Genomic DNA, 49487 nt, shown 5'->3' on the forward strand with positions numbered 1-49487 from the left:
CTCCAACCCTGTTTTCCCACGGTAACTTCCCACTTCATCTGCAAGCTCAAATTGGTAACGATTTTTCGTCAGACGTTGCAATCGCACATTTGCCACTTGTAGTACTTCTTGTAAATACACTTGTAGTACGTATCTTTCCAAGCTGGTTTTTCTAGGGTTTTCCCCATTCATCGTTTGCGATAATTGTTGTAGTTGGATCAATTCATCTAATTGTTCTTGACTCGCTTGATAAATCGAAGAAAATTCTTCGATGATTTGCTGATTCTGCTGTTCTTGCTCTTGCAAGTGATAACAATGTTTTTGTTGTGTTTGAACCGCAGCTTTTAGCTCATCTAGTTGTTGCTCCAATTGTTCTAAATCAGGAAGTGTTTCAGCTAAAGCAACATGGTTCAACTGGCTTAAGCGGTCTTCAACGATTAATCGTTCTTTCTCATATGTGTTGACCAGTTGACTCTTCTCTTGGTATTCAACTGTTTGTTTAGCAAATGCCAATACCTCATCTGCTTCTTTAAAGTAAGCTTGCTCTTTTATTTTTGCTGAAATTTGCTCTTGGATACGCTGAATTTTATTTTCAATTTTTGCCTGTTGCTCATGAATATTAGCCATTTGCGCTTTTAACAAACTGATTTCTTGAGAAAAACGAAGTTCTTTTGTTTTTTCTTCTGCTAACCATTGGGCTTTCATCGCAACATTTTCTTCTAATTGGTTGACATCCTCAATCAAAGTCTGAGTATTTTGTCCTTCTAACTGTTTCGTCAAGGTAACAAGCTCCCCTTGTACTTGTTGGAGCTCTTCTTTGTTTTGGCTGATTTGTTCGGTGATCTTCTTTCGCTGATCTTCTATAAGACTTAAACGTTCAGTTAGTGTTTGAGTAGCGATTTTTGCCTGTGTGATGGCCTCTGCACGCGACGCCAAATCATGCTGGATTTTTTCTAAGGATACAAGAGGATCATCTGCTATGGCAAATTTAAACGATTGCTGGATCAAATGTTGTAATCGTTCTTTGCTTTTTTGGATCTCTACTTGTTTTTCTGTTCCGAAGTTTTCCAAGTCAGCTATTTTTTGTTCTATTTGTGCTTTTTCTGCTTCACTACGCCCTATTTCTTGATTGATTTGTTCAAGGTTTGTTTCTGCCTCGGCTAAATTTGCTTCCAGTTGGACAAATTCTTCTTGATTAGGCAATACATGCTCATTTTGTTGTTTAGGATGCTCCGTTGACCCACAAACTGGACAAGGTTGCCCCGGTAATAATAGCAATTGCAACTTCGCAATTTGTTGGCTTGCCCATTGACTCTTTAAAAGATCAACTTGATTATTTTGTTTGCTTAACATTACTTGTTGAGCTTGGAGTTTTGTGATCAGTTCGGACAACTTGGTTTGATTCATCTTTAACTGTTCTGTATTCTGGTGATTTTCTGTAAGGATAGTTTGGTACTTTTCTTGCTCATGCCGAAGTTGTTCGTAACACAATTGATCACTGTGCAAGCGATCTTGGTCAAGCAGCAGTTCTGCTAGTCTTTGTTCTTCTTCTTTTAACTGGACTTGTTCTTGAAGAATTTTTTGTTCTTTTTCTTCTGCTTTTTTCTTAGCCTTTTGTAACTCTTCACTTTCATTTTGCTTTTTTTGCCATTCTTCCGCAATTGGGATCAATGACTTCATGACTTGTAATCGATTCGCTGCATGTTCCATTTCTTGTTGGGCATTTTTTCGTTCAGGTTCATCTTTACGCCACTGTGCATACACTTGTTCTTGTTGCACGAATGTTTCAGAACAAGTCTGTTCTTTATCAATCAGTTCTGCTTGTTCTTTCTGGTATTCTTGACTTCGTGTCAACGTATCGACCAGTCGTTCAGCAAATTCATAATGAGTGATCCATTGTTTTATTTCATTGATTTCACTTTCTTGCTGGATCAATTTTGCATATTTTTGCTCTAATTTTTGCTTTTCTTCCTGACGTGTTTGCAATGTTTGCGAATGATAATAGGTATCTTCTAATTGCTTTTGTTGTTCTTGTAAATGAACCAGTTTATTTTTTTCTTGGAGAAGTCTTTCTTGTAATGTTGTTTGCTCTGCCTGCCAATAAGTGAATAACGCATCAAAACTTAAGGTTTCAGGAACCGTTCCTGTGTCCAAAGGGATAAACCGTTTTTGCAGCAAACTCAATTCTTGCTCAAGATGATCTAATTTTTTTTGATGTTCTTTGGCTTTTTCTTTCAATTGTTCATTAAGTTGTTGGAAAAATTGCGTGCCAAACAAATTACGTAAGACAATTTCTTTCTCACTACTTGATGAAATTAAAAAATTACGAAATTCTCCTTGAGGTAGTAAAACGATCTGAGAAAACTGTTTCGCATCCAGATTCATTAATTCTTTGATTAATTGATCCACTTCACTACGTTTCGTGTATTGGCGCATTTCTTTGCCAGCTTCATCAAAGATCGTCAAAGAAACTTTTGCTGCTTGCTTTCGATTGCCTTCACCTTTACGTTTGGCCAAGAGTTGTTCTGGCTTACGTTCAATCTCATAATTCAGCCGCTGATGCTCAAATGAAAAAAAGACACACGTTTCTTCTTCAGGCGTAGCAAAAAGAGACCGCATTTCTTTACCAGTCCTGATTCTGCCAGAAGTTTCACCAAACAATGCATAAGTCATTCCATCAAAAAGAGTCGTTTTTCCTGCACCTGTTTTTCCAGTAATCAAAAATAGTGGTGCTTCGGTCAATTTCGCAAAATCAATTGTCTCGTCAATAAAAGGACCAAAATTTTTTAGTCGTAATTTCTTGGGTTTCATTACTGATCATTCCTGTCCGTGAGTTCTTGTAGCGTTTCTTTTAACCAGATTTCCTGCTTGTTCGTCAACTGTTCCTTGGTCATTTCTTTGAAAAAGCCTTGTGCGATCTTATGTGGATCCTTTGTCATCATCTTTTTTTGTTTTCCCTGTTTCAGTTCTACTCGACCGTTTGAACGTTCCACACCAAGTATCCGTGGATAGATTTTTCTTAATTGATTCATCATGTTAGGGATAATCGTTCGATCTTCCAAATAAATTTGGAGATAATTTTCACGATTGATCGTCTGATAAAAATCTGGATTCAGCAGCTCTTTAAAACTTGCTGTTATTTCTTCAATATCATATAACGGGGTCAGTTCTCGAAAATTCAAAGAGACGTCCTCTTCTAAATCTACGATCCAAACACCTTTTTTTTGATTGATTTCTGACAATGAAAATTTTAAAGGCGACCCACTGTAACGGGCATTTTTTTGATTCAATGCTGCTTGATTGTGGAGGTGTCCTAATGCGACATAATCAAATGGTTCAAGTAAATCTCCTGGAACAGCATCTAATCCGCCTACTTCAATTTTGGTTTCTGAATCTGATTTCATACTCCCGGTCACAAAAAAGTGACTCACTAACACTTGTTTTTTCGTTGAGTCAAACTGCGTTTTCATTTTCTCAATGACTTTTTCCATTGCTTGTTGAATGGTGCGTATTTGCTCATCTTCAAAATATATCCTCGCTGAGATTGGTTCAAAATAAGGCAAAAGGAAAAATTGCGTATCCTTGAATATGATTGGTTGAAAGGCTTCTGCCAATCTAGTTTGTAAATAATAATCGGACTGACTGAACCAAGGTGTTCCTGTCGAAAGTCGAATACCGCTATCATGATTTCCGGATATCGCAAAAATCGGAAATCCTTCCCTTAGATTCCATTCGACCATCAATTGATTGAACACTTCAATGGCATCCACAGACGGAACACTTCGATCATAAAGATCTCCCGCAATCACGATTGCATCAACATTTTCTTCTTTTGCAATTGCTAAGATCTGGGTTAAAACATGCTCTTGTTCCTTGATTCGATCGTATCCTTGTAGTTTTTTTCCAATATGCCAATCAGCTGTATGTAAAAAACGCATCTCATCACCTCAAAAAATGTCCTTCTAATTATTATAACACTTCCCCTCATTACATGATACCTAGGATCATTACGGACTAAAACAAATAGGCAATGAAAAAAAGTTGCTGATTCCGTATAAACATAGATAGTCCCATGCTTAGAAAGAATCACAACTTTTATCATTACCTTGCACTTTGATTTTTATTGAAAAAGAATCATTTACTTTTTATTTTTGATTTCATATTTAAAGTCAGGATTGACTTCTTTGTCTAGTTGATCGAAAGCGGCTTGTGTTCTACGTTCGATTTCTGCCATTCCTTCTTTGTCTGTTTTTTTGATATCAGACAAATCGATTGGTTCACCAAAACGTACAACCACCCGTTTTCGCTTGAATAAGTCACCCAAAGTTAATGGTCCTTGGTAGACAGCAGGAACGATTTTTGCTTTTGACATTTTAGAAATCAATGCCATTCCGCCTTTTAATTCCGTTGCATGTCTTGTTCCACTTGGGAACATGATCAAACCTAAATGAGTAGATTTTAAAATTTTAACTGGCGTTTTGATGACACTAGGTCCTGGATTTTCTCTTTTTACTGGAAACGCATGGGCATGTGTCAAAATAAAGCGTAATACTGGATTTTTGAATAATTCTTCTTTTGCCATAAAGCTAAATTCTTTAGGCGAAGCTGCTACAGCAAGATATAAAGGATCCCACCAAGTTCGATGTGGCGCTACCAAAATATAATTCTCATCTTGTGGTAAAACTTCTTTATTTTCATATCGGGCATTGCCGTTGATCACTGCTAAGATCACTCGGACTAGCCCTCTCATAAATCGATAGAACATAGTCTCTTCCTTTCTAGGTGTATGGTCATAGTATGCCTAAATTTAGGAAACTTTACAAGGTACCTTGGTTCTTTTTTATAAAAATAGTATAATACAATCAATTAGTTTTTTCATTTTGGAGGGAACCCATGCTTCACGAAGATGAACGGATCGATCAATTATATGCAAATGATATTAAAATCATTCAAAGTCCTCACGTTTTTTCTTTTTCACTAGATGCTGTTTTGCTTGCTCATTTTGCACGTGTACCGAAAAAAGGACAAATCGTTGACCTCTGTGCAGGGAATGGTGCAGTCGGTCTTTTTTTGAGCAAACGAACGAATGCGTTGATTGATGGAATCGAAATTCAACCACGTTTAGCGGATATGGCAAGACGTAGTATCCAATTAAACGAGCTAACACACCAAATGACCATCCATACGCTTGATTTAAAAGAAAGTTTATCCGTTGTTCGTCATAATTCATGTGATTTAGTCGTCTGTAATCCCCCTTATTTTAAGGGATTACCAACCAATAAAAAAAATCCGAATGAGCATTTAGCGATTGCTCGACATGAAATCCATACTACCCTTGAAGATGTGATCCAAATTTCTAGTAAATTATTAAAAACCAATGGACGCTTTGCAATGGTCCATCGCCCAGACCGCTTTTTAGAAATTATTCAGTTACTAGAAAAACACCGTATCGCCCCTAAAAAAATTCAATTCGTTTATCCAAAAATGGGGAAAGAGGCAAATATTTTGTTGATCGAAGGAATCAAAGAAGGCAAATTAGATGGCTTTAAAGTTGCTTCACCGTTGATCACATACATGCCTGATGGTAGCTATACAAATGAAATCCGAGAAATTCTTTATGGCCAGTGAGCATTATTTTTATGTCTTAGCTTGTAAAGATGGCACGTTTTACGGTGGCTATACGACGGATCTTTCAAGAAGATTAGCAGAACACAATCATGGGACAGGAGCTAAATATACCCGATTACAAAAAAGGCGCCCCGTCAAAATGATCCATGCTGAGGTGTTTGCAACTAGGAGTGACGCAACAAAAGCCGAAGCAGCCTTTAAAAAACTCACGCGCTCTCAAAAAGAACGGTATTTAAAGACACAGCCCTCTCACATGTTGCCAGAACAATAATTTGGGTCAATATTACTGGGCATGTTGCCAGAACAATAATTTGGGTCAATATTACTGGGGCTGAATCGACCTTTTAAGGGAATGTATGAGAACTAAACAAAAACACAAAAATTAGTTTTTTGGCTGTTGATTGTTACCTACTTCAAACAATTGAAAAGACATCTTGAGATCCTTTCAAATGAGTTCAGCACTTATTGATAGAGGAAAATCGGCTCTATAATTTATGGGACTGATGATGTATCGAGGTTGCTTACGAAAGCTTCCAGAAGAATCCCCATATAAAGACAATCAAACGTGTAGCTTACGGATTTAAATCATTTGAGAACATGAATATTAGGATCTTTTTGAGCAATCAATTAATTGACGTTAAATAACAAAAAATGCGGGTCAGAATGAGGTTCATTCTGACCCGGATTTGATTTTATACCACTCATCAGTCCTTATTGACAAAGAGCCGGAAAATCAAGATATCTTATCTCTTATTCAACTATTCCGTACTACCATTTCCATTAGCAGAACTAGCTACACTACCACTATTAGTATTCGTATCATTTTGGGTTGATTCACTTGAAACAGTTTTCTTCGTTTTATCTTTCCCTAATAAAGTTTCACTTACTAAATGGATATAGTGTTTCATTCCTTCTGGATTTGGATGTACTTGGTCATCATAAAACCAATCATTGTGGCTATTACTATAATCATACCAGTCGATCAATGTAAGATTATCGTATTTTTTAGCCATTTGTGCTAACAAGGCATTCACATCGTTTTGCCAACGTTTTGTAGGAACGCGGACATTTACCCAGTAAACTTTACGATCTCCTAAGGCACTCATGATGCTATCAAATTGCGATTCAGAAAAGGCTCCATTTGTTCCTAAGCCAATCAAAACCGTGTCTTTCAATAGGTTTTGTTTTTTCAGTTCTTCAATATATGGCTCACTCGCATATAATTGTCGACCAACGTCTCCATCAACAACAACTTTAGGATATAACTCCTTCAAATCAGTCGCTGCATCTAACATGACTGAGTCCCCAAATGCTGTCAATTCTAATTTCTGCGCTTTCTTTCCTTGTTTAGCTGTTAGCCCATATTTATCAAGAACTGCTTGATCAACGGTGTTGGAATTATTATCTTCATTTTTCTGGCTTTCCTCCGCCAATCTTTTACTTTCAGCAATTTGTGCTTGTAATTTTTTTTGATCCGCAGTCACTGAATTCTTAGGTGCTGTAACAAAACCAACAAGAGCGATCAACACCATCAATGTTCCCGGAATGACCCAAGGTTTTTGCTTGCTGATAATCGGCTTAGTGAACCAGCCTTTGACTACTTGAATCGTTTGTCCATAATCGAATCGTGCCAAAGGACGTTCAATGTAGCGATAAGAAAGTTCGCTAATGATCAGGATCAATGAAATCTCGATCAATGTATGAAGCAAAACATGATCCGCAATATTCGCAACTTTTGCTTCATAAAAAATCATGACTGGAAATTGATACAGATAGATGCCGTAACTTCGTTTACCGATCCAAGAAAACACGGGATTGGTTAACCATTTGTTCACACTTGCGCCTGGATGCGCTGTTACCGCAACTAAAACGACACAGAAGAGACTAACTAAGAGCATGCCCCCATAATAGACAAAACTATAATGATCATCTAACAAGAAAAAGAAGAGGATCAATGCGATCAGTGAAATCAATCCGGCTAGATTCAACACCCGTTTTGCTTGCTTTGGAATATTTTTTTTCAATCGGGTACTTGGCCAGACAAAAGCCAAAGCACTTCCTAACCAAATTGAAAACAATCGCGTATCTGTTCCATAATATACTCGAGTTGGATCGCCGCCTGGCGTAAACAGGATCATCATGAGGATCGCAGAAATAAGTGATCCTCCTAAGACTGTATAAACGATCCACTTCTTTTTACGTACAAAAACCATTAACAAAACAAAAAGAATGGGCCAAACTAAGTAGTTTTGACCTTCCACCGCCAATGACCAAATATGGGTAAACGGTGATTCATTGGCAAATCGATCAAAATAAGACAAACCATTTTTTATTTGCCACCAGTTGTTGACATACAATAAACTACTAACGACTGTTCCTCGTAAGTTATTCAATAACCCTCGTTGAAATAACGTAATATAAGCAGATGCAGTGATTAGTAAAAACACTAATCCTGGATATAACCTTTTCATTCGTCGGACATAAAACTGCCAAATATTGATTTTGCCATTTTGTTCCCATTCTTGCCGTAATAAATCAGTGATCAAATAGCCTGATACAACAAAAAATATCGGGACGCCCAAATAACCACCCTTCAAACTTGTAGGGAGCAAATGGTACAAAATCACTCCTACTACTGCCAAAGAACGAATACCGTCAAAACCAGTAATGTAGCGACTATTTTTTAACCTTTTTTGTTTTTCCATTCAATATTCCAACTTTTCATAAACTTTTTTCATTTGTAATATACGTGTATTGTACAAAAATAGCAAGAAAAATTCATATGATTTTCGCTATCATTTCTATCTTCCCATAAAACTTTGAAAAAAAGAATAACTTTTTCCGCAACTTTAATAAAAATTCAACTATGAACAACGTATAACTAAAAATAACCTTGAAGTCTCAGTAAGATTACATCTAACTGAAAGAATCACTTTACTAAGATCGTTACGACAAATTTAGCAAAATGAAGGGTGAAAATCTCAAAACAGGATAAACTGTTTGAAGATTCTCACCCTCCAGATACAAATCAAGTTACACAATGCCCAACTTTATCAAACGATTTGTAGAATAAAGTTGTTTCCAGCCACAATGATCGATTCATTTATTTGGATATGTCACTTTTTCTGTCAATAAGTTGCACTTGCACTAAACGCCCTCTTCATAAAACCGACCAAGAATTTGGACATTTTCGGCGATACTGACAAACGCTTGTGGATCAGAAGCTTTCATCGCTTCTCTTAACAAAGGCAACTCATAGCGTGTAACGATCGTCATCAACACCGTTTGTTTATCGTGCTTGTAAGCTCCTTCTGCCTCATTGATGATCGTGATTCCACGACGCATACAGTTTTGGATTTCATTGACTACTCGTTCGGGATGCTTCGTTACGATCATCACTTGCATTTTCTTTTGTTTCGTATACATCACGTCGGTTACTTTCCCACTGACAAAGATCGAAAGTGCGCTATAAAACATGTATTGCCAGCCAAAAAGGATACCAGCTACGAAAACAATCAATGCATTGAAGTAAATCGAAATTGAACCAATCGATTTTCCTGTTTTTTTACGAATAGTGATACTGACGATATCCAAACCACCTGAGGATAAGCCATTTCTTAAGGCTAACCCGATCCCTAATCCCATCACAGCACCCCCAAAAATCGCGCAGATGATTGGATCAGTTGAAAGAACCGTTAGAGGAAGGATATGGATACAAAGTGACGTCAATGTCACGGTGATAAATGTAAAAATCGTAAACTTCTTACCGATCTTCACCCAAGCAAGTACAAATAAAGGAATATTCAATAAGTATAAAGTCGTTGAGACGGGTACTTCGAATCCAATCAACGATTTAGATAAAGTAGTCAGTATTTGTGCCAAGCCAGTGATTCCGCTTGAATAAATATGTCCTGGTTGATAAAAAAAGTTTAGTGCTACTGATGCAATCAATGCATAAACGATAGATACCGAAAGCTTGGTCGTATAATCATGATGCGCCCAATTTTCGAAAGTTTTTTTCATTGCTTTGTATTTCCGGTTACGATCTCGTACTTTCATATGAATTCGTATGAAGAGACAATCATTGGCTGGAAGTCAATTTCTCTCTTTTCCCGGAATTTCCTTTCTTAATTTTAATTTGGATAGTGAGTAAAGATACGTAGTATATAATGAAAGAACGAACGATTACGTTCAGTGACTACTCTATAATGATCCATCATTACACTAACCAAAAAGAAGGATTCATTCTTCGCCTATCGCATCACTAAACGTAGCATCCATTGAAAATATGGGTTAAAACTCAACTGACATTATACGCTATGGCTTAATTATAAATCGTTTTGGAATTAAATCAAGACAACATAAACAAGTACGAGAGTCTTTTTACACCTAGTCCAGACTCCCGTACTTATTATTTATAAAACGATCAATGGAATTGAGTTACTAGTCTTTTGTTCAATACGAATAAACTTAGTCCATGCTGGTTACATCAATATTCAAGTCAAATAATTGGGCATCTGATACCGTACTTGGTGCATCACTCATGACATCTGCTGCTCTACCATTTTTAGGGAAAGCAATAACTTCACGAATGTTTTCTTCACCAGCAAGTAACATCACAAAACGGTCCAAGCCAAGAGCAATACCGCCATGTGGTGGGAACCCATAATCCAATGCAGTTAATAGGAAACCAAATTGTTCTTCCATTTGTTCCTTCGTAAAGCCTAAAGTTTCTAAGACTTTTTCTTGGATTTCACGAGTATGGATCCGGATTGAACCACCGCCTAGCTCATAGCCATTCAATACGATATCATATGCTTCTGCATAGACACTAGCTGGATCTGTACTCAAGCGTTCAAGATCTTCTTCTTTTGGCATCGTAAATGGATGATGAGCGGATACGTAGCGTCCTTCTTCTGCAGAATATTCAAATTGTGGCCATTCTGTGATCCACAAGAAATTGAATTTTGATTCATCAATTAAGCCTAATTCTTTTCCTAAGCGTGTACGGATTGCCCCTAATGTTGCAGCTACGATTTCTTTTGTATCCGCACCAAATAATAAAATGTCTCCAACTTCAGCGTTTGTCGCTTGAACGATTGCTTCTGTTGCATCTCCCATAAATTTAGCGATTGGACCTTTCAAGCCGTCCTCTTCTACTTTTAGCCAAGCTAATCCCTTCGCACCAAATTGGCTAGCGTATTGCCCAAGATTATCTAAATCTTTACGAGAGTAGTTGCTTGAAGCATTTTTAGCATTTAAAACTTTGACGACGCCACCTTTTTCAAGAGCCATTTGGAAGACTTTGAAATCAACATCTTTGACGATTTCACTTAAGTCGATCAACTCCATCTCAAAACGTGTATCTGGTTTATCACTACCGTAGCGATTCATTGCTTCGTCATACGTCATGCGAGGAAACGGTAAAGTAACGTCGATTCCACGAACATCTTTCATCACTTTCGCAATCAAGCCTTCGGTATAATCTTGGATTTCTTCTGCCGTCAAGAATGTCGTTTCAATATCTACTTGAGTAAATTCTGGCTGACGATCACCACGAAGATCTTCGTCACGGAAACAACGAACGATTTGGTAGTAACGATCAAATCCTGCGTTCATCAATAATTGTTTAAACAACTGAGGTGATTGAGGTAACGCATAGAAGTGCCCTGGGTAAACACGCGAAGGAACAAGATAGTCACGAGCCCCTTCTGGCGTTGATTTTCCTAAATAAGGTGTTTCGATATCCATGAAATCATTATCATCTAAATAATGACGGATTGCTTTCGTTGTTTCATTTCTCATTTTGATATTTTTCGTCATTTTTGGACGACGTAAATCTAAATAACGATATTTCATACGGATCTCGTCTCCGACTGTTTGATCGTCTTCAATCAAAAACGGTGGTGTTTTTGCTTTGTTCAAGATAACAATTTCGTTTGCGAATACTTCATATTCACCAGTGACCATTTTAGGGTTGATGGCTAGCTCTTCACGTTTACGAACCACACCAGTGATTTCAATCACGTATTCACTCCGACATTTATCCGCGATTTCCCATGCTTCTTTATTGACTTCAGGATTGAAAACGATTTGGACGATTCCTTCTCGGTCACGTAAATCAATAAAGATTACTCCCCCTAGGTCTCTTCGCTTTTGTACCCACCCTTTTAATGTAACAGTTTGATCTAGTTCTTTTGCTGAAATCAAACCGCAATAAGTTGTTCTTTGTGCCATTTTTCTTTTTCCTCCTACTCGAATAAAGTCATTTCATCATAGACTTCATCAAAATGTTCATAAACTTCTGTTAAACTAAAGCTTTTTTCTTTTCTATTAGCCATTGATTTGACTGTGACGGTTTGGTTTTCCAGCTCATCTCCGCCAATAACTAACACTAACTTAGCATTCGCTTTATCAGCCGTTTTGAATTGTGCTTTTGCTTTACGATCCATAAAATCACGATCAGCTGAAAACCCAAAATTGCGGATCGTTTGCACCAGTTTCAATGCTTCGATATTCGTTTCTTCGCCTAAAGCCACGACATAAGCATCTAATTCATTAAATGCCGGAATCACGACTTCTTCTGCTTCCATTGTTAACAGCAAGCGTTCGATCCCCATCGCAAAACCAAAACCGGGTGTTTGAGGTCCGCCTAGTTCTTCAACCAGATTATCGTAACGTCCACCTGCACAAATTGTCGCTTGTGCGCCCATCTTTGGTGCATCACTCATAATCTCAAAGATTGTATGTGTATAGTAATCCAACCCTCGAACCATCGTGCTATCGATTTCGTAAGGTATATTAAGTGCATCCAACATAGAAACGACCATATCAAAATGTTTTTGTGCTGTTTCGCTTAAGAAATCTAAAATCGATGGTGCATCAGCAACAAACTTTTGATCTCGTTTGTCTTTACTATCTAACACCCGCAACGGATTCTCATGCAAACGACGTTGTGAATCTTCACTCAACTCTTTTTCAAATGGTGAAAGATAGTCGATCAATGCTTGACGATATGCTTGACGCGTTTCTTTATCTCCTAGCGAGTTGATCACTAATCGAATTTGAGTGATTCCTAATTGTTTGAAGAAATCAAGGGCCATAACCATGCTTTCCACGTCAGTTGCTGGATTGTCAGAACCAAAAGCTTCTACTCCGATTTGATGGAATTGACGTAAACGACCTTTTTGAGGGCGTTCATAACGAAACATTGGTCCCATATAAAATGTTTTATAAGGTTTTGCATATTCTGGTCCAAATAATTTATGTTCCACAAAAGAACGAACGATCGGTGCTGTTCCTTCTGGACGTAAAGTGATGTGGCGTTCCCCTTTGTCATAGAAATCATACATTTCTTTTGACACGATATCCGTTGTATCCCCTACACTTCGAGAAATGACTTCGTAGTGTTCAAAAATAGGCGTGCGGATTTCATTGTATTGATAATCTCTAAACAATAAACGCGCTGTTTCTTCCACGAACTGCCATTTTTCTGACTCACCAGGTAAAATATCATTTGTTCCTTTTGGTCTTTGGAAACTCATTTTTTTCTCCCCTTTACTTTTCTATGTAAAAAAAAATCCACCCTTATTCATTACGAACAAGGGTGAATGACTAATTCATACACGGTACCACCTATTTTTGAAAGATTGCTCTTTCCTCTAACGATTAACGCTCGTACACGGGACGGCTTTTCACTCGTCCATCTCCAGAGTGTCTTTTAGAATTTAAAACTTTAGATCATTTTCAGCCTTGATGATCCTCTCTTGTAAAGCTTCAGAAACTTACTCGCTCTTTCATTGATATTTTCAATATTACCTATAACCTACTAAAAACAAGGCGTAAAGTCAAGAAAAATCTGTAAATCAACTGAGAATTAATAAGGTGCTAACCGACTAGCTGAATGAAACATCTCCTTAATTACTAGCATCCTTCATTCCAGCACACGCTCATTTTTTCAGAGCTAACTTCTTCTGTCACGACCTTCTCTGTATTTTTCTAAAAATCTTTAAAGAGTTGATCAATGGTATGGTAATCAGTGGACGATAAATGAATATCTAATGCACGAGCATTATCTCTAACTTGTTCCGGTTTTTTCGCTCCAGGTATCACGACAGAAATCCGTGGATTTTTCATATACCAAGCTAAAACGAGTTGAGCAATACTAGCTTGATTGTTTTTCGCAATCGGTGCAAGTTGTTCGACAGCCTGAATGATTTTTTCAAACCTCTCTCCTTGAAAATCCGGATTCTTCTTACGAGGGTCATCTGGAGCCATACTTTGAAGACTATTTAAATGATATTTTCCCGTTAACAAGCCGGAAGCAAGTGGAAAATAAGGGACAAAACTAATGTTATGTTGTTCAAGATAAGGCCAACGTTCTTTTTCAGCTTCACGATGGATCAAACTAAATTTATCTTCAACAACATCAACATAGCCATCTTGATTTGCTTCTTTCAGTTGAGTCATTGAAAAATTAGAGACTCCGATTGCACGGATCTTCCCTGCTTCTTTTAGTTTGTGCAACGCAGCGACTGCTTCATTTTTTGGCGTTTCTTTATCTGGAAAATGGATATAAAAAATATCAATATAATCAGTTTGTAAACGTCGGAGTGCTTCTTCTACAGAACGGGTCAAAAATTCTGGTGAATTATTGAATACCCCTTTTTGTCCAGGAACATGGGCAGCTTTAGTGGCAATGATCACCCGTGAACGATCAAATTCATTTTCTTGCAAGACTTCACCGATCAGTTCTTCTGAACGTCCATTTCCATAAGCATAAGCAGTATCAATTAAATTGATGCCGTTTTGCAAAGCGGTTCGTACAACTTCTTTCCCAGTTTCATCTTTTAAGTTAGCAAAAAGATTATGACCACCGATCGCATTCGCTCCTAAGCCAAGTTGTTCAGCATAAACTTGTGAATGTCCAATTCTTATTTCTGCCATTCGCAATTCCTCCTTTTTTCTTTAGTCTAAAACAAAAAGAAAAAAAGCTAAACTAAAAGAACTTTTGAAACAAGAGGTTGTGAAAGAAGCGATCAGCTCCGAGCGAATAAGAGAGGATTTTTTAAAATAGCTTCTCATATTTTAGAAAATCATCGCTTATTGCTGAGGAGTTGCTTCTTGAACACCGTTTACTTGTTTTAGAATAAAAAATAAAGCGCCCCCCAAAAGTTAGTTTTTTTAGTCTAACTTTTTTTAGGGGGGCGCTACAGAATGAGATTTATATTTCAGACTTTTTATTTTCTACGCACTATTCTTTATATAAGAGTACACGACTATTAGGATAAGTTGGAAATTGATTACTAGGGATCGTCCAATCTTGTTCAGGTACTGAAAATTCATAATGGTTGACTAATTGGTCAGAAAAGACCCGTAAACTGTGTAAAGTGATCCATTCTCCTGCACAGCGATGCATTTGTCGAAAGTCTCCTCCACCTTGAGCAATCATCTCATATTCCTCTTCGTAAGAAAGATCTTTTGCTTTCCCTAAATAACGTTTGATCATGAATGAATCTGGCGCATCGATTGTACGCTCATCATGATTCGTCCCGTATAGATCCAAAATAACCCAACTATCTTTAGGAATAAGATAGCCGTCAACTGACACATCTTTTAAAGCAATGGCTGGCAACATTGGGAAAAATGGATAGTAACGACGCATTTCCTGAATAAACGGATCTTGAAGTTCTGTAAAGTCATTTTTTAACTGCTGTTTTAAGTCTGGTCGACTGAATAAAGCATGTCCCATCAAAGCTGCCCAGACTGTCAATGCTACAGTTGGTCGAATAATATTGAGCAATTCCACCGCAGCCACTTCGATTGGCAACAAATTACCATCAAGATCAGTTGCTTGGGCAAAAGCATATAAAGCGACATCTTCTTTACCTGGAATAGGGTTTGCTCGTGCATCCTCAATCAACCTTTGAGCCCATTGTTCAGATTTTTTACGATTTTCAACCCCTTTGATATGATCGATTGGCGACGTAAATGTCCCACTGATCATAGAAATTTGGTAATCAGCGAACTGATTGATTTCTTCATCGGTCAATTCTGCTAAGTTGATTCCTGACCATTCACAAATCGAAGTAAATAGTACTTGTTTACTTAAATCAAATAATTCAAATTGTCCATGTTGTTCGTTTAACGCTTGAGACAAATTTTTTTCTAAAATTTGATGGTACGTATCCATTCTTTCCGGTGTCATCAAATCCATAAAAATCGATTTGCGATGATGGTGTTGGGCACCGTCTAGTGTTTGAACACCATCTTTCCCAAACAACGTTTTTAATACTAATTTAGGCATTGCTCCTTTTCGTTTGAAATTCCTTGGATCATAAAAAATTTGAGCGGCTTCTTTTCCGTAGATCACAATCGCTTCTTTATTGAAGATTTTTGCTTTCACTACTGGCGCATTTGCCTCTTTACGTAATTCCTCTAACAAGTGATAACCTTGCTCATATCGTTTTTTAATCTCGGTTATCTTTATATCGACTACTGGTACCTCTTTCATCTTTTATCTCCTCCAATAGAACACTTCATCTATTATTAGCTTATCTTTTTTTTAGATAGCTGACAAAAAAAGTGTTCTAAAATAAAAAAGACCAAATGGACTCGATTTTAGAACTATTTCTCCTCTAAAATCACTCTTTTTTCCTTAAAAAATAGGTTCCCCCATCTGTATGACACTTTTCGAGTAGGCACACAAAAAACCGATCACTCAAAGATTCATCGCTTGTGCGAATCTCTGAGGATCGGTTGGAATTGACGAGACATGCCCATCTTATTTCAATCAATTATGAATACACTAGTATCTCTTATTTATTTTGAGAATCAATGATAATAGTAACCGGACCGTCATTGATCAAAGATACTGCCATGTCAGCTCCAAATTGGCCGGTTGCTACGGTAATCCCTCTATTTCTAATCCCTTCATTAAAAGCCTCGTATAGTGGAATAGCTGTTTCGGGACGAGCTGCTGAGATGAAACTTGGACGATTTCCTTTTTTAGTATCTGCAAACAGCGTAAATTGGGACACACTCAAAATTTGTCCTTCGACATCTTCTACACTACGGTTCATTTTTCCTTGTTCATCTTCAAAAATACGCATTTGTGCAATTTTTTTTACTAAATAATCAACATCATCTTGCGTATCTTTTTCATGAATACCTAGTAAAATAACCAGCCCTTGATCGATCTTCCCAACTTCTTGTTGATCGATCGTCACTGAAGCTTTACTTACTCGCTGGACAACAGCTCTCACGTGTTTTCCTCCTAACCATTGGTTCGTCGCACGCTATACACATCTGGTACAGCTTTGATTTTATCCACGATGCTCTTTAGGTGAGCAAGATTTTGGATCCCTACTGTTAAATGGATCGTTGCCATTTTGTCTTTGTTGGTTCTCGCTTCCACGCTGTTTAAGTTTTTAGTCATGGTATTTACCGTTTGTAAGACATCATTTAACATGCCGGAACGATTATAACCATAAATTTCCAGATCAGCATCATATTCTTTTCTGGTATTCGAGGTATCTTCCCATTCAACTTCGATCAGGCGTTCGGCCACATTCGGCTTGTCTACTTGGACATTCGGGCAGTCTCTTCGGTGAATCGAGATTCCTCTTCCTTTAGTGATATAACCCACGATATCATCTCCAGGGATCGGGTTACAGCAACGACTGATCCGAATCAACAAGTTATCGACACCTTGAATCACGACACCACCTTCATGGCGAACCTTCATTTTTTCCGGTTCTTTTTTCGGTTGGTTCATGATTTCTTCAGCTTCTTGTTTTTGTTGCTCGATCTTTTGTTCTTTTCTTTCTTTTTCAGTCAAACGGTTCGCCATCGTCAATGCACTGACTTCACCATAACCCACAGCTGCATACATATCATCTTCCGTTTGATAATTCAGCTTTTCTAAAGCATCTTGCAGCTTACTTTTTGCTAAAATTTCTTTTGGTGCAAAGCCTAGATCGATGATACATTTTGTGATTGCTTCATGTCCTTTGATGATATTTTCTTCTCTGTCTTGCGCTTTGAAGAAACGTTTGATTTTATTGCGAGCTTTACTCGTAGCAACTAATTTCAACCAATCTCGACTTGGACCAAACGAATTAGGTGAAGTCAAAATCTCAATGATGTCCCCATTTTTCAACTTATAATCTAATTGAACCATTTTGCCGTTGATTTTGGCACCCGTTGTTTTATTTCCAATGTCAGTATGGATACTATAAGCAAAATCTAATGGTCCAGAACCTTTTGGCAGTTCTGTCACGTCCCCTTTAGGAGTGAAAACATAGACCTTATCACTAAAGATATCTCCTTTGACACCTTCCATAAATTCTGAAGCATCATAACTTTCATCTTGTAGTTCAATGATTTCGTGGAACCAGCTTAATTGTTTCGTGATACCATCTGGTTCGACCTTATCATTTTTACCTTCTTTGTATGCCCAATGTGCAGCCACCCCGAACTCGGCGATTTCGTGCATTTCTTGAGTTCGTATCTGGATCTCTACCGGATTTCCAGCTGGTCCAATGACTGTTGTATGCAAGGATTGATACATATTTGCTTTAGGCATAGCAATATAATCTTTAAACCGCCCTGGCATTGGTTTCCATTTGGTATGGATTGCTCCTAAAACAGCATAACAATCCTTGATAGAGTCAACGATTACCCGTATTGCAAGTAAATCATAGATTTCATTGAATTGTTTCTTTTGGTCTTTCATTTTCCGATAAATAGAATAAATGTGTTTAGGACGTCCATAGATTTCTGCATAAATATCTAGTTCTTCTGTTGCTAGACGAATATCTTCGACTGTGGCGTTGACATATTTTTCTCGTTCTTCTCGTTTCGTTTGCATCAAATGCACGATTCGATAATATTGTTTAGGATTGAGATAGCGAAGTGCGGTATCTTCTAATTCCCATTTGATTCGACTGATCCCCAAGCGATGAGCTAATGGTGCATAAATTTCTAAAGTTTCTTGGGCGATTCGACGTTGTTTATCTTCACGAAGATGTTTTAGCGTACGCATGTTATGTAGTCGATCAGCTAATTTCACCATAATTACACGTAAATCTTGCGCCATAGCTAATAACATCTTTCGATGATTTTCTGCTAATTGTTCTTCATGTGATTTGTATTTGATTTTCCCTAGTTTCGTTACACCGTCAACTAACATTGCAACGTCTGGACCAAATTCTTCTTTCAAATCATCCAAAGTAACGTCGGTGTCTTCTACAACATCATGCAAAAAACCAGTTGCAACAGTATGGGGGTCCATTCTTAAATCAGCTAAGATCCCAGCAACTTGGATAGGATGGATAATGTATGGTTCGCCTGATTTACGAAACTGGCCATCGTGAGCAGCCGTTGCATAATCGCAAGCTTTTTGAACAAATGCTACATGATCAGGTCCCATGTATTGGCTAACCAATTTAATCACTCCAGGACCTGTCAATAATTCTTCTTTTGGCATGGAACATCCCCCTTTCAAAGGTTACGAACAACAGCTGTTGCTCCGAATAATATTAAAAACCATTCTTCTTTTTTATAACATAACTAGAAACAAACTCATGCACACCATTCATTTGATGTCATCCGTTGTTTACAATAAAATAATTGTTTTTATTATACAGATTGTTCGGAATTTTTTCAATTTTTCCTGATTTTATTCAGTTATTATCAGTGAGTGAGCTCCCACTGATAACTTGCCGCACTTAAAAGATAAAGAGGTGCCGTCTCCGTACGTAAAATCCGTGGTCCTAATCCACATAAGATTCCACCTTTTGCAACAAAGGCTTCAACTTCTTCAGGAGCAAGACCTCCTTCAGGACCAAAAATGGCTAAAATCCGACTACCATCAGTGAGTTCTTGGAATACCTTAGCTAAATTGGCTAGTTCTCCTTGTTTTGCCGACTCTTCATAAGCAATCAACAACACATCATAAGCAGATAGTCGTTCAAAAAGAGCTTGCTGACTTTCCAATAATTCCACTTGGGGCGCAATCTGTCTATGAGATTGTTCAGCTGCTTCTTGAGCAATTTTGTTCAAACGTTCTTGACGTTTGTTTCTTTTTTTCGCATCCCATTTTACAATAGATGTTTTAGCTGGAAAGCCAATAAATCCATGCGCACCTAATTCTGTTCCTTTTTGAACGATCCAGTCTAGTTTATCCCCTTTTGGATAACCACTGGCAATCGTGATGTTATTGGGTAATTCCTTTTGGCTTTTTTCTTTTTCAAGCTCGCTCAAATAAACGGTATCTTCACTGATTTCTGTGATCTCCGCACGAATCGATACTTGATCGTTGAATGCTAAATAGACTTGATCTTTTGGCGCCATGCGCATGACCCGTACGATATGATGAAATGCCTCTCCCGAAAGTTCGAAGCGTGTATTTGGTTGATACGCCTCTTCTAAAAAGTAACGTTGCATTTATTCCACCTCAGGCTTTTTCAAGATAATTGCATACCAATCTTTTTGTTGGAAAATTTGATCAACGACAAAGCCCTGTTCTTTCATGGCGTCAATGACCATTTGTTTTTTTTCTTCAATGATACCAGATACGATCAGGCGCCCCGTTTGTTTTAATAAGCGCCAAGCATCAGGGATCATCAATAAAATAATATCTGCTAAGATGTTCGCCACGATAACATCACTTTCGATTGTGATGCCGTTCAATAAATCATTAGCAGCTACGTGAACATCTTTGGCTACTTCATTCATATCCATATTTTCTTTCGCTGCACGAACAGCCACTTCATCCAGATCATAGGCATAAACCTCTTTAGCACCTAAATATTTCGCTGCGATACTTAAGACGCCAGAACCAGTTCCTACATCTAAAAGTGTTTCTCCGCCACGCAATACCGTTTCTAATGCTTGCAATGTTAAAGAGGTAGTTGGATGTGTCCCTGTTCCAAATGCCATTCCAGGATCTAATGTAATGATCTTTTCTAATGGATCACTTGTTTGATACGCTTCCCAACTAGGTACGATCGTTAACATTCTGGTGATCCGTACTGGGTGATAATACTTTTTCCAAGCAGTTGCCCAGTTGCTTTCTTCCACTTCACTAACGGTAATGATATTTTTACCGATCGCCAAGCCAAATTCTGGGAGTTGGGCTACACGGTCTTTGATAAAAGGCAAAATCTCTGGTAAAAAAATCGTTTCAGGGAAATAAGCCATCACCAGTGCGCCTTCTGTTAATGAAGTAAAATCTTCTTTATTCAAGATTTCCCCATATTGATCAGACTTGAAATTTTCAACGTCTAAAGCATCTTCAATCGCAACACCGCTTGCTCCTGCTTCCATTAGTATATTAGCCACAGCTTCCACTGCTTCACTGGCGGTTTCAACTTTTACTTCATTCCATTTCATGACATTCACTCCTTAATAACTTGGATAAGGCAAATAGACGTCCGTCTCATTTTGCTGTTTTTCTTCGACTAGTTTTGCTAACTGTTGATTGTCCCAATTCAACTCAAACACTGCCGTTTCATCATCTGCATCAAGAAAATCTAAGAGATCACTTTGCCCTTGCGCTAATACTTCGTTCAAATACTCAATCAATGCATCAATGACCGATTTGGCTATCCCTTTCTTCCCTTCATAAGGAATAACCGCTAGATAATCTTTTTCATCAAAATGGGATTTTTGTGGATTGAACAATAAAATACCATCTTCAAATTCAATGATTTCTTCTTCGGAAACTACACCTTCGGCATCATCGATTTCCAAATGCGCTTTATTTTCTGCAAATAGTCGGACAATGATTTCAATCGTATGGTTTTTCGTATCCCAGTCTAATGCCACATCATAATCAGTGATCGTTTTTTCGATTGTTTTGTCTAAGTAGTCTAGTAAGTTTGTTTTTTTCATTTTTTCTTCCTCCAGCCCCAGTCTTCCTCCACCAGGTTCTTTCTTTGTAATGATAGATATGGATTTCCAGCCACTACAAAACGTAATGGTTTGTCTGTCCATTCTCCTTTGTTAGGAATACCGATCCTTGGCAAAGCCATGATTTTCTTAGGTATTTTTGTTTTTTCAAAAACAAAATGCAACGGACTGTCTAAAATCGATTGTCCATAAAGTTCTTGTGGTAATCCTAATGCCGCTACCAATTTTCCGGGACCGTTACTAATATCAGGACCAGTCTTCCCGCCTCTGTTAATGCTCATTTGAGCCACACCAGTTGCAGGCTCGATCGCACGAATCATTACCCCTTGTGGAATCCCTTCAGGTTGCGTAATAATATTTAAAATACGGTGGGTGTGCATCGTATAAAGATAAATCGTTCCTGGCTTTTCATACATCGCTGCCACTCGTGGGGTTCTGCGCATCCCAAAACTATGAGCCGCTTCATCTTCTGGACCAAGATATGCCTCTGCATCAACGATGTAACCACCAACGGTACCAGTTGGCGTAACATATTCTAAATACATCCCTAAAAGATCTCTGGCAACTTCGGGTGTTGTTTTATTCAATAAAAGTTCATCTAATTGCTCTTTATTTGTCATTTTATTCACCACCCTTATCATACACAATATTGAAAGCATAAGCTATGGAAACCAAGAAAAACCTACAGCAATAGACAGGCAGATAAGAATAGCCGAAAAATCCCAAAAATAGGAAGAACTATCTTCGGATTCTCCGGCTTATTTTTCAGAACTAGACACTTCTGTCACAGCCTTTTATAGGATTTTACATAGACCGTTCAAACCAGAACAAGGTTTAGCATTCATTATTTACCGATCACCAGTCGGCGAGTATAGATTCCCTGACCAGAATGCATCACTGCATCATCAATGATCGACACGAGACGATCTTCACGTGTGACAGGGGGTGTCCAGTTGGAATCAATGACTTCATCAAGTGTTCCTTCATCGACTTGTTCCAAGTACTCAATCGTCAATGAAACACTATTAGCTAAATAATCTGTAAGTAGTTTTTTGTCTGTTACGACGACTTTTTTTGCTTCCGCAGGTGTGTGTTGCCAATCTTGCGTATCATCAGGCAGATCTAATGCAAATTTTCCAGACCAGTCTTGACTAAACCACAGTGGTTCACTATTTTTCAAATCGGATATTTGAAGGTCTAATTCTCGAGCAGTATGCCAGATCAGCCAAGTTACTGATTTGATCAAAGGTGCCGGCATCGTATTTGCTTCTGCTACATCTAGCTGGTCTAACGTTTCTTCAAACCGTTCTTGTGCTCGTAACAATGTTTCACTCAATAACCGTGTCGCTTTCATTTTTCTCCTCCTCCAAGCCATCTATGTCTTCACTCCCTTTATTTTACCTCAAATCAGAATAAACGAGGAAGCTGGTGCTTTATTTTAAAAGTCCCCCCAGTCCTTTCAATAAGAATCCTCCCTGTTAAACTTAGCCTGAATATGAGTAAACTCGTTTCCTTTCACTTTACGGTTTACGGCGTTCTAAATTAGCGTTACCATAAAGTGGATTGTCCTAATGTATGTTATAATTAACGAACGAAAAATAAAAAAAGGAGGCCGTTTTATGCAGCAACCTTTAGCTTATCGGATGCGTCCACGAACGATCGATGAAGTCGTAGGACAAGAACATTTAGTTGGTGAAGGAAAAATTATTCGGCGAATGGTTGATGCCAAAATGTTGTCTTCCATGATTTTATATGGTCCACCAGGAACTGGTAAAACCAGTATTGCTAGTGCGATTGCTGGCTCAACCAAATTTGCCTTTCGCATGCTCAATGCAGCAACTGATTCCAAAAAAGACTTACAAGTGGTTGCCGAAGAAGCCAAGATGAGCGGCACTGTCATCCTCTTACTTGATGAAATCCATCGTTTAGATAAAACAAAACAAGATTTTTTGCTCCCACATCTGGAAAATGGACGGATCATCATGATTGGCGCAACAACTGAAAACCCCTATATCACGATTAATCCTGCTATTCGCAGTCGAACACAGATTTTTGAAGTAAAACCCTTAAACGAATTAGATATCCAGCAAGCGGTTCGATCAGCTCTAAGTGATAAAGAGCGTGGGCTTGGTAATCTAGCTATTGAATTAGACGAAAACGCCTTGCTCCATCTATCACGCGCAACGAACGGCGATCTTCGAAGCACACTTAACGGCTTGGAATTAGCGGCTCGTTCGACCGAGCCAAATGAACAGGGGATCATTCACTTGACGCTAACGATCGTTGAAGAATGTATCCAACGAAAAGCACTTACTCATGATAAAGATGGTGATGCTCACTATGACGTGATTTCAGCATTTCAAAAATCGATCCGAGGAAGCGATGTTGATGCAGCACTTCATTATTTAGCCCGTTTGGTTGAAGCTGGTGACCTGGCAAGTATCTGTCGGCGCTTGATGGTGATTGGTTATGAAGATATTGGTCTAGGAAATCCTGCTGCCGCAGCTAGAACTGTCAATGCTGTCTTAGCTGCTGAACGTCTAGGACTTCCCGAAGCAAGGATTCCTTTAGCAGATGCCGTAGTTGATCTTTGTCTCTCTCCTAAATCAAATTCTGCTTATACCGCTTTAGATGAAGCGATTGCTGATATCCGCTCAGGCAACGCTGGCGAAGTGCCCGATCATTTACGAGACAGTCATTACCAAGGAGCCAAGGCATTGAATCGTGGGATTGGTTATCAATACCCTCACAATTTTGATCAAGCCTGGGTGAACCAACAATATTTACCCGACAAATTAAAACAAGCGTCTTATTATCATCCGAAGACTACAGGGAAATATGAACAAGCCCTTGGGCAACAATATCAGCGAATCAAAGAATGGAAAAAATCAGGAGGCAATAAGCCAACGACATAGACTTGATTTTCCATGAGCGCTCTCATTGCTCTTTTTATTTCCATATGCTACTATAGAGGTGGGAAATCTGTGATGTTCGAATTGTCCTCTTTGTGTGTTGACCGAACATTTTTATTGATATCTTGGGACTCGTCTTGTGTCACTGCTGGTAACATGCCTTATCATTTGGTAGTTCGAGGCTACGACCGTGGGACCCACCTGCTTGAATTCGCGGGATCAATACTACAGGACGAACAACGGCATTAACGGAGATTACCATTTTTTGAAGATTAAGGGGCTATGCCAATTACTTGGTACAGCTCCTTTTTTTTCGAGTAGATCCCTTGAAAAACATTATTTGACCAATCTTTAGACTTTTGGAGGAATTTCTATGATTCAACTTTTAATGGGCATTGCCGCATTATTATTATTATTTGTTAGCTATTATTTATTAAAAAAACAACCCATCTTTTTCGTATTAATAGAAGAAACAGAAAAAAATCGTGGCTATTTACAATTCTATGGTGCCATTTACGCTTTCCTAGGGGTGTTAGGTATTTTTGTCGCCTTCTTCAATCAACGATTTATTGCTTTGGCTTACTTGCTCTTGGTCATTATTGTTGCTTCTGTCTTCAGTTTTACTTTCGCTCGGAAAATGGTCAAACCAAACAGTAAATAATTCTCTTTTTGTTCAACTTGTTTTACAATAGAATTATAAATGATTGATTTATCTGAAGGAGTGAATGCTTATGTTACAACAGTACAAAAAAATTATGGTTGCCGTAGATGGCTCTGATGAAGCTGAATTAGCTTTTAAAAAAGCCGTAAACGTTGCTATCAGAAATAATGGAGAACTTTTATTAGCACACGTGATTGATACTCGTTCTTTCCAAACCGTTTCATCATTTGATGGCATGTTGGCAGAGCAAGCAACTGAAATGGCGAAGCAAACGCTAGCTGATTATGAAGCAAATGCTAAAAAAGCGGGATTGAACAATGTTACTACCGTGATTGAATACGGCTCGCCGAAACAAATCATCGCTAAAGAAATTCCTGAGGATAACCATGTAGATTTAATCATGTTAGGTGCAACAGGATTGAATGCTGTTGAACGTCTATTTATTGGTTCTGTTTCAGAATATGTGATTCGTAACGCCACTTGTGATGTTCTAGTGGTACGTACTGATTTAGAGAATAAATTACCTGAAAAAGAATGATTAATTACTAAACAAGCGGTTGTGACAAAAGTATGTCACAACCGCTTTTATTTATTTTTACATATGCTAAAGAGCTTGGCACGTTCTTTTGTTCCAAGCTCTTTTTTAGATTATTTATCCAATCAATCATTTTTTCTAACCTAATCGATTTCATGATAAAAATATTTCTTTGTCATCAATTCGCCTATTTATTTCCTTTAGGAAGTACAATAATGTGCGCATCATTATAAGCTTTTTGTGCTTCTTGTACTTTCGCTAACAGTCTGTCTTTATAAGGTCCATCCACAAGACGGTGGACAAGATTCAATGCAGTATTAATATCATTTTGAGTATTGTTTGTACTTGGTTTACCATTAAAAAACAGACGATCCACCACTGGCGTTGCGTTTGATACAGCAATTAACTGATCGTATTTTTCATGCAATTCATTGGTCGTATAGCCTTCTAAAAATGGAATGTTTATATAAGGAAGTTCACCTAGTTTTTCTGCAAGATCGATCATTTCTTCTGTTGTAAAACTACCTTTAGGATTACCGATATCTCCATCAATAAAGTGTTTATCCATCGTCTCATTCGCAACTTGCCATTTTTGCATCAATGTATCGTATGCTTTTTGTGCTTGATTGACTTTTTCCAATAACGCTGTTTTTTGATCACTATCTGGTAAGCTTTCGACTTGTTGTTTCGCCGCATCAATTTGAGCTTTAGTATTGCCTACTTTTGCTCCATTTCCATCAAACAAATTATTTACTATCGTTAAAGCATCTTCGATTGCTGAATTCAAGATAGAAACTTGTTTGCTCAAAATTTCTTTCCCTTGTTCATCTAAGCTCACTAAAGTAATTGTTTTAGACGTTGCTGATACTTTATTTTTTGCATATACTTCAAATCGATTATTCTTTAACAACTTAAATCCTGGGAAGTACTCTTTTCCATCTACTATCAATTTGAATTTCTTGACATTGCCGGTCACGCTTCCTGTAATATAATCAGTGTTTACTTTATAATAATCTACAACTAAGCTTGGAGCGTTAAGGGTGATTTCTTGCATGCCGATTTCTATACCTTCAGCATTTAAAACTTTTAAAATCACTTTTTTAGAATCTACTGTTACTTTATTTTTTGCATACACTTCAAAATTATTATTCTCTAAAAGTTTAAATCCTGGTGTATATTCTTTGCCATCAACAATTAATTTGAATTGTTTAGCCTCACCTGCAATTTGACCTTTGATGTAATCTTTACCTACTGTATATTCTTCCACCGTTAATTTAGGTGATTGTACAGCAACTTCTCTTGTACCTGTTTCTTTTCCATTTGAATCAAAACTTTTCACTGTAACTGTTTTTGTTGTCGAAGGAATCCTTTTCCCAATATAAAGTTGAAATTTATTGTTTGCTAATAATTTAAATCCTGGTGTGTATTCTTTGCCATCAACAATCAACTTGAACTTCTTGATTTTCCCACTGTATTCTCCCGTCATATGGACATTTCCATAATGATAAACATCCACTTTGAATGCATTTACTCTATCATCCAAAGCTGCTTGAGCGATTTCTAATTTTTTCAATAATTGTGCTTTAACAGGAGATATATTATTTACCGCATCTACTTTTCTTCTAGCTTCATCTATTGCTTCTTGAGTATTACTTTCTTTGGGAGTGTCTCCATTAAAGAGCTGATTTACAGCTTCTACCGCTTGTTTTTCTGCAGGATCTTGGACAATATGTGCATCATTATAAGCTTTTTGTGCTTCTTGTACTTTCGCTAATAGTCTGTCTTTATAAGGTCCATCCACAAGACGGTGGACAAGATTCAATGCAGTATTAATATCATTTTGAGTATTGTTTGTACTTGGTTTACCATTAAAAAACAGACGATCCACCACTGGCGTTGCGTTTGATACAGCAATTAACTGATCGTATTTTTCATGCAATTCATTGGTCGTATAGCCTTCTAAAAATGGAATGTTTATATAAGGAAGTTCACCTAGTTTTTCTGCAAGATCGATCATTTCTTCTGTTGTAAAACTACCTTTAGGATTACCGATATCTCCATCAATAAAGTGTTTATCCATCGTCTCATTCGCAACTTGCCATTTTTGCATCAATGTATCGTATGCTTTTTGTGCTTGATTGACTTTTTCCAACAACGCTGTTTTTTGATCACTATCTGGTAAGCTTTCGACTTGTTGTTTCGCCGCATCAATTTGAGCTTTAGTATTGCCTACTTTTGCTCCATTTCCATCAAATAGATTATTGACTGCATCAGTAGCATGTTGAATCACTTCATCTGCAAGTGTATTCTTCTGTTCCGGTACTGGCACACTTGATGCGTTCTGTTCTTTTGTAGTGGAAGATGTTGTTGTTTCTTCTACTTTTTTATTTTCTTTTTCTTCTGAAGCGTGTGTTTGACTTGTTTCACTCGCCTGACTTGATTGATTTGATTGATTTGCTTCTTCTTTTTTCTCATTTTTTTCCGAAGTAGTAATAGTGATGCCTTCTCCCGCCCCATTTTGATCTGCATGGACCATTGGTGTCACTACTCCAGATAAACTAGATAATACTAATGCACTCGTAGTTGAAAACGACACTAAATTCTTTTTCAAGTTCCCCTTTTTCAATTAAAAACCACCCTTTTTTGTTTATTTGATTTAAGGAAATAATAACCTATTCGGGCTCGCTATTTTTTTTAATTATTTAAAAAAAAATGTCATTTTTTTAAATAGACTATTTTATAAAATAAAAAACAATGTTAAAGTTACTCACTTCGGTAAAAAAATTTTTGTTTGTGACACTGGCTGTTCTTCTATTTCTATTCAAGTAACTTTTTATACGAGTCGTTAATGCTTCAGCTATAAAAATAGTCAGTCTTTATTCGTTGAATCAATGAAAACCACTTGCTTACTAACGATTTCTTTTCCTTGTTCATCTAAACTAATCAAAGTAATAGATTTAGTTAGCGCCGATACCTTGTTTTTCGCGTAGACTTCAAATTGATTATCCTTTAACAATTTAAATCCTGGAAAATACTCTTTTCCATCCACTACTAACTTAAATTTCTTTACTGCCCCAGCATAGGTACCTGTAATATATTCATTTCCTAATTTATAGTCATTTATATCTAAGTAGGGAGATTGGACTCTAACTAAACCAGATTTTAACAAATCTCCTTCTGAATTCAGAGCAACCAAAACGACTCTTTTACTTCCACGTAATATTTTATCTTTCGCATAGACTTCAAATTGATTATTCGCTAATCGTCTAAAACCTGGAGTGTATTCTTTCGTGCTTCCTGTGGTCCCCACCCTCAATTTAAATTTAGCAACATCACCAATAAACTCACCTTTGACATAGTTTTCTCCTAATGTGTAATTGTTAATGGTGAGTTTCGGTGCTTGAACTGAAACGTTTTGAGAACTTGTCTCTTTTCCTTTTTTATCAAAGATTTTTACTGTGACTGAAAAAATTGAAGGCGGAATTTTCTTTCCAATATAAAGTTTGTACTGATTATTTGGTAACAAAGTAAAACCTGGGGTATATTCTTTATCGCCAACAATCAATTTAAATTGATTGATTTCCCCTTCATAAGCACCAGTCATATATACGTTTCCATAAATATAGGGGTCGATTGTACAGGAAGGAGTTTTTTCGTCAAATTCTTTTTGTCCATTTTTTTCTTTAGAATTTGTCATTTTAGTCTGTTTTGAATCATACATTTCTTGCGCTTGAACAATTTTTTCAAATAATTTTGTTTTTTGTACACTTTCTGTTAATTCCATTACTTGTAGCTTTACTTCATTAATTTTTGCTTGGGTATTACTTGTTTTTGCTCCTGTTTCATCAAACAGAAGTTTCACTGCCTCAGTCGCTTTCTTAACGTTTTGATCATTAGGAATGTTCGTTTGTTTCACATCTGAATGTTCACCTGAAATATTTGCCTGGCTGATTTCACTTTTCATTGTTTTCTTTCCTGAGACTTCATTTTGTTCTGCGTATACAAATGGACTGGCAGTTATAGATGAATTAGCTAATATTAGTACACTCATAATCGTTATCGTTAATCGATTTGTTTTTCTCAATTCAATCTCCTCCCTTTTTTTCATAATACTTTATTTTATTTCTATATTTTTTATTGATTTAAAAAAGAACATTTCTTTTTTTCAATCAATCACTTTTTATAGACAAAACAAAAAAACGAAGTGAACAATGTTCACTTCGGAAAAAATTTATTCTTAAAATTATGATACGTTCGTTACACTATTTCATACCTAAAAAAGGCTAACAACTATTTCATTAGAATATTTATTTACGTAAACGTTCCACGTCACGAGCGATCATTAATTCTTCATCAGTTGGAATGACAAGTACTTTGACTTTTGAATCTTTTGTGGAGATATCTAATTCTTCCCCACGTTTTTTATTCATTTCAGGATCAATTTCACAACCAAACCATGTCATCCCTTTAATGATTTCACTACGGACGTGCCCATCATTTTCGCCAATTCCAGCAGTGAAAACAATTGCGTCAACGCCGTTCATCGTTGTCACATATCCACCAATATATTTACGGATACGGTCTACAAAGATGTCATATGCCAAATGGATATGCTCTTGTTCATAGTTTTTCTCAAGGTCACGCATGTCACTTGATAAACCTGTTAGACCTAACAAACCTGATTTTTTGTTTAAAATGTTGACCATTTCATCAATATCAATCTCTAATTTTTCCATTAGATAAGGTAAAACAGCTGGATCGATGTCCCCTGAGCGTGTTCCCATTGTTACACCTGCCAGTGGTGTGAATCCCATCGAAGTATCAACTGATTTTCCACCATCTACTGCCGTAATTGAAACACCATTCCCTAAGTGACAAGTGATCAATTTCAACTCTTCGATTGGTTTCTCTAACATCTTAGCCGCACGTTCTGCTACATAGCGATGACTTGTACCATGGAAGCCATATTTTCTTACTTTGAAATCTTCATAGTAAGAAACAGGTAAGCTATACAAATAACTGCTTTTTGGCATTGTTGCGTGGAATGACGTGTCAAACACAGCCACACTTTGGATATCAGGTAAGATTTTTTTAAATGCTTTGATACCCATTAAGTTAGCAGGGTTATGCAATGGTGCAAACTCTGCCAATTCTTCAATGCGATCCATCACAGCTTCATCCACGATTACAGAATCAGCATAAGTTTCTCCACCATGAACGACACGATGTCCTACCCCAGTGATTTCATCGTAAGAGCTTAAGATTTGTAATGCAATCAGTTGATCTAACAACATTTTTACTGCTACTTCATGATCATCGATGTCCATGATTTTCTCAAATTTTTGATCTTCACCATATTTGATCGTAAAAATTGAATCTTCTAAACCGATTCTTTCGACAATTCCTTTAGCAATTACGGTTTCTTCTGGCATTTGATATAGCTGCCATTTTAAACTTGAACTTCCAGCGTTGATAGCAATTGTTTTAGACATATAATTCTCCTTCTTAGTGCGTGATTAAAGAGAAGACGATTTCCATGTTTCAAATTCTTTAAAAAATTCAGTCACCTTCTCTGGTTTCTTTAGTGAATCAAGTTTTACAAGTAATACTTCTTGTGCTTGTTTTGCCTTTGTTCCTTTTTTCTGCAAGATCAAAATACTTTTTTGTGATTGCTTGTTACGGAATAATTCATCTGGTAATTGGATCATTCCTTGAAGATATCCTTCTTCTTTAAACCATCTTTTGACTTCTTCACTTTGTTCTGTTTCTAAGAAGTTACTTGGCATCAAAAACAGACCGAATCCATCTGGTTTGACATACTTCATTGCCTGTTCTAATAGCAGATGATGGGCATAACTATGCCCTTGTGTGGTGCTTGTTAAAAACTCTTTTGCTTTTTGATCATTCGGATAATAACCAATCGGTAAATCGCTGATAGCTACATCCACTGGATCAATCAGTAATTCTTGTAAGCCATCTTGGTGAAAATATTGAACATTCGCCTGAGTCAGATCACTTGTTGAAGCAGCAACCGCTAATAACGTATCGTCAATATCTACACCCATCCCTTCCGCTTGGTATCCCGCACTTGATAGGTTTAAAAGAACTGTTAATAACAAGTTGCCCATTCCTGCTGCAATGTCCAAAATCTTGATTGGCTCTTCTTTATTTGTGAATAGCTGTTCAATTAAAAAGACAAATAAAAAACCAATACTATCTGGAGTAAGTTGATGGTTCGCTTGAAGATGTTCTGTCTGACTCCCCTTTAGTAACAGTAGTTGTGACAGACGGCGCCACTCTTCTGGTTCAAAGGAAAGTTGACTGAGTTCTTTATACAAAGCAGAAATCTGTTGCTTGATTTCTTCAGACGGTACTCCATCTACCACTCGTACTTGATAGTTGTCGATTAAGTTTTCAGCATTTTCGACATAGGCTTCTAAAAAGGAAGTTCCCAATGCATTTTGTAAAAGCTGAATCGCTTTTAGGTTTTGTTCAAACCCCTGTTCCATTTTTTCTGGTAACATGGTGCACCTCATTTCTAGATATATTATAACAATTATTTTACCTGTTTAATTTTAACGAACTATGAGCAAAATTTCAATCGTTTTCACACTTTTTTGTTTGTGAAATAAAAAACATAAACGTTATGTAAACAGCGGTAACACAGAAAAGAGTGCGTTTTCATGGATTCACTCACTTTCTGTGTTACTTTCTGTATCATTGTTAAGCATTTCCATGAACTGAAAATGCTGAGATTCGATCTGAATTTCGATCGTTAGCTGATTCGCTTTTCTTTTGTAATGAACCTTTCCTAAATTATATTGATACATTCCCTGTTCTTTCAACTCGTTACTTTCAGATAAAACCATTTGTTTGATTATTTTTGCTACATAATAATTTTTGGTGCGTTGATTCAAATCTACTGTCGAGCGATAAGTTTGTACAATGATCGACAATAAGGAACTACAAACTAAAAACAATAGTAAGGTTGAGAATAAGATATTACTACTGAACCCCTTGTTATGCTTTTTATGATAGTGGCTTGGTCCAAATTCCCTCATACTTCTCTCCGTTTATAAATTCGATTAAAAATGTGATAGCTGCAGTAGAATCTCTCACTTCCCAATGCTTGACTTGTGTTAACACAGGTTGGTGTCCCCCTGATACTTCTCGTTTACGTATCAAAGCATGATATTGCTCAAATAAATAGGTTTTCTTTTCCATCTCATAATAAATACGGTTATCTTTAATGACGACATTTTTTCCTTTTTTTATTTCTTCTTCAAACTGAGCTAAAAAAATCAGCCACTCTTTTTGATCCTTTCGTTGTAAATATTGTTCAACTTTCGTTGTTTGCGTGATTAAAAGACTGATTGAAAGTAAAACAGCACTTAAAATGGCAAGCGAAATCAAACATTCAATCAGTGTAAAGGCAGCTTTATTCTGGTATTTTGGTAATCTCAATCACTTTGTCTCCTTGTGTGAGCTTCACTTTTTCGATCTTTTTCTTTTTAGCGGTTATGGTTGTCTGACTATCTAGTCCATTTAACGTTCGGTTCGGTATTTGTTCATACATTCGGTAGGTTTTTACATCTTCATATAGTCTGCGAAGTAATAAGATTTCCTGATTATTTTGCTTTTCTGCAGTTAATAAATACAAATTCCCGTGACTGACAAGAAAGATACACGATAAGGTAATGGATAAAGCCATTACTGCTTCTAATAGAATAAAAGCATGTCTATTCGATTTTTTTAATATATCGGCCACTCCCTAGCTGAAATTGATAAACGATTGTTCGTCTTTTATTTGTCCAATAGAACCGATAGGCTTGCAATGAACTTTCATTGCCGGTTCCCGAAGCGAATATGAGCTTTTCCATCTGTTGGACAGTGATTTCATCTGGCACCTCTAAAGTTGACCAACCGAGATTGGGATTAGGTACGTCAAAAACAATTTGATTCTTTGATTGATCGTAAAAGATTCTTGTAGCTTGTTGGCTGACAATGGCTATTTTCTGAGTGGCATATATCCGACTTTCAAATTGTGCAAAAAATTGCTCTATTGTCATCTGCTTTTGCCAAGCTGAGACCGAAAGTGAAGGGAATAGAAATAATCCTAAAGTGATCGTCAAAACAAATAAGGTTTCAATCAAAGTATAACCAGTAAAGCAAATTGGTTTATTTGCGGTTATAGGCATCTGCATGTTCTTGCTTTATATATCCCTCCTTTAAGAGTTCTGCGATCGTTGGGACTTTCCCATTATTTTGCAAAGAGTACAATTCTTTTTGAGCATCGACTAATTGCATCACTGCTTGTTTGCCTTCTCGATTGACATGATCTCGATAACGGGAAATATTAGGGATGAACAAGAGAACTAATGCACTGATCACTAATAAGACGATCAGCATTTCGATCAACGTAAAACTTTCAACATTCCTTAATTGTTTTCGTCTGAAATTGACTAGATATTTCATAATAAAACCTCCTCAATGTTGCCATAAACCGGCAGTAAAATTGCTGCATAAATCAATAGAATCAAGCTGGCAATTCCTAGAAAAAGGACTGGCTGTATCCATGAAAGTCCACGGTTCACCTTTTGGAAAAAATGCTGTCTTGCTAATTTACTGTAAAACAAAAGTTCTTTACCTAAGTTTCCTTTTGCTTCCCCTTGTAAAACGATTTGACTAAATTCAGCCGTTAAAAATGAATAAGTCTCAAACTGCTGTGCTAAAGAAATTCCTGATTCTAACCCTTTTGTCAGACGAAATGCTAATAGTTGGATCAAACTCCCTTGTTTTGTTTCTTTCAAACAAAAAATAATTTGGCGCAATTCTAATCCCTCGTAGAATAATTTTCCAAATTCTAAAGCGATATAAGAAGACTGGTAGAGGGAAAAAAGCGAACCAATCAATGGTTTGTTGCTGAACCATTCCCCTCGTTGAATCATATCCATTTTTAGGAGCCTGATCTTGATAAACAGACATAATAAACCAACAGATAGTAAAACAAGAAGAACATACCAATGAAAGGACTGCAAGAATCGGATTCCCCAATGCGTATCCATGACCATTTCCGAAGTTAATAACTGTGGCAAAATAAATTGGCGTAATGCAACTAAGATCCCTAATAAAAACAAACACAGTAAACACGGGTAACTGATCATCTTTTTTAATTCTTTTCGAAATTCTGCTACGAGACGAAATTGTTCTGCCATCCCATTCAATGTTTGGATCAAGTTCCCATGCGCACTGGCTAACTCGATTTGCACAAGCTTGTCTTGAGTAAAACCCAATGCTTGTAGAACCTCATAAAAAGAATGTCCTTCTTGCAATAAACGGTGTCCTTGCTGTAAATAAATATGGGGGACAGGTGTGATCTTCAACAATATTTCCGTTGCTTCTTGAATACTAAATCCATGGTCAAGTAACTCCCCCATCAGTCGAATATACTTTGCTTGATGGTTCAGTGACATTTTCTTAGAAGGCAAACGATCGCCAGCGACTATTTTTTGCTTCTTCATAGCTTTGGTCCCACCCTTTCCTCTCAAAATCATTGTAGGTAAAGTTGTAACCCCATAAAGCCGCTGCTGCTTGTGTTTGGTCTAAAAGGATTTCTTGGTAGATTACGCCAGATAAACATTCAAAAAACTCATCGCTTCTGCCAACTAATTCAAGAATTCTCGCTTCGGTTCCATCTAAATGGCGGGCATGAACCGTCGCAAATACACGGTGACCTGTCAACGCTGCTCGAATTGCTACATTCGCTGTCTTGCTATCTCTGATTTCTCCAATGATCAATAAATCTGGACGATGACGTAACGCAAGCTTCAGCAATTCCTCATACGTTTGTTCGATTTTATCGTTTACTTGTAATTGTAAAAAGGCTGTTTCTTCAATTTCTACTGGGTCCTCTATTGTAATTACTTGTACCTCTTTGTCTTGTGCCAAATAGTACATCAAAGAAGTTTTTCCTGATCCAACTGGTCCGCTGAACAAATAGAGCCCACGCTTTTTACTCCGCTCATTGATCACCTTTAAATCCTCAGGACAAAAACAGCAGAACTGTTTTTCAGACAAATCATAAAGTAATCGAATCACCAAACTTTCTCTTTGTAAGTAATCACCTACAGAAGACAGTCTCAGTCTGACCTCTTTTTCTTTTAAGACGTAAGTCATTGCACCTAATTGCGCTTTTCTTCTCTCACCAATATCCATCTCTCCTAAATATTTAAAGCGTGAGATTAATTGTTGTCCAATATCTGATGCAATACTTTTTTGGAATGTTCGTTTTTTACTATAGCGGTAATAAATATTGAAATCAGTTTGATTAGGCATTATATAGATATCTTGAACACGATTTTTATAACTTTCATTAATGAGATCATCTGATATCTCCTTTATATCCATCTTATCCCCTCCATAAAAAACATACGTCTTTTTTCTAATACTATTTTATTTTTGTATCATTAAATGCTAAAAGATGGGCAAAATCCGAATTTATGTTATACTATTAAAAATTTATTTTGGAGGGAACATGGTGGAATCATTACGAACAAAGCATATTTTAGTCGCTGGGAAAAAAGAACCAGCTGATCTGGTAATCAAACATGCACAAATCGTCAACGTTTTTACAAAAGAAATCCTAACCGGTGATGTTGCGATTTGTGACGGTAAAATCGTGGGGATCGGTCAATACGAAGGCAAAGAAATCTATGATGCAAAAAATCAATACCTCGTACCAGGACTTATTGATGGGCATGTGCATATCGAAAGTTCACTTTTATCTCCAAGCGAGTTTGCAAAAATTTCTTTATTACATGGCGTCACTTCGGTAATTACTGATCCTCATGAAATAGGAAACGTAGCGGGAAGTATTGGGCTTGATTTTATGATTGAAGATGCCCAATCCGTACCAATGAATATTTTTATCATGCTGCCATCCTGCGTTCCTGTAACACCTTTTGAAACAAGCGGCGCAGTGCTAGACGCCCAATCATTCATTCCTTTTCTTGATCGTCCTGAAGTGTTGGGACTTGCTGAAGTGATGAACTACCAAGCTGTTGCAAATAACGAAAAAACCATCATTGATAAATTACAATTGATGCATGAGAAAAATATGAAAATCGATGGTCATGCAGCTGGTATTCAAGGAGATGAGCTAAACGTCTATTTGACAGCTGGTATAAAAACCGACCATGAAGCGACTAACGCACAAGAAGCAAAAGAACGTCTAGCTTTAGGGATGTATTTAATGATTCGAGAAGGGACAGTTGCAAAAGACCTCGAAGCACTCCTTCCCGTTGTAACACCAGAAAATTCACGACGTTGTTTATTTGTCACGGATGATAAACTGATCGATGATCTGGTTGCAGAAGGCTCTATCGATCACATCATACGCCAAGCAATCCATTTAGGAATGGAACCATTACAAGCTATTCAAATGGCCACACTAAACGCGGTCGAATGTTTTGGCTTAAGTCAGCTAGGCGCCATCGCACCTGGCTATCAAGCTGATTTCTTCTTAACCAATGATTTAACGACCCTTCCAATCAATACTGTCTTTTCTAATGGAAAAATCGTGGTAGAGAATGCACAATTGAATCTGGAACAATTTCCGAGACAAAAAAATACTTATGCTCAAAAATTACCAAAAATGGATGTGAAACCATTAACGGTCGATTCTTTTGCTTTACCACTTTGTACTGAAAAAGCCCACACGATCGAAGTCATTCCTAATAGTTTATTGACCAATGATTGTCTCGTAGAAGTAGACACAAAAAACGGTGTCTTTGTTCCTTCAATTGCCAACGACCAACTAAAAATTGCTGTGATCGAACGTCACCATCGAACAGGAAATGTTGGCGTTGGGATCGTTAAGGGATTTCGACTAAAGAAAGGAGCTCTTGCAACAACTGTTGCGCATGATTCTCATAACATCGTCGTGGTGGGAACGAATGACGAAGATATGTTAATAGCAGCAAACCAATTAATCAAAAAAGGTGGCGGAATGATCGCTGTTGCAGATGGTCAAGAGTTGGCTTGTTTACCCTTACCAATCGGTGGCTTAATGTCTCAAGAACCTTTTTTAGCTGTGAATGAGCAGTTAGTTTCCTTAACTAAAGAAGCACATTCGTTAGGTGCCAGTCAATCATTCGATCCATTTTTAACACTTTCATTTTTAACATTATCTGTCATCCCCGAATTAAAGATCACAGATAAAGGCTTATTTTCATTTTCTAAATTTAACTTGATTGAACCTTCTATATAAAATAAATACGAAAATATTTTGTCCTACAATTTTTCCTTGCTCGAACAGCTGCATCTACAACCAAAAAAGCAACCGAAACAAAAATGTTTCGGTTGCTTTTGATTAAATGAAGTCATTATTTCTTCGTTTTATCTGGAAATTGAGCTTCAACACGATAGATTCTTTGACCTCTTGAAGAAAATTTTTCTTCGTATTCAGTCATGATATTTCCTTCATATTTACTTTGATGTAAATCTAACCATACCTGTTTGATGATCATGCCGTATTGAGAAAAACTAGCTAATGAATATTCAAATAGTCCTTGGTTATCTGTTTTAAAATGGATTTCTCCTTTAGGGCGTAGAATTTGTTCATCCACCGCTAAAAATGTACGATACGTTAACCGGCGTTTTTCATGTCTTTTTTTAGGCCACGGATCAGAAAAGTTCAAATAGATTTGATCAATCTCACTATCTGCAAAATATTCCGTCAACGCTGAACCATCAACATGCAATAGTTTTAAATTTGGTAATGGTTGTTCAATTAATTTATCTAAAGCAATTGATACAACGCTGACTTGCATTTCTACCCCGATATAATTGATTTCAGGATGAGCCTTAGCCATTCCTGTGATAAACTGACCTTTTCCCATACCAATTTCAATATGGATCGGCTGCTCATTGCCAAATAGTTCGTTCCACTTACCTCTCCACTTGGTTGGTTCACTTATTACTAGATCTGGATGCGCTGCTAGCATTTCAGCAGCACCTGGGCGATTACGTACACGCATGAAAACTCCATTCCTTTCTTTCCTAAAAAAATAAAGATCAGACAAGTGATGTTCTACTCTTCTGATCTTAACTCTGAATAAATAATCGACAATAAATGCTTTATTCGTACACCGTACTCATTCTTTTTGACTCTTTGCTCAACCACTAAAAATTCTTTTCAACTGTAAGATCTCTTCATTCATTCGTCGATGATCTTCACGCTGACAATATCGGGTAATCTCTTGTAAAAGATTCATCGCAGCATACCAATGTAATTTTTCTAATATCTCATCCGTTGGGCGAATCCCATAAGTAACGAGCCATTGATTCCAATTAGATAATGGAACATAATTCCCTAAAATCGTGGCAATATCCACCGCTGGATCAGCAAACATAATTGAATCCCAATCAACTAGATACAAATAATTTTTGCACACTAACCAGTTCCGATGATTGACATCTCCGTGTACAACTGCAAAGTTCTCTTTATCCATCTGTGGAATTTGTTGACGCAAAAACTGGTGAACGATTTGTAAAAATCGATTCTTTCTGAGTGTCTCAGGTAACTCCAGTTCATATTGTTGCAACATTTTTTCTGGTGTCATCACTCTACCACCGATCCGAGTCAACATCGTTTTAAGTGAAGCAGAATGATGCAAATGATACAAGACATCAATAACATCATTTCGCTGGCCGATCTCGGTCGGAGTTAATAAACGTCCTTCTAGCCATTCCTGTGCTGTTAAGGTATCGCCATTTCCTGTCCGTTTCGTCCATACCAGTTTTGGTGTAATTCCTTCTCGGGATAGTGCAGCAAGCATTGGAGTCGTATTGCGTTTAATAAAGACCTTATCTTCATCGCGCATGCCTATGTATGTTTTTCCCGTATCACCTTTGATTGGGCGTAAACGCCATTCTTGGTCTAACTGAAACTCCATCATGCATTCTCCCGTCCTCTAAACTCTATGATTTGCAGTACTTATTATTCTAGTCGCCTAAGCCCCGAACGTCAAGCACATATACGTTCTTTTTTCCTGTATTCCTCTCTAAAAAACCATCTTTTATCAAAAAAACGAGAGAAAAAGCAAATCTGCCTTATTCTCTCGTTTTTTCACCTCTTTTATTCGTTCATTTTCTTGATCCGAGTCGGTGTATAGATTTTAATAAACAAGCCGATGACGATCAAATAACTGATAATCGGTATGAGTTTGTCTAGCCCATTTAATACGATCGCACCAATCAATCCAAAAAGACTAGCGGCAATCAGCAAAAGATTTAACAATAACTTTTGCAGCGCAACTTCTTTTTGCTTTTCCGTGATTGGATAAAGTTGGACAAGTGTCATGTAACGAAATTGATTGTATAAAGGAATCACTTGGAATCCGATCAAATAGATAAAAAGCGCACCAATAGCAGTTATAAAATAAACATCTTCAATACCTGCAATCAAGATACTTCCAATCAACACTAAGCGTAAGAAAAGACCACTGAAATCAGAACCTCTAATAAATCTTCTGACATAAAGATAATAATAAGTATTATCTTTCGTTTTCTTCGTATGTTGAAGCAACGGGTCTAAATACCTTCTTCTTTTGACTTTAGAAGTGATTTCCGGCACGTCAGTAAAAAGATTGATGAATTGATAGATTTGATGTAAACGTTGCTCTTCTTTTTGTATCATTTTTTCCCAATCCAACCGATACGTCATATTTTTCCATAAAAACCAAAAGTAAATATTTAATTGAATCAACATAGCTAACAATCCAAGCCAGAGCCATCCATAGACCGTAAGCAACAAGATCAGCAATGTCGAAAGATACCAAGAAGCTTTCCATACCATCAATTTTTTCTCTTCAATTCGGAAAAGCTCCACTCGTTTGATTTGTAGTTGACTACTCTTCAATCCCCAGAGAATCAGTAAATAAACGAAATAAAAAGAAAAAGGCTGCCCGGTTGTCACAACCACGAGGGGCATTGAAAAGCCACAAGCTAGTCCTAAGAACAGAAAAGGAAATAGACTGGAATAAAGAAAAGCTCGTTGGAGATACTGATGCATCTCCTTTTCTTTCGGTAGTAGAAAAACCAGATCGGCCGCTTGCGTGAAAGTGGCAAATTTACCAAAAAACAAACAAATAAACCAAAAGATCGTAAGGATAATCCCACCCATTTGAAAAGGAGTCGTTAACGTTTTTAACCAGTTTGAATAGTAAAAGCCGACTCCGCCAAATAGAAATAAGCAAACCAATACAAAATGATCATTTAGTACATAACGCAAATACTTCATCATTTTTTTCTGGTGTTTTGCTAATCGCAATTGAAAGAAATTATTCATGATCCTGCTCCTTTGTCAAGGAGATATAAATTTCATCCAGTGAAGAATCAGGTAGTCGGAATTCCTCCTGTAAGTCTTTTAAGGTTCCATCTGCACGTATTTCTCCATTGTGCAGAACTACAAAACGATCACAATATTTTTCTGCCGTAGCTAAAATATGCGTAGACATCAAGATCCCTGAACCTTCATTTTTCATTTCTACCATTAGTTCTAAAAGAGCATTGATTGCTAATGGATCTAATCCTAAAAAAGGCTCATCAATAATGTACAAAGAAGGCTCGATCAAGAAAGCACACAAGATCATCACCTTTTGTTTCATCCCTTTTGAAAAATTGGCTGGCAACCATTCCAAACGATTCTCTAAACGAAACGTATGTAACAATTTCTCAGCTCGTTGCATCGCTATATCGATTGGAATATCATAGGCCATCGCAGTCACTTCGATATGTTCTCTTAAAGTTAGTTCTTCATATAAAGAAGGCGTTTCAGGTATAAAACCGATTTGATTTCGGTATTCTTCAGTATTTTTTTTCAAACTCAGATCATTAATCGTGATAGATCCTTTTTTTTGTTCTAAGAGGCCAATGATATGTTTGATCGTTGTACTTTTTCCAGCGCCATTTAAACCGATCAATCCTACCATTTCGCCAGGCTGTACACTAAAACTAATATCTTTTAAAACAGGTAGATGTCCATAGCCACCTGTTACATGTTCCACAATTAGACTCATAATTTTTCCTCCGTCGTTCGATTGTTTTTATTATACCATGAAGAAAACGAAGTCAATTTATTTTTTTTCATACAAATCTTTGAACATATGGTAAAGTTAACATAAATAATATTTTTGATGGAAAGGATGTTTCCTATGGAAAACTGTATCTTTTGTAAAATTATTAAGCAAGAAATCCCTAGTTATAAAATCTACGAAGACGAAAAAGTCTATGCATTTTTAGATATATCCCAAGCTACAAAAGGACACACACTAGTTATTCCAAAACAACACGTTTCTGATATTTTTGAATATGACGAAGTACTAGCAGCTGATGTCTTTTCACGTATCCCTAAAATCGCTCGTTCAATTGAAGAAGCTTTTCCTGAGATGCAAGGACTGAATATCTTGAATAATAACCGTGAATTGGCTTATCAATCTGTATTTCATTCACATGTCCATTTGGTCCCTCGCTATAGTAAAGAAGATGATTTTTCGATCCACTTTGGTAACCATCAGTCAGAATATAGTGCGGAAGAATTGCAACAAATTCAACATACCATTGTAAAGCAGGTGAAGAACATTGATTAAAAACTTTTTAAAAGGAATCGTTTTTGGAACGACCGTTGGAGCTATATCTGGATTGTTATTTGCTCCTAGAAGCGGGAACGAAACCAGAAAAAAATTGATCGCTGAACTAGACGAAGCAACGGAATTAACAAATGATTTAAATAACAGTCTTAATAATTTCAAACAAGCATTAGTTGACACAAAAGAAACAGCTAATACTTTGATCCCCGCTTTTCAAGAATCAATGAAAAAAGATATTGAAAATTTTAAATTTCAAGCAGAACCAAGAATTGCACAAATCCAAGAACAAGTTGAAAAATTAACAAATGATTTGCCACAAGACATGCAATAATGCGGAATTTTATAACACTTTTGATTTTAATTTTATTGTTTTTTTAATTTTTAGTTAGGAATGTGATCAAAATTTGAATTTTATTTGAAACTATCACGAGAACGTTTTTATTAATAAATAGATATGGTATAGTTATTATTGTAAGAATAATAATAAATCACAGGAGAGCAATTTTAATGAAAAAGAAAAAAATAATTTTAGCTGCAACTAGTGCGCTAGCTGTATTAGCATTAGCTGCTTGTTCAGGTAGTACAAATAAAGACATCGCCACAATGAAAGGCGGAACTATCACGGTTGAAGATTTTTATAATGAAGCAAAACATACGCAAAACAACCAACAATTAGTTCAAAATATGATTATTTACAAAGCCTTTGAAAATAAATATGGCGATAAAGTAACGGATAAAGATGTCAATGCTGAATACAAAAAGAATGAAGAAACTTACGGTGACACCTTTAAATCACAATTAGAAGCAGCTGGTTATACAGAAGACTCATATAAACAAGCACTTAGAAGCAGTTTAGTATTAAAAGCTGGTATAAGTGCTAACGTCAAAGTGACAGAAAAAGATTTAAAAGAAGCTTGGAAAACTTTCCATCCAGAAGTTGAAGCACAAATCATTAAAGTAAGCAGTGAAGATGAAGCAAAAGAAGTGAAAAAATCAGCAGATGACGGAACTGATTTTGCGAAACTGGCAAAAGAAAAATCAACCGATGAAGCAACTAAAAAAGATGGCGGAAAAATCAAATTTGATTCTCAAACGACAGATGTTCCAACTGAAGTGAAAGAAGCAGCCTTCAAATTAAAAGACGGTCAAGTATCTGACATTATTTCAGCGACAAATACAACTTCATACTCAACAGATTATTATGTTGTAAAAATGGTCAAAAACCAAAATAAAGGCGATGACATGAATAAATACAAGAAACAATTAGAATCAATCGCCCGAGATACAAAAGAAAGTGATCAAGACCTACAAAAAGAAATTATCGCTAAAGTATTAAAAGAAGAAAATGTAAAAGTCACAGATGATGCCTTTAAAAATGTATTAACGCCATTTACTATGGAAACAGCTAATACCAATACATCTGAGTCTAAAACAAAATCAACAAAGTCTTCTGAATCTAAAACAACTGAATCAACAAAAACTTCTGAATCATCAACAACTGAATCATCAAGCAAATAAGATGAAAAAAACAGACCTATCCTGGTCTGTTTTTTTTTGACGCTATAATTTCTAAGAAGGATCGTAATTTCCACCTTATTTTTTATAAAAGATAAGCATAGATTAAAACACCAAAGTAAATGATTGACTTTGATGTTTTTTCGCTACCTATTCACTTTGACAAAGAGCTGTTTTTTAGTAACTGATTCTGGTCATCAGTGTAACGATCGTTGCAAACATAGCAAAAATACAAATAAAGACGCCCGTAGTCGTTAAAGTAATCAAAGCAATCTTGGATTTGTTTCTCAATTTATAAGCCATATACAACAAACATACTGAGAAGAAAATTCCCAATACCCAGAAAAATAGCGGATCTCTTTGAACGCCAAGAGATTGGATATAATGATTCATTAACTATTTTCCCCCTATTAGTAAAACGGTTTCTCATCTGACTACAATCTTACACTATTGTAGATTTTTATCAATAACAAAATAAATTTTCCAATAATAAAGACACGTAGGCTCACAAGTAGTTCGTGTTAGGCTACGTGCCTTTAGTTATCTATAGTTCTTTGGGAACATAGAAACTACGATTTTCCATTCCAAAAATCCGTTCAGTGTATTTTCCAGGTTCTGTTTGACGAATCGACGTCAACATCATTTGCATTGAAGCATCGAGATTATCGATCTGATGTAAGATTTCTGCTTCCATGATACGTGGTCGAACCGGCGATCCGTATTCTAATAAGCCGTGATGTGCTAAGACCATATGTCTTAATACCAAAACATCTTCATCTGCTTCATTTATTTTCAATGCGATACATGCTCTCGTGATTTCTTCATCTACTAGTACCAAATGCCCCACTAGATTACCCGCTAAAGTATATTCCGTACTCATCGGTCCAGATAATTCAATCACTTTTCCGAGATCGTGTAAAATGATTCCTGCGTATAACAACGATCGATTCAATTCTGGATATTCATCAGCAATCGTTTTACCTAAATGCAACATAGTCAATGTGTGGTAAGCTAATCCACTCGCAAAAGCATGATGATTCCGTTTTGCTGCGGGAAATTCAAAAAATTGCTTTTGATATTTATTTAGTAAATGACGGACAATCCGATTCCAATGAGCATTTGTTATATCAAATAATAATTGATTGATTTCTTCTTCCATTTCTTCTTTTTTCAAAGGAGCCCTTTCCATATAAAAACTAGGATCACTTGGCTCTTCAAGTTTAGTCAATCGCATATGCAAAATCTTTACTTGTGGGTTTCCTTGATAGATTTCCCGCTTCCCACTTAAGAAAACAACTGTCCCAGCAGTAAACTTGTTGATCTCTTCTTCAGAAGCATCCCAATATTTGCCATCAATCGTTCCAGACGTATCTTGAAAAGTAAATGCAATAAATTTTTTTCCGTTTTTCGCAACTCTGACATCAGCATTTTTAATTAAAACAAACAATTCAAATTGTTCATCGACAACTAATTCACGAATTTTTTTCATTCTTTATACATCCTTTAATATATTCACAGATTGTTGAAGCTCCTGATAATAGCTTACCATTTCTTGGTCAGAAGAAAAACAAATAACTTGATAATTTTGGCCGAAATCAGCTAACAATTTGGCTAATTGATATTTTCTTTGATGGTCATAATGCAACCAACCGTCATCTATGATGATTGGACAAATCGAACGTTTTGATTCTAACGATAGGTAGGCAAAGCGCATGGCCATAATCAGTTGATCTTTCGTTCCTGTAGATAATTCATAAATGGGAAAATCAGTTACACCGTCTGTTAGTGTCAAAGTATCATTTCTCAATAAAATCTCTTGGTAATGATTTTGTGTTAAGACTCCTAAATAGTGACCAGCAGCTTTTAACAATTGTGGTAATTGACGTTCACTCATTTCTGTAGACAGATCCCCTAAAAAAGTCCCAGCGACCATTAGACCGCCCCAATGTTCCATCAGTTGTTGCAGTTGTGCTCTCAATAAACTTTCTTCTTGGTACATCTCATCCAACGTACCATCTTTTTGTAATTCCTCGATTTGGATCTTTAACCGCTGACGTTGTTCGATCAATTGTTTTTCTTCAAACTGATACTGCCGTTGTTTCTCTTGATTATGATACAGTTCAGTACTTAATTGCTCCCGTGTCCGTTTTTTTGGAAAAAGTGGCGCGAGAATCTCATCCAACTCTTTTAGTCGTTGAAGTTGTGTTTTTGTTTGTTGCGCTTTTTGCAAATAAGCAGCTACTTCGGATGGATAAGCAAGTCCGACCTGTTCCATCTGTCCGCTATAGTGTTCGATCAAACTTTTTTGTTTCTTTTTCAATTGGTTGATTTCTTGTTTCAATAGTGTATTTTGTTGATAACTTCTAGCGAATTTCAATTGTTCCATTTCTTGGATGAAGTTCGTTAAAAGCACCATTTTTTCAGCGATTCCTTTATCTTGTAACGGTAACCATTCCTTAATCAATTCAAACTGACGATCAAGCTGTACCAACTTTTGTTGAATCTCATTTGCTCGTTCTTGTTTCTTGATCAAGCGGCTATACAAGTCTTGATAATCGGATACTTCATGCCCATATTCCTTCATCGCTTCTAAGGTATTCATCGTTCCTAAGTGATGGACCTTTGTAAAATCGAAAGCTTTTTGTTGGATTTTTTGTTGTTCAATCACTAGCTTGTTTTTACTTTGATTAATCTCTTCGATTTGGGCTAACGTATTGTCTAATTGTCCCAGTTTTTCTTGCCACTTACCTTTGATTTCTGATAAATCACTTTTCTGACCATTCAGTGATTTCCTTTCATAAAATGAATACCCCAATGTACCTAAGGCTAATAAAAAGACTCCTAGTTTCCAAGGCATTGGTAGGAAGATCCCCACCACAAAAAAGAATCCGCCGATAATAGCAAACGGTGTTTTGTTCTTTGAACGAACTTCTGAAGGTGCCGACTGTAATAATTCTGGATGTGTGGCTTCTAATTGGTTGATCTCCGCTTCAATCGTCCGCTGCTGCTCTAAGACGATTTCTGATCTGATTGATAATTGATTGGCTTGTTCTTTCAACAAACGATTTTCAGAAAATAGTTGTTGCCACTCTTCAGTATGCAAAAATTCTTGTGGCTCTTGTGTCCGTTGCCATTGCCAGCTTTGTTCTAAAATTTTTAATTCTGAATCAATTTCTCGTTCTTCCACTTGGAGTCTTTGCCATTCATTCAGCCAATGTTCGATTTGTGTTTGCTGTTGTTGCAATTCTTTTAGTACTTGCTCTTGTTCCAAATAGAAATAATATCGTGCCGACTGTTGATCCATTCCGCTATGTTTTTCTAAAGTAGCTTCGAGCTCATCTAGGCGTTCCGTCATCTGCTGATAGCGTTTAGTGAATTCCTCTAAGTCTAAAAGCAACTGTTCTTCAGGAACTTGTGGTAAGGTATTGGCTTTAAGTGTTTGCCACTCTTCGTATAAAGAATAATTCAGCTCTTGCTGCTTGATCTGAGAAATTTTTTCGTTTATCTCTTGGAGTTTTTTTTGTAGCTCTCTTTGATCTTGACTGTAGGCTTGTTCTTGTCGAACGAGTTCACCGAAAAAAGATTCCTGCTCTTGTTTTTGATGGACTCTTTCTTGAAGGTTCTTCCACTCATTCAATTTCTGATTGATAAGCAGTTTCTGCCCTTTTTTCTTAAAAAGCTGTTGGGCTTGCTGATAATATTCTTGTCTTTTTTGAAAAACATACGAACTACCCGTAATCCCTAATGAGATCAGTGCATCATGTAATTCTTTTTCTCGTAGATGATCTAGTTCAGTTAACTGTTCTTGTTGAAAAGTAAAAACCTGCTGAAATAAATCCTTTGTTAGTGGAGAAAGTAATTTCTCTAATAATTCATCACTTCCCTGTTGCTCATTAAAAAGGACTTTGGATTTCCCACGATTTTGCTGTTTGTAACGTTCAACTAGTATTTCTCCATGAACTGGATGTTCTAACCAAATTTTCCCACCATAGGCAGCTCCATCTTTCGGCGTATAGTCTTTTTTCTTCTTTCCTTTTGAAGGGAAGCCAAATAATACAGCCTGAATAAATTGGTAAATCGTTGACTTGCCTGCTTCATTTTCACCGTAGATCAATTGATTTCCAGAAATAAAATCAAATGTTTTTTGTCTCCACTTACCAAATGCAGCTATTTCGATTCGAAGGATTCTCATATACTTTCCTCCTCAAACACAAAATCTTGCTCCAGTATTGCCTTGGCTTTAGTCAAGGTACCTTCCTGATATTCAGGTAAATCATTCATCAAGCGAACCGCATCAGGATGACTGTACATCTCACCTAAAATCTGATGGAAATCTTCACTTACCCGATAAGTTTCAAAGAGTTGGTCAACTAATGTCTGTGAGACCTTCAACGATACTCGATTCATTCTTTCATCTTCCTTAATAGATATACGCCAAATAAGTAAATTTGTAGACAGGTTGGCTATTTTTTCCATTAAATACTCAAGTAATTCGCCAGAATAGATTCGATCAATCACTTCTTGGTTCAAGTGATGATACTCTGTTACCTTTAAATCTAACAACGTCAGTTTTGGATTTCCCATAGTTAACTGCTCTTGGATCACTTGTAACACGTCTTGCGTAGTCCGAGCAGTTTTTAAAGACACGGTCTTACTCTCCCAGTATACTTCTGCGACCTCTAGCGGAATCGTCTGGCATTCACTGGAGGTCAATTCAACCAATAAAACATTTCTAGCTGTCTGCTCTTTTTGGGTATGGCCTTGAGGTGCCCCTGGATAATTCATTGTTTCTTTTTCGTTTAAAGACATTGGCACATGGATATGTCCTAATGCCCAATAATCATAGCCTTTTTCCTGCATTTTAGACGGCTGAAAAGGTGCATAGTTTCCCCTCTGATTGCTCCCTATTTCGCCATGATACAGACCGATATGATAATCCACTGAGTGTCGTAAAGGAAATTCAGCAACTTTATCTCCCTGTATCCACTGGTGTAAATAACTAAACCCGCTGATGGCGACCTTTTCCCCTTTTTTAGATAAAAATGTCTTTGTTTCTACCTCTTCCGAAGTAAATAAATGGACATTTTCGGGAAAAGTAAACCAGTAGCGCTCTGATTGATAATAATCATGATTTCCAAATGTCAAATAGACAGCAATCTCTTTTTCATTCAATCGTTCGATTTGATCAAAAAAATGTTTTTGGATTTTTAATGAAGGACGATTTTGATGGAAGGTGTCTCCCGCAAGTAAAACAAAATCAACTTCATTTATTATAGCCTTGTCTACAATATTTGCTAAAACTTTTAAATTAACCTCTAATAATTTTTCCTGTACCGATTTATCTAAATTTACTAGTCCTTCAAAAGAGCGATCGATATGTAAATCAGCTGCATGGATGAATTTAACCATCGAGTGTCCTCCTTTTTACTCAAGATGAATTTATGCCTTATCCGGCTTTATTTGAATAATTTTTATAAAATAGGTACTGCTTTATAAAATTATATGCCCTTTTATCATACCATTTTCATTGCTTTTTTTCATCAAAAACCGAAAATTTGTTCGCATTCACTCGAATAGATTACTCCGACCAATTCTCCCCTTGCTTTATGCCTAACTTTTTTGTATTTTATGGTAAAAGTAGAAACATGAGGATTATTTACTCCTTTTTCTCTAAAAGGATAGAAAAAGAAAAT

General features: G+C 36.8%; 43 protein-coding genes, 1 other RNA gene and 2 pseudogenes (1 of these 46 running past the window's edge). 11 read left to right on the forward strand and 35 right to left on the reverse strand.

Annotated elements, in window-relative coordinates; translation table 11 throughout:
• The 3 genes from IGJ32_RS10925 to IGJ32_RS10935 all read right to left on the reverse strand — a co-directional run.
• Nucleotides 1-2790 carry the 5' portion of an SMC family ATPase gene (locus tag IGJ32_RS10925; RefSeq protein WP_342082055.1) on the reverse strand. Its footprint begins 345 nt before the window's first position, so 2790 of the gene's 3135 nt are visible here — the first part of the coding sequence; its start codon is at nucleotides 2788-2790; its stop codon lies off the left edge, out of view.
• Nucleotides 2790-3917 (reverse strand): exonuclease SbcCD subunit D, encoded by a 1128-nt coding sequence (locus tag IGJ32_RS10930; protein ID WP_010737095.1) that lies wholly within the window; start codon nucleotides 3915-3917, stop codon nucleotides 2790-2792. The genes IGJ32_RS10925 and IGJ32_RS10930 overlap by 1 nt, the downstream gene beginning before the upstream one ends.
• Nucleotides 3918-4117: 200 nt before the next feature.
• Nucleotides 4118-4744: a lysophospholipid acyltransferase family protein gene (locus IGJ32_RS10935; protein WP_010720870.1), complete on the reverse strand. Its 627-nt coding sequence runs from the start codon at nucleotides 4742-4744 to the stop codon at nucleotides 4118-4120.
• A 128-nt stretch (nucleotides 4745-4872) separates the two neighbouring features.
• Here IGJ32_RS10935 and IGJ32_RS10940 point away from each other — a divergent pair, with 128 nt between their 5' ends.
• The 3 genes and pseudogenes from IGJ32_RS10940 to IGJ32_RS10950 all read left to right on the forward strand — a co-directional run.
• The gene (locus IGJ32_RS10940; RefSeq protein WP_010720871.1) at nucleotides 4873-5607 is read left to right on the forward strand and encodes a tRNA1(Val) (adenine(37)-N6)-methyltransferase; all 735 of its coding nucleotides are present in this window, start codon (nucleotides 4873-4875) and stop codon (nucleotides 5605-5607) included.
• Entirely contained in the window at nucleotides 5597-5878 is a 282-nt protein-coding gene (locus IGJ32_RS10945; protein ID WP_123875011.1) for a GIY-YIG nuclease family protein, read from the forward strand. The genes IGJ32_RS10940 and IGJ32_RS10945 overlap by 11 nt, the downstream gene beginning before the upstream one ends.
• 266 nt (nucleotides 5879-6144) lie before the next feature.
• Nucleotides 6145-6252: pseudogene (locus tag IGJ32_RS10950) on the forward strand (transposase); the annotation flags it as partial.
• Between the two features lie 113 nt (nucleotides 6253-6365).
• Here IGJ32_RS10950 and IGJ32_RS10955 read toward each other — a convergent pair.
• From IGJ32_RS10955 to IGJ32_RS11015, 13 genes are all read right to left on the reverse strand, one after another.
• Nucleotides 6366-8312: an acyltransferase family protein gene (locus IGJ32_RS10955; protein WP_010720873.1), complete on the reverse strand. Its 1947-nt coding sequence runs from the start codon at nucleotides 8310-8312 to the stop codon at nucleotides 6366-6368.
• Between the two features lie 442 nt (nucleotides 8313-8754).
• The gene (locus tag IGJ32_RS10960) at nucleotides 8755-9630 is read right to left on the reverse strand and encodes a YitT family protein (RefSeq protein WP_010720874.1); all 876 of its coding nucleotides are present in this window, start codon (nucleotides 9628-9630) and stop codon (nucleotides 8755-8757) included.
• Nucleotides 9631-10077: 447 nt separating this feature from the next.
• Nucleotides 10078-11844, reverse strand: coding sequence for an aspartate--tRNA ligase (gene aspS, locus IGJ32_RS10965; RefSeq protein ID WP_034699943.1), 1767 nt, complete (start codon nucleotides 11842-11844; stop codon nucleotides 10078-10080).
• A gap of 14 nt (nucleotides 11845-11858) precedes the next feature.
• Entirely contained in the window at nucleotides 11859-13151 is a 1293-nt protein-coding gene (gene hisS / locus IGJ32_RS10970) for a histidine--tRNA ligase (protein WP_342082056.1), read from the reverse strand.
• A 454-nt stretch (nucleotides 13152-13605) separates the two neighbouring features.
• Nucleotides 13606-14553 carry an aldo/keto reductase gene (locus tag IGJ32_RS10975; protein WP_010737088.1) on the reverse strand — a complete coding sequence of 316 codons (948 nt, stop codon included), beginning with the start codon at nucleotides 14551-14553 and terminating at the stop codon, nucleotides 13606-13608.
• A 307-nt stretch (nucleotides 14554-14860) separates the two neighbouring features.
• Complete coding sequence (locus IGJ32_RS10980; protein ID WP_342082057.1) at nucleotides 14861-16120, reverse strand: cytochrome P450; 1260 nt, start codon at nucleotides 16118-16120, stop codon at nucleotides 14861-14863.
• 304 nt (nucleotides 16121-16424) lie between these two features.
• Nucleotides 16425-16871 carry a D-aminoacyl-tRNA deacylase gene (gene dtd, locus IGJ32_RS10985; protein ID WP_034699948.1) on the reverse strand — a complete coding sequence of 149 codons (447 nt, stop codon included), beginning with the start codon at nucleotides 16869-16871 and terminating at the stop codon, nucleotides 16425-16427.
• Between the two features lie 11 nt (nucleotides 16872-16882).
• Nucleotides 16883-19096 carry a RelA/SpoT family protein gene (locus tag IGJ32_RS10990; RefSeq protein WP_010720880.1) on the reverse strand — a complete coding sequence of 738 codons (2214 nt, stop codon included), beginning with the start codon at nucleotides 19094-19096 and terminating at the stop codon, nucleotides 16883-16885.
• A gap of 206 nt (nucleotides 19097-19302) precedes the next feature.
• The gene (locus IGJ32_RS10995) at nucleotides 19303-20055 is read right to left on the reverse strand and encodes a 16S rRNA (uracil(1498)-N(3))-methyltransferase (protein WP_096708727.1); all 753 of its coding nucleotides are present in this window, start codon (nucleotides 20053-20055) and stop codon (nucleotides 19303-19305) included.
• Nucleotides 20056-21003, reverse strand: coding sequence for a 50S ribosomal protein L11 methyltransferase (gene prmA / locus IGJ32_RS11000; protein WP_010737084.1), 948 nt, complete (start codon nucleotides 21001-21003; stop codon nucleotides 20056-20058). It lies immediately after the preceding gene.
• A 12-nt stretch (nucleotides 21004-21015) separates the two neighbouring features.
• Complete coding sequence (locus IGJ32_RS11005) at nucleotides 21016-21504, reverse strand: DUF3013 family protein (RefSeq protein ID WP_010720883.1); 489 nt, start codon at nucleotides 21502-21504, stop codon at nucleotides 21016-21018.
• Complete coding sequence (locus tag IGJ32_RS11010) at nucleotides 21501-22142, reverse strand: DNA-3-methyladenine glycosylase (protein WP_053766269.1); 642 nt, start codon at nucleotides 22140-22142, stop codon at nucleotides 21501-21503. Before IGJ32_RS11010 ends, IGJ32_RS11005 begins: the two co-directional genes overlap by 4 nt.
• Nucleotides 22143-22366: 224 nt before the next feature.
• A complete protein-coding gene (locus IGJ32_RS11015) occupies nucleotides 22367-22876 on the reverse strand; it encodes a DinB family protein (RefSeq protein ID WP_010737081.1) in 510 nt (169 codons plus the stop codon).
• 265 nt (nucleotides 22877-23141) lie between these two features.
• Between IGJ32_RS11015 and IGJ32_RS11020 the strand changes: the two genes are divergently transcribed.
• The 4 genes from IGJ32_RS11020 (at nucleotide 23142) to IGJ32_RS11035 (ending at nucleotide 25633) form a co-directional block, all read left to right on the forward strand.
• Nucleotides 23142-24437: a replication-associated recombination protein A gene (locus IGJ32_RS11020; protein WP_342082058.1), complete on the forward strand. Its 1296-nt coding sequence runs from the start codon at nucleotides 23142-23144 to the stop codon at nucleotides 24435-24437.
• A gap of 61 nt (nucleotides 24438-24498) precedes the next feature.
• A non-coding RNA gene (gene ssrS / locus IGJ32_RS11025) (6S RNA) lies at nucleotides 24499-24693 on the forward strand.
• 114 nt (nucleotides 24694-24807) lie between these two features.
• Complete coding sequence (locus tag IGJ32_RS11030; RefSeq protein WP_010720887.1) at nucleotides 24808-25095, forward strand: hypothetical protein; 288 nt, start codon at nucleotides 24808-24810, stop codon at nucleotides 25093-25095.
• A 70-nt stretch (nucleotides 25096-25165) separates the two neighbouring features.
• Entirely contained in the window at nucleotides 25166-25633 is a 468-nt protein-coding gene (locus IGJ32_RS11035) for a universal stress protein (protein ID WP_010720888.1), read from the forward strand.
• Between the two features lie 184 nt (nucleotides 25634-25817).
• Here IGJ32_RS11035 and IGJ32_RS11040 read toward each other — a convergent pair whose 3' ends face one another.
• The 11 genes from IGJ32_RS11040 to comGA all read right to left on the reverse strand — a co-directional run bounded on the left by IGJ32_RS11040 (nucleotide 25818) and on the right by comGA (nucleotide 36037).
• Nucleotides 25818-28256: an immunoglobulin-like domain-containing protein gene (locus IGJ32_RS11040; RefSeq protein WP_178306380.1), complete on the reverse strand. Its 2439-nt coding sequence runs from the start codon at nucleotides 28254-28256 to the stop codon at nucleotides 25818-25820.
• A 243-nt stretch (nucleotides 28257-28499) separates the two neighbouring features.
• On the reverse strand, nucleotides 28500-29714 hold the full coding sequence (locus IGJ32_RS11045) for an immunoglobulin-like domain-containing protein (RefSeq protein ID WP_053766265.1): 1215 nt from the start codon (nucleotides 29712-29714) through the stop codon (nucleotides 28500-28502).
• 223 nt (nucleotides 29715-29937) lie between these two features.
• On the reverse strand, nucleotides 29938-31122 hold the full coding sequence (locus tag IGJ32_RS11050; protein ID WP_010737077.1) for an acetate/propionate family kinase: 1185 nt from the start codon (nucleotides 31120-31122) through the stop codon (nucleotides 29938-29940).
• 24 nt (nucleotides 31123-31146) lie between these two features.
• The gene (locus tag IGJ32_RS11055) at nucleotides 31147-32154 is read right to left on the reverse strand and encodes a class I SAM-dependent methyltransferase (protein ID WP_010720892.1); all 1008 of its coding nucleotides are present in this window, start codon (nucleotides 32152-32154) and stop codon (nucleotides 31147-31149) included.
• 165 nt (nucleotides 32155-32319) lie between these two features.
• The gene (gene comGG, locus IGJ32_RS11060; RefSeq protein WP_342082059.1) at nucleotides 32320-32691 is read right to left on the reverse strand and encodes a competence type IV pilus minor pilin ComGG; all 372 of its coding nucleotides are present in this window, start codon (nucleotides 32689-32691) and stop codon (nucleotides 32320-32322) included.
• Complete coding sequence (gene comGF, locus IGJ32_RS11065; protein WP_034700735.1) at nucleotides 32660-33094, reverse strand: competence type IV pilus minor pilin ComGF; 435 nt, start codon at nucleotides 33092-33094, stop codon at nucleotides 32660-32662. The genes comGG and comGF overlap by 32 nt, the downstream gene beginning before the upstream one ends.
• Complete coding sequence (locus IGJ32_RS11070; protein WP_094940558.1) at nucleotides 33069-33341, reverse strand: hypothetical protein; 273 nt, start codon at nucleotides 33339-33341, stop codon at nucleotides 33069-33071. Before IGJ32_RS11070 ends, comGF begins: the two co-directional genes overlap by 26 nt.
• Nucleotides 33342-33369: 28 nt before the next feature.
• On the reverse strand, nucleotides 33370-33828 hold the full coding sequence (comGD, locus tag IGJ32_RS11075) for a competence type IV pilus minor pilin ComGD (RefSeq protein ID WP_373169201.1): 459 nt from the start codon (nucleotides 33826-33828) through the stop codon (nucleotides 33370-33372).
• Nucleotides 33809-34105, reverse strand: coding sequence for a competence type IV pilus major pilin ComGC (gene comGC, locus IGJ32_RS11080; protein ID WP_010720897.1), 297 nt, complete (start codon nucleotides 34103-34105; stop codon nucleotides 33809-33811). Before comGC ends, comGD begins: the two co-directional genes overlap by 20 nt.
• Nucleotides 34102-35151, reverse strand: a complete 1050-nt coding sequence (comGB, locus tag IGJ32_RS11085) for a competence type IV pilus assembly protein ComGB (protein WP_010737072.1) — start codon at nucleotides 35149-35151, stop codon at nucleotides 34102-34104. Before comGB ends, comGC begins: the two co-directional genes overlap by 4 nt.
• On the reverse strand, nucleotides 35108-36037 hold the full coding sequence (comGA, locus tag IGJ32_RS11090) for a competence type IV pilus ATPase ComGA (RefSeq protein ID WP_342082062.1): 930 nt from the start codon (nucleotides 36035-36037) through the stop codon (nucleotides 35108-35110). The genes comGB and comGA overlap by 44 nt, the downstream gene beginning before the upstream one ends.
• Before the next feature lie 130 nt (nucleotides 36038-36167).
• On the opposite strand from comGA, the gene ade reads away from it, so the two are divergent.
• Nucleotides 36168-37898: an adenine deaminase gene (gene ade / locus IGJ32_RS11095; RefSeq protein WP_342082063.1), complete on the forward strand. Its 1731-nt coding sequence runs from the start codon at nucleotides 36168-36170 to the stop codon at nucleotides 37896-37898.
• 115 nt (nucleotides 37899-38013) lie between these two features.
• On the opposite strand, the gene trmB is transcribed toward ade, so the two are convergent.
• The 4 genes from trmB to IGJ32_RS11115 all read right to left on the reverse strand — a co-directional run bounded on the left by trmB (nucleotide 38014) and on the right by IGJ32_RS11115 (nucleotide 41709).
• Nucleotides 38014-38667, reverse strand: a complete 654-nt coding sequence (gene trmB, locus IGJ32_RS11100) for a tRNA (guanosine(46)-N7)-methyltransferase TrmB (RefSeq protein ID WP_342082064.1) — start codon at nucleotides 38665-38667, stop codon at nucleotides 38014-38016.
• A 138-nt stretch (nucleotides 38668-38805) separates the two neighbouring features.
• On the reverse strand, nucleotides 38806-39588 hold the full coding sequence (locus IGJ32_RS11105) for a phosphotransferase family protein (protein ID WP_010720902.1): 783 nt from the start codon (nucleotides 39586-39588) through the stop codon (nucleotides 38806-38808).
• Between the two features lie 179 nt (nucleotides 39589-39767).
• Nucleotides 39768-40979, reverse strand: a complete 1212-nt coding sequence (locus IGJ32_RS11110; protein ID WP_010720903.1) for an ABC transporter permease — start codon at nucleotides 40977-40979, stop codon at nucleotides 39768-39770.
• Nucleotides 40972-41709: an ABC transporter ATP-binding protein gene (locus tag IGJ32_RS11115; RefSeq protein ID WP_342082065.1), complete on the reverse strand. Its 738-nt coding sequence runs from the start codon at nucleotides 41707-41709 to the stop codon at nucleotides 40972-40974. The genes IGJ32_RS11110 and IGJ32_RS11115 overlap by 8 nt, the downstream gene beginning before the upstream one ends.
• Nucleotides 41710-41844: 135 nt before the next feature.
• Between IGJ32_RS11115 and IGJ32_RS11120 the strand changes: the two genes are divergently transcribed.
• From IGJ32_RS11120 to IGJ32_RS11130, 3 genes are all read left to right on the forward strand, one after another.
• A complete protein-coding gene (locus tag IGJ32_RS11120) occupies nucleotides 41845-42279 on the forward strand; it encodes an HIT family protein (RefSeq protein WP_010720905.1) in 435 nt (144 codons plus the stop codon).
• On the forward strand, nucleotides 42272-42610 hold the full coding sequence (locus IGJ32_RS11125; RefSeq protein WP_010720906.1) for a YtxH domain-containing protein: 339 nt from the start codon (nucleotides 42272-42274) through the stop codon (nucleotides 42608-42610). Before IGJ32_RS11120 ends, IGJ32_RS11125 begins: the two co-directional genes overlap by 8 nt.
• A 176-nt stretch (nucleotides 42611-42786) precedes the next feature.
• A complete protein-coding gene (locus tag IGJ32_RS11130) occupies nucleotides 42787-43797 on the forward strand; it encodes a peptidylprolyl isomerase (protein ID WP_081128411.1) in 1011 nt (336 codons plus the stop codon).
• 174 nt (nucleotides 43798-43971) lie between these two features.
• Here the strand turns inward: IGJ32_RS11130 and IGJ32_RS11135 are convergent, their stop codons facing one another.
• From IGJ32_RS11135 to IGJ32_RS11150, 4 genes and pseudogenes are all read right to left on the reverse strand, one after another.
• The gene (locus IGJ32_RS11135; RefSeq protein ID WP_010720908.1) at nucleotides 43972-44187 is read right to left on the reverse strand and encodes a hypothetical protein; all 216 of its coding nucleotides are present in this window, start codon (nucleotides 44185-44187) and stop codon (nucleotides 43972-43974) included.
• A gap of 151 nt (nucleotides 44188-44338) precedes the next feature.
• Complete coding sequence (locus tag IGJ32_RS11140) at nucleotides 44339-45283, reverse strand: 3'-5' exoribonuclease YhaM family protein (RefSeq protein WP_010720909.1); 945 nt, start codon at nucleotides 45281-45283, stop codon at nucleotides 44339-44341.
• Nucleotides 45267-47986, reverse strand: a pseudogene (locus tag IGJ32_RS11145) (AAA family ATPase). The gene IGJ32_RS11140 and the pseudogene IGJ32_RS11145 overlap by 17 nt, the downstream one beginning before the upstream one ends.
• Complete coding sequence (locus tag IGJ32_RS11150; protein ID WP_088745263.1) at nucleotides 47983-49203, reverse strand: metallophosphoesterase family protein; 1221 nt, start codon at nucleotides 49201-49203, stop codon at nucleotides 47983-47985. The pseudogene IGJ32_RS11145 and the gene IGJ32_RS11150 overlap by 4 nt, the downstream one beginning before the upstream one ends.
• Between the last annotated feature and the right edge of the window lie 284 nt (nucleotides 49204-49487).

It is taken from the genome of Enterococcus sp. DIV1639a, assembly GCF_050530445.1.
Classification (GTDB): Bacteria; Bacillota; Bacilli; order Lactobacillales; family Enterococcaceae; genus Enterococcus_B; species Enterococcus_B hirae.

Excerpts from the sequence above, each read along its gene's own strand:
- IGJ32_RS10930 (WP_010737095.1), bottom strand. The coding sequence starts at position 3,917 with ATGCGTTTTTTACATACAGCTGATTGGCATATTGGAAAAAAACTACAA.
- IGJ32_RS10935 (WP_010720870.1), bottom strand. The coding sequence starts at position 4,744 with ATGTTCTATCGATTTATGAGAGGGCTAGTCCGAGTGATCTTAGCAGTG.
- IGJ32_RS10940 (WP_010720871.1), top strand. The coding sequence starts at position 4,873 with ATGCTTCACGAAGATGAACGGATCGATCAATTATATGCAAATGATATT.
- IGJ32_RS10945 (WP_123875011.1), top strand. The coding sequence starts at position 5,597 with ATGGCCAGTGAGCATTATTTTTATGTCTTAGCTTGTAAAGATGGCACG.
- IGJ32_RS10955 (WP_010720873.1), bottom strand. The coding sequence starts at position 8,312 with ATGGAAAAACAAAAAAGGTTAAAAAATAGTCGCTACATTACTGGTTTT.
- IGJ32_RS10960 (WP_010720874.1), bottom strand. The coding sequence starts at position 9,630 with ATGAAAAAAACTTTCGAAAATTGGGCGCATCATGATTATACGACCAAG.
- aspS (WP_034699943.1), bottom strand. The coding sequence starts at position 11,844 with ATGGCACAAAGAACAACTTATTGCGGTTTGATTTCAGCAAAAGAACTA.
- hisS (WP_342082056.1), bottom strand. The coding sequence starts at position 13,151 with ATGAGTTTCCAAAGACCAAAAGGAACAAATGATATTTTACCTGGTGAG.
- IGJ32_RS10975 (WP_010737088.1), bottom strand. The coding sequence starts at position 14,553 with ATGGCAGAAATAAGAATTGGACATTCACAAGTTTATGCTGAACAACTT.
- IGJ32_RS10980 (WP_342082057.1), bottom strand. The coding sequence starts at position 16,120 with ATGAAAGAGGTACCAGTAGTCGATATAAAGATAACCGAGATTAAAAAA.
- IGJ32_RS10990 (WP_010720880.1), bottom strand. The coding sequence starts at position 19,096 with ATGCCAAAAGAAGAATTATTGACAGGTCCTGGAGTGATTAAATTGGTT.
- IGJ32_RS10995 (WP_096708727.1), bottom strand. The coding sequence starts at position 20,055 with ATGCAACGTTACTTTTTAGAAGAGGCGTATCAACCAAATACACGCTTC.
- prmA (WP_010737084.1), bottom strand. The coding sequence starts at position 21,003 with ATGAAATGGAATGAAGTAAAAGTTGAAACCGCCAGTGAAGCAGTGGAA.
- IGJ32_RS11005 (WP_010720883.1), bottom strand. The coding sequence starts at position 21,504 with ATGAAAAAAACAAACTTACTAGACTACTTAGACAAAACAATCGAAAAA.
- IGJ32_RS11010 (WP_053766269.1), bottom strand. The coding sequence starts at position 22,142 with ATGACAAATAAAGAGCAATTAGATGAACTTTTATTGAATAAAACAACA.
- IGJ32_RS11015 (WP_010737081.1), bottom strand. The coding sequence starts at position 22,876 with ATGAAAGCGACACGGTTATTGAGTGAAACATTGTTACGAGCACAAGAA.
- IGJ32_RS11020 (WP_342082058.1), top strand. The coding sequence starts at position 23,142 with ATGCAGCAACCTTTAGCTTATCGGATGCGTCCACGAACGATCGATGAA.
- IGJ32_RS11030 (WP_010720887.1), top strand. The coding sequence starts at position 24,808 with ATGATTCAACTTTTAATGGGCATTGCCGCATTATTATTATTATTTGTT.
- IGJ32_RS11035 (WP_010720888.1), top strand. The coding sequence starts at position 25,166 with ATGTTACAACAGTACAAAAAAATTATGGTTGCCGTAGATGGCTCTGAT.
- IGJ32_RS11050 (WP_010737077.1), bottom strand. The coding sequence starts at position 31,122 with ATGTCTAAAACAATTGCTATCAACGCTGGAAGTTCAAGTTTAAAATGG.
- IGJ32_RS11055 (WP_010720892.1), bottom strand. The coding sequence starts at position 32,154 with ATGTTACCAGAAAAAATGGAACAGGGGTTTGAACAAAACCTAAAAGCG.
- comGG (WP_342082059.1), bottom strand. The coding sequence starts at position 32,691 with ATGAGGGAATTTGGACCAAGCCACTATCATAAAAAGCATAACAAGGGG.
- IGJ32_RS11070 (WP_094940558.1), bottom strand. The coding sequence starts at position 33,341 with ATGGCTTTATCCATTACCTTATCGTGTATCTTTCTTGTCAGTCACGGG.
- comGD (WP_373169201.1), bottom strand. The coding sequence starts at position 33,828 with ATGCCTATAACCGCAAATAAACCAATTTGCTTTACTGGTTATACTTTG.
- comGC (WP_010720897.1), bottom strand. The coding sequence starts at position 34,105 with ATGAAATATCTAGTCAATTTCAGACGAAAACAATTAAGGAATGTTGAA.
- comGB (WP_010737072.1), bottom strand. The coding sequence starts at position 35,151 with ATGAAGAAGCAAAAAATAGTCGCTGGCGATCGTTTGCCTTCTAAGAAA.
- comGA (WP_342082062.1), bottom strand. The coding sequence starts at position 36,037 with ATGGATATAAAGGAGATATCAGATGATCTCATTAATGAAAGTTATAAA.
- trmB (WP_342082064.1), bottom strand. The coding sequence starts at position 38,667 with ATGCGTGTACGTAATCGCCCAGGTGCTGCTGAAATGCTAGCAGCGCAT.
- IGJ32_RS11105 (WP_010720902.1), bottom strand. The coding sequence starts at position 39,588 with ATGATGGAGTTTCAGTTAGACCAAGAATGGCGTTTACGCCCAATCAAA.
- IGJ32_RS11110 (WP_010720903.1), bottom strand. The coding sequence starts at position 40,979 with ATGAATAATTTCTTTCAATTGCGATTAGCAAAACACCAGAAAAAAATG.
- IGJ32_RS11115 (WP_342082065.1), bottom strand. The coding sequence starts at position 41,709 with ATGAGTCTAATTGTGGAACATGTAACAGGTGGCTATGGACATCTACCT.
- IGJ32_RS11120 (WP_010720905.1), top strand. The coding sequence starts at position 41,845 with ATGGAAAACTGTATCTTTTGTAAAATTATTAAGCAAGAAATCCCTAGT.
- IGJ32_RS11130 (WP_081128411.1), top strand. The coding sequence starts at position 42,787 with ATGAAAAAGAAAAAAATAATTTTAGCTGCAACTAGTGCGCTAGCTGTA.
- IGJ32_RS11135 (WP_010720908.1), bottom strand. The coding sequence starts at position 44,187 with ATGAATCATTATATCCAATCTCTTGGCGTTCAAAGAGATCCGCTATTT.
- IGJ32_RS11140 (WP_010720909.1), bottom strand. The coding sequence starts at position 45,283 with ATGAAAAAAATTCGTGAATTAGTTGTCGATGAACAATTTGAATTGTTT.
- IGJ32_RS11150 (WP_088745263.1), bottom strand. The coding sequence starts at position 49,203 with ATGGTTAAATTCATCCATGCAGCTGATTTACATATCGATCGCTCTTTT.